We start from the raw sequence: 40,651 nt of genomic DNA, 5'->3' as shown, positions 1-40,651 counted from the left end.
CCGCTGGCGACTTCGTCGCGGACGCGGCGGCCGCTCGGACGCGAGCCGGGCCGCGAACGGCGGATGCTCGGTCTCGCTTCGCTCGAAAGACGTGGTGGAGGTGCGCGGGGCGCGTCGGTATCAATGCTGCGACGTCGCGCGCGGTTGAAGTGACCGGGCTGCGCGTGGTTGCCGCTCATGCAGTCGCATCTCGGACGCGAGCCGGGCCGCGAACGGCGCATGCTCGGTCTCGCTTCACTCAGTCGCGGAGACACTGGCTTCAGCCGCAGCGAATCCAAGCGGTGGCCTCGTTGCCGTCCAGGGCGTAGTCGATTCCGCGTGCGGTCAACAGGCGGAGTACGGGAATGTTGTCCGGCGTCGTGCTCACGAACAGCCTCGAGTAGCCCTCGGCGGTTGCCCGCTCGATCAATGCGGCGAACACGGCGGTGCCGATGCCCGTGCCTCGGCGGGAGCGGCCGAGCCAGACTCCCGCCTCGGCGGCGCCGTCCGAGGCGGGCAACCGGCACAGTCGTGCCGCGCCGACCACCTCGCCGTCCACCCGTATGCCGTAGGTCGACTCGACGGGCTGCTCCGCCAGCGCGCGGCCGCGATGAAAGGCTCGGAAATCCGCCTCTCGGTCGGCATTCCAGCTCGCGTCCGGCGCTTCCACCGGCATGACCTCGCCGGGATGCGCGTCGGCCACCGCGGTGTGCAGCAGATCGGTGAGCAACGCTTCGTCGAGCGGTTCGAGGACGACATGGCGGGGCATGCGCCGATCCTGGCACCGGGACCGGCCGCACGCGACCGGTTTTCCGCCCGCTCAGACCGGGGTGATCGGCAGGCGCAACGCGCCGGGCGCGGCGACCGGAACCACCGGGGTCTTCGGCTCGATCGGCGCGAGCCTGCGGTAGGCCGTGCCGAGAGGTGGACGCAGGTCATCCTCGCCTTTGTTCGGCCACAACGACATGGCGCGTTCGGCTTGGGCGGTGATGGTCAGGGATGGATTCACGCCCAGGTTCGCCGAGATGGTGGAGCCGTCGGTGATGTGCAGGCCGGGGTGTCCGTAGACCCGGTGGTAGGCGTCGACGACGCCCGACTCGGCCGAGTCGCCGATGGCGCAGCCGCCGATGAAATGGCCGGTGATCGGGATGTTCATCAGTTCGGTCCAGCCACCCTGCGGCAGACCGCCGATCTTCTCCGCGATGCGCCTGGTCACCTCGTGTCCTTCCGGAATCCAGGTCGGCGGTGCGGCGCCGTCGCCCGGCCTGGTCGTCATGCGCCTGCCGAACAAGCCGCGCTTGGTGTAGGTGACGATCGAGTTGTCGACGTTCTGCATGACGAGCACGCCGATGCTGCGCTCGGACCAGCGGCGGGGGTTGTGCAGCCGGACGAGGTGGCGGCGGTGCGCGATCAATTCCCGCACGCCCAGCCACCAGCGCGCCCTGCCCTCATGCCCGTCCACGAGCACGGTGGCCAGCAAACTCATCGCATTGCTGCCCTTGCCGTAGCGGACCGGCTCGATGTGGGTGTGCTCGTTGGGGTGGATGGACGAGGTGATCGCCACGCCCTTGGTGAAGTCGGTGTCCTTGCGCAGCGACCGCGCGGCCAGCACGGCTTCGGAGTTGGTGCGGGCCAGATGCCCCAACCGCGACGAGACGTGCGGCAGACTGCCGTTCTCGCGTAACCGGTGCAGCAGTTTCTGGGTGCCGAGCGCGGCGGCCGCGAAGATCACCTGGTCCGCGATGAACGTCCGCTCGCCCTTGCGCGCCCACCGCCCGGTCCGCACCGTCCGCACTTCGTAGCCGCCCTCCGGTCGCGGCCACACGTCCGTCACCGTCGTCAGCGGATGCACCGTGGCTCCGGCCTTTTCGGCCAGGTAGAGATAGTTCTTCACCAGTGTGTTCTTCGCGCCGTGCCGACAGCCGGTCATGCACTCGCCGCAGTGGGTGCAGGTCGAGCGCGCCGGTCCGACGCCGCCGAAGAACGGGTCGGCGACCCGCATTCCTGGCCGAGAACCGTTGTCCGCGAACAGAACCCCTACCGGCGTGCGGCGATAAGTGTCGCCGATGCCCATGTCCCGGGCGACTTCGCGCAGGATTCGATCGGTCGGAGTGGTCGCCGGATTCTCGGTCACACCGAGCATTCGCTTCGCTTGGTCGTAGTACGGCGCCAGCTCGGAACGCCAGTCGGTGATGTGCGCCCACTGCTGGTCGCGGTAGAACTTCTCCGGCGGCTCGTACAGCGTGTTGGCGTACACCAGCGACCCGCCGCCGACTCCCGACCCGCTCATGATGAACGTGTCGTTGAGCAGGGTCATCCGCTGGATGCCGTAGCAGCCGAGTTTCGGCGCCCAGAGGTACTCGCGCAGATGCCAGGAGTTCTTCGCGTACTCGTGGTCGGCGAACCGCCGGCCCGCCTCGAGCACGCCGACCCGGTATCCCTTCTCGGTCGCGCGCAGCGCGGCGACGCTGCCGCCGAAGCCGGAACCGATGACGAGCACGTCGTAGTGGCTGTCCATGCGCTCGAGCGTATGGCGGCGAACACACAGGCCGGACGAGAGATACGGACGTGATATCGAGATTTCCGGCCATCTTGCCTCCGGCTTCCCATGGCAGTGAGCAACCGCCCGGGAAACCTGGGCGGCCACTCGTATGCTCGCTGCGTCGCGTCCAGCGAGATGGGAGAGCCTGTGACGGATCGCGAAGTACTGACCTGGGAGTCGTTCGGTTCCGCGAGCCGGGAACTCGCCGCGACCATCGCGGCTGACGGCTTCGAGCCCGATCTGATCCTCTCGATCGCGCGGGGCGGGCTGTTCGTGGCGGGCGCACTCGGCTACGCCCTGGACGTGAAGAACCTGCACGTGATGAACGTCGAGTTCTACACCGGCGTCGACCAGCGCCTGGAGTTGCCGGTGATGCTGCCGCCGGTGCCGCAGGCGGTGGATCTGGCAGGCGCCACCGTGCTGGTCGCCGATGACGTCGCCGACACCGGCGCCACCCTGAAGCTGGTGCGCGACTTCTGTTCCGGCAAGGTCGCCGAGGTGCGCTGTGCGGTGATCTACCAGAAGCCGTGGTCGGAGGTCGACAGCGAATACGTGTGGCGGCGCACCGACCGGTGGATCAATTTCCCGTGGTCCACCGAGCCACCGGTGGTGCGACGGCAGCCGCGCGCGCTCGACGCCTGACCGCTGGGCATGCCCGCCTCGGACGCAGCGGCCTCGAAGGCGCGCAGGACAAGCCCCGTCCGGTCGCTTCCGGTGGGCTGCCGCCGAAGAACGCGCCCGTGTCACCGGATGGAGGGCAGTGAGCGATCAATTCAGTTGAGCGACAGCTATTGCGCCGATCTTGTGATCGGTGATCGAGGAGGCCGCGCCGGATACTCCCAGCGCACCGAGGACCGTACCGCGGATCCGGATGAGGACGCCACCGCCGTTGGGCACCAGTGCGTGGGCGTCCGGTCGCCGAGGTTCGCCGAACAGCGACTGCTCTCGCGGCGCGGTGGTCACGTGCACGGTGTCGAACCCCAGCGCGATGGCCGCCTCCGCCTTGTGTTTCGCGATTTCGCTCGCCCGCGCAGGCGCACCGTCCATCCGCGCGACGGCCACCACGATTCCGCCGGGTTCCACCACTGCCAGCGACACGGCCTCGCCGAGTCCGGTCGCCGCCTCGCGGGCCGCGGCGAGGACCGAGTCTGCCTGGTCGAGCGAGATCGCCATGCGACCATTCTCGCCCCGCACCAGATCGGCAGCGCGCAACGGCCCGGTCCTACTGCGGGATCCCGACGACTGGGCTCCCGGTCGCGACACGCCGCATCTCGAACACGCCGAAGGTCCGTCGCATAGCAACTGTCGAGCTACCATCAGAGCGAGGCGTTCACCAGCGTTTCCCCGACCGGCGATTCGTCGCCCGAGCGGGCCACAGCAGCCGGCCGACGTCGGTGAGCTGCCCACACCACTCGCACCGGTGGGCAGCCCGGACTTCCCAGGTTTGACTGGAATGGATCCGGTAGCCAATACGGCGCAACGTAGGATGAATTCGCGATCGTGGGCGCGGAGGCGCATGTCGAGAAAGCGAATCGTATTGAACTACAAACGAATTGGATCTCGTTCTCGAACGAGGAACGGGTAGGAGGTATGCGGGTGGGCGCAGCGGCGCGGTCTGGAAAGCAGCGGGGTATTCGCGGTCGAATGAGGAAGACCGGCGCTGTCATGGCAACAGCCGTGCTCATGTCGTCCCTCGGCGGGGCCGCCGCTACCGCCGCGCCGATCCACGCGCCGATATTGCGCGCACCGGCGCGCGGTTTCAGCGAGCTCTCCGTGCCGTCCAGCATGGGACCGATCAAAGTCCAGGTCCAGTGGGCGGCTCGCGGCGGAAGCGCGGCGCTCTACCTGCTCGACGGCCTGCGCGCGCCCGCCGACCACAGTCAGTGGACGACCGATACCGACGCCTTGGCCCAATTCGCGGACGACAACGTCACCCTGGTGTTGCCGGTCGGTGGGCACTCGAGCTTCTACACCGACTGGTACCAGCCGAGCAGCACGAACGGCCAAGAGACGACGTACAAATGGGAGACCTTCCTCACCCAGGAACTGCCCGCCTACCTCCAGCGGTTCGGCGTATCGCGAACCAACGATGCCGTCGTCGGCGCGTCCATGGGCGGCAACGCCGCGCTGATCCTGGCCGGATACCATCGCAACCAGTTCAAATTCGCCGGATCGTTCTCCGGGTTCCTGCACCCGACGTTCCCGCTCTGGAACGAAGCGATGCGCGCCGCCATGCGGGACGAGGGCAATTTCAATGTGGACGACATGTGGGGGCCGGTCGGGGACCCGGCCTGGAGCCGCAACGACGCCACCGTACAGGCCGAATTGCTGCGCGGACTGCCGATATACGTCTCGACCGGCAACGGGCTGCCCGGCCCGCTCGACGTGCCGTTCGGAGTCGGGAACACGGTCAACGCGATGGGCCTCGAGTCGATGACGACGATCGCCGCCCAGATGTTCCGTGATCGGCTCGCGGAACTCGGGATGACCGCCCGCGTCGACACCGTCGACGGGACACACACCTGGCCCTACTGGCAGCAAGCACTCGCGACCGCGCGTCCGATGATCCTCGACGCGCTCGGCGCGCACTGACCGAGCACCGGGCCGGAGACTTCACCTCGGCGCTCGCACTAGCCGGACAGCACCCCCACGACGACCGCGCTCACCGCGCCGCCGACCGCCTCACGCGAGGGCGGACCGGCGTCCCGATCGGCGAACAACAGGTGCGCGGTCCCGATCAGCATGGGGGCGAGCGAGTCGACGTCGGCGGTCGCGGCGATCCGGCCGAGGTCGCGTTCGGCGGTGAGGTACCCGGCGATCATGGCGGTCGCTTCCGCAAGGACGGGGACGCCGGTCGGCCGGTCGCGGCGCAGGCGTGCGCGCAATTCGTCCCGGAACGTGATCAAGCCGACGATGGCCGTGGTGACCGGGCCGAACACGTCCGTCAGCGCGGTGGTGAGGTGCTCGACCACGGCGCCACGCCCGGCGGATTCCCGCAGAGCGGCGGCCCGTCGCTCGATCTCGACGATACGGGCGGTCACCAGTTCGGCGAGGAAGTCGTCGAAGTCGGTGAAGTGCCGGTGCAGCACGCCTTTGGCGCAGCCCGCCTCCGCGGTGACCGCCCGGCTGGTCAGCGCGCTCGGCCCGGCGCGGAGCAGGATCCGGTCGGCGGCGTCGAACAACTGCTCGCGCACGTCGCGGAGGGCGACTCCGGTGGGCATACGGGTGCCTCTTTCTGTTCGGATCGAGCCCACCCGTTGCCGAGTGGGCGCATGCCCATTTAAAGTGGGCGCATGCCCACTATACCTTCGCCGGAGGAAACGCCGCACCGGCACCGGCAGATCGCGGAGTCCTTCGGGGTGAATGCCGAACGCTACGACCGGACCAGGCCCAGCTATCCCGAAGCCCTGATAGAGCACATCGTTTCCATCAGTCCCGGGCGCGCGGTCCTGAATGTCGGCTGCGGCACCGGTGTCGAAGCCCGGCAGTTCCAGGCGGGCGGTTGCACGGTGCTGGGAGTCGAACCGGATTCGCGGATGGCGGAATTCGCACGGGGCCGAGGGTTGGAGGTCGACGTGGCGACCTTCGAAACCTGGGACGGCGCAGGCCGCGTCTTCGATGCGGTCATCGCGGGAACGGCTTGGCACTGGGTCGATCCGGTCGCGGGGGCGGCAAAAGCGGCGGAGGTTCTGCGCCCCCGGGGCGTGCTCTCCGCATTCTGGCATGTGTTCCATCTCCCGACCGAGGTGGCGGAAGCGTATGGCGCGGTGTACCGGCGGGTGGCGCCCGACTCGCCGTTCACCCTCCAGCCGGGCACGCGAGCCTTGGAGGTGTACCGGCAGATGCTGGACAAAGCAGCCGAAGGCATCCGGGAGACCGGTCGATTCGAAGATCCGCTGGAATCGAGTTTCCAGTGGGAGCGCACCTACACCCGCGACGAGTGGCTCGATCAACTTCCGACGCACGGCTCCATGACCCGCCTCCCGGAGGACAAACTGACACAAGTGCTCGACGGTGTCGGCGCGGCGATCGATGCGATGGGCGGGAGTTTCACCCTGCCCTACACGACGGTGGCGATCACCGCGACGCGCACCGCCACACCCTGACCCGATGCGCCGCCCCTTCCCCCGCTGTTCCTGGGCTTCGTTTCCGTCCCGGCGGGTGCGGGTAGCTCGGACAGGTGGCCGGCGATGATCCGCGCTGGTCGACGCGTTCCGAGCGGTGAGGAGACGGTTGAGTGTCGGGGTTGTGGGCTGCGGGCGGATGGGGATTACTGGCCGGATCCGCCCTGCTGATAGGCGCTCTCGTGGGATTCTGGGCGCGCGTTCCCACGAAGATCGTGGCCAGTGTGATGGGATTCGGTAGCGGAGTACTGCTTTCGGCGGTGTCGTTCGAGTTGATCGCCGAGGCGCACGAGAAGGCCGGACTGCCGCCCACCGCCCTCGGCGCGGTGGGCGGCGCGGGGATCTACACCCTGGCGAATGTCGCCCTCGCCCGCCGCGGCGCCCGCCACCGCAAGCGCTCGGGAGACCAGCAACCCAGCGAATCCGAGCAGTCCGGCTCGGGCACGGCCATCGCGTTGGGCGCGCTGCTCGACGGGGTACCGGAGTCCATCGTCATCGGGGCGAGTTTGCTCGGCGGCGAAACCGTCAGCGCGGTCACCGTGGCCGCGGTGTTCATCAGCAATATTCCCGAAGGGCTGTCCAGCGCGGCCGGTATGCGCCGCGCGAACCGCAGCCCGCGCTACGTGTTCGGCTTGTGGGCTGGGATAGCGGTGATCAGCGGTGTGGCCGCCATGGCGGGCTACGGGCTGCTCGGTGACGCCGCGCCCGCCGCTCTGGCCGCGATCACCGCCCTGGCCGCGGGCGCGATCCTGGCCATGATCACCGACACGATGATCCCGGAGGCCTTCGAGGATGCCCATCTGTGGGTCGGGATGATCACCGTGGCCGGGTTCCTCACCGCCTTCGCCCTGTCCCAGCTCGACCACTGAACCCCTGTGGCGCAGGCTTTTCGGAGCCGATTGCTCAGCGCGCGTCGGCTCGACGGTCGGGCGCCCACAACCGATCGGCATCGCCAACGGCGAGCCTGCCGCGGTAGACGTCGATCTTGTGGTCGATGAGTTCGAGGTTCTCGTGCAACTCGGCGATCTTGGCTGCCACCTCGGCGCGATGCGCCTCCATGAGGGCGAGCCGCTCGTGCTCGTTGCCGCGCCCGGCGGCGACGAGTTCGGCGTAGCGGCGGATGGTTTTGATGGGCATGCCGGTGGCCCGCAGCTTGGTGCAGACGGTGATCCAGTCCAGGTCCAACTGCTGGTAGCGCCGCCAGCCACCGGCCGCGCGATCGACCGGGGTGACGACCAGGCCCGCGCGTTCGTAGTAGCGCAAGGTGTGCACGCTGACCCCCGTCCGCCTGGCGGCCTCGGCGATGCTCATACCTTCCTGTGGCGTACCGGATTCCGGCTGCGGCTTGACTTCGAGCACGCTCTAGAATTTAGCGTCCGTGATCATGACGACAACATTGATCACCGGAGCGAACAAAGGTCTCGGTTTCGAGGCCGCCCGCCGGCTCATCGCCGCGGGCCACACCGTCTACCTCGGAAGCCGGGACGTCGAGCGCGGACGCCGGGCCGCCGAACAGTTGGGGGGACGGACAGTCCAGCTCGACGTCACCGACGACGCGTCCGTAGCGGCCGCCGTCGCGGCCATCGAAGCCGACGGCGGCCTGGACGTGCTGGTCAACAACGCGGGTATCGCCACGGAATGGACCGCGACCAACACCGTGATCGGCGCCGCGGACGTGACCGCGGACCTCATGCGCCAGACCTTCGAGACGAACGTCTTCGGCACGGTGCGCGTCCTGCACGCGTTCCTGCCCCTGCTACAACGTTCCACCGCCCCGGTCGTGGTGAACGTCAGCAGCGGGCTGGCCTCGCTGACCCGGCTCAGCGACCCCGGCAGCCGGGCGTACGCCTACCCGGGCGTCGCCTACCCGGCATCGAAAACCGCGGTCAACGCGATCACCGTGCAGTATGCGAAAGCGTTTCCGAACATCCGGATCAACGCGGTGGAGCCCGGCTTCACCCAGACCGATCTGAACGGGAACACCGGCCTGCAGAGCGTCGAGCAAGGCGCCGAGATCATCGTGCGGATGGCGCGGCTGGGCCAGGACGGCCCCACGGGGGGATACTTCGACGCCGACGGCGCCCTGCCCTGGTAGCCGAACGTCGGTCGTGCGGTGCTCACCCGTGGCGAATCAAGGCACGACGGACGCGCGGTTCGACTCCCCTGCCGCCGGTGAACGGATCGCGTGGGCCCGCGCGATGACCTCCTTCAGCCCGTATCCGTTGACAATGGGTACACCAAAGCGGTGTTCGAACCTGCTTCTTAGTTCACTTCCGGCCGGTGCCGCACAGCACAGGGCGAAACGCACCGACGAGGTGTCCCACCGCGCCCGGCCGGGCAGATCGGTCAGTGCCGCGTACAGGCTCGGGAAGGCGGAGGAGTAGGTGGGCCGGATTCGCTCGACCCGTTCCAGGAACGATTCCGGGTCCAGCGGGCCTGCCAAGGTAGTGCGACCTCCCGCGACCAACGGAGACAGGGCGCCGAGCAAGATGCCGCAGAGCTGCCGCATCGGCAGCGTCGACAGGCTGTGGTCGGCATCGGTGAGGGCGAAGACCTCGATCACGAATCGGCACATGGCCTCCAGGTTCCGGTGATCGAGCATCGCCCGGATGCCGCCGCCGTAGGTGATCAGCGCCAGCGCCTCCCCGCCGGGCCGCGCCGCCGGTGTCGGGTCGCGTTCCGCCGCGCCGAGCGCCGCGGCGGGCAGGACCCGCACCGCAGCGTCGATCGCCGACGGATGCTCGATGACGATGAGGACCTCGGGGTCCGCGTCGATTATCCGCTGACTCACCTCCTCGTCGGACGCCGTCGGGTCGATCACGGCGGCCGTGGCGCCCAGGCGCCAGATCGCGAACAGCGACACCACCAGGTCGACCTCGCCGGGCAGCATGGTCGCGACGACGTCGCCGGTCGTGACGCCCGCGGCGCGCAGGCGGGACGCGGCACGCTGGACGGCGGACAGGAATTCGCTGTTGTTCAGTTCGATGCCGCCAGCGGCAAGGGCTGGTGCCTGCGGGGCGGCTGCGGCGCGACGATCCGGAAGAGTGGAAAGCATCATGCGATGTCCTCGGCAACGGCGTAGTTGTTCGATAACAACGGTAGGAAGCGGAGCTCCTCTCGCCACCGTCGTGCAAGGATCAAATTCGTCGTCTGTCTTGTCGCCTGGAGACAATATCGACCCGCGAGATGCGCCGCCGCGCGCACGGCGAGGTAATACGATCGGCTCGTGACGAGTTCTCGTCGCAACGGTGAAGCGGAGGTCGACCGTTGTATCGCGACGATCGCCGCCCGCATGAACGCGCGGGTGACGGACGTCAGCGCGAGCATCCACAGCGCGCTCGAGGAAGAGATACCCGAGCTGCGCGCGGATGTCCACACCGTCGAACTGCTCGGGGCCAGTGTGCAGGGAAACGTCGACACCCTGCTGTACGCGCTGCGTCACGACATCCCCGCCACCCGCATCCACCTGCCGTCGGCGGGCACGGAGTACACGAAGCGTCTGGCCCAGCGCGACGTCCCGCTCAACGCCCTGATGCGCGCCTATCACATCGGACAACGGCGGGCGACCGAACTGATCTTCGCCGAGTTGCAGGCCGCCGACGTCGCGCCGGTCGATCGATTCGTCGTCGGCCGGGCCATCGCCACCCGGCTGTTCACCTACCTCGACCAAGTGATCCAGGAGGTCGTCGCGGTCTATGAAGGAGAGCGGGAGCAATGGTTGGACACCCGCAACAGTGTGCGAGCGCTCTGTGTGCGCGAGCTGCTGAAGGGGAAGGAGTCCGTCGACGTCGACAGCGCCACCGAGCAGATCCGTTATCCCCTGCGTTGGCATCACCTGGCGCTCATCGTCTGGTATCCCGACACGGAAGCCCACGGTGACGAACTGGCCGAGCTGCAACGGTTCGTTCGTGGGTCGGCCGAGAGCGCGGGAACCTCTGGGCAGCCCCTCTTCGTCGCCGACGATCAGCTGAGCGGGTGGGCGTGGCTGCCCTACCGTTCGGCACGACCCGATGCCGTCGCCGATATCCGTGCATTCGCGGCCGCGCAACGCGACGCCCCGAACGTGGCGATCGGCACGATGGTCCCAGGCCTGTCCGGGTTCCGCCGATCTCATCGCCTGGCCCAGGACGCGCGCACGGTCGCGCTGGCGGGGGCGGACACCGAACACCGGGTGGTCGCGGCCGAAGACCCCGGATTGTCGGTCGCGGCCCTGTTCGGTGAGAGCATCGCGGAAGTCCGGGAATGGGTCGGCGACGTGCTGGGCGACCTGGCCTCCGACACCGACAACGACGCGCGGCTGCGCGACACGCTCCAGGTCTTCCTGCGCACCGGATCGAGCTACAAGGCAGCCGCCGCGGAGCTCGGCCTCCACTCGAACTCGGTGAAATACCGGGTGGGCCGGGCGGTTTCGCGACGCGGCAGGCCCATCGCCGAAGACCGGCTGGACGTCGAGCTCGCACTGCTCATCTGTCACTGGTACGGACCGGCGATACTGCGACCCGGTTCGGCGTGACCCGGCTGCCCGGAACTCAGCGGCGCAGCGCTGCTTGCGGGACAGCTCCACGGGACCGCGCACGGCGTAGAGCCAGGTTGCGACTCCGTCGTCACGATGTGGCGATGACAATGCTGGCGGCCGAGGCGGCGACCAACCCGATGATCTGGCTGCTGTGCAATCGCTCCCGCAGCGCGGTCACGCCGAGTACCACGGGGACGATCGGGTAGAGCGAGGACAACACGACCGCCACGGCCAGGTACTCGGTCCGCGTGGCGAAGAGATAGGACACGAGCGCGGCGGCGGCGAGGATGCCGGAGAACACGGCTGTGAGATCGGCCCGATGTCCATGGCCTGGCGCGGTATCCGAGGATCCGGATGCCAGCGTCCATGCGAACAGAGCGACGAGAACGACGGCCGCCGCCCGGCCCGCGGTCACCGGCCAGATACCGGAGGCCGGGGCGGCGCGAGCCAGTGCGAGGTATTGCACGGCGATGCCGACACCGGCGATCAGCCCGTCGCCGACAGCGGCCCTGGCATTCGGACCAGCGCCGGTCGCACCGCCCGCGACGAGCCAGAGCGCGGGCACAGCCATCGCGATACCCGCCCATACCGACGCCGCCGGACGCTCACCGAGCAGAGCGGTTCCGAGCAGAACCGGCAGTGCGGCGCCGCCCACGGCGCTGATCGGTACGACCACGGACATCGCGCCGCGGCTGATTCCGCGGAACAGGAAGGTCATCGCGATACCGGTACCCACTCCGGACAGCGCTCCCCAACCGAGATCGGCGGGATGGGGCCCGGCGGGAAATACCAGCAGGCCTGCGAGCGCGGTGACGGCGAGCCCGCCGAGTTGGCCGAGCAGCGCCACGCGTGCGAATCCGACTCGGCGGGACGCGGTTCCACCCCAGAAATCCGACAGGCCATAGCTCAACGCGGACATCAGCGCCAGAAGCGTCCCCATGATCAGGCCTTCCGGTCGCGCTCGGCCTGTCCCACCGGACACACCGCGGATCGCGTGCAGCCTGCGCGGTCGCACAATCTGCACAGCACATTCGAATCGCCGATCTCGGCGTACAGCCGGGCCAGCAGTTTCGCAAGCAGACTCGTCAGGGCTTCGCGCTCCGCCTCGTCGAGTGCGGATACCAGCTCGGCCAACGACCGGACGCGGGCGGCGAGGATTCGGTCCGCGGTGTCCCGGCCGGACGGCGTCAGGTTCACGCTGACCAGACGTCCGGGGCCGGGAGAGCGGCCGACCAGTCCGGCGGCCGCGAGCGAATCGACCATGCGAACGGCCGCGGATTGCGTCAGCCTGACCCGTTTGCCCAGGTCGGTGACGCTGATGCCCGGCGATTCCATGAGCGTCACCAAGGCGGCCGCGCTACTGCCGCTCACCGCACCGGCGCCGTGCACGTCGGCGAGCATCACGTCGTTGATCGCAAGCGCCGCTGCTCCGAGCAGGTTCTCCAGGCGAGCATCATGCATGACTCATGCATAACATCCGCCGAGGGGTCGCTGTCAACCCTTCACCCGGCCGCGCGGTGTGCGGAGTGAGACGATCAGGAATCGAGAAGCGCTGGTCAGCGCGCTGCCGTTAGCGTTGGGACGTGAGCCGTTCACACAAAGAGGAGGACTCATGAACTGGGACAGACGGATAAGGCAGGCGCACCGGTGGCTGGCCGTCATATTCACGGCGACCGTCGTCGTCACGGTCGTCGCCTTGGCGCTGAAGGGGCCCGTGTGGGTCTCCTACGTGCCTCTGCCCCCGCTCGCCTTGCTTCTCTTCTCCGGTCTCGGCGTATTCGGACTGTCGTGGTCCGCCGAGCGGCGCGGCCGGGCGGCCGGGAACACCTCGCCGCGGCGGGTCGTGCCCGCACCGCGGGTCCGGCAGCTGCATCGCTGGTCGGGCATCGGCTTCGTCGCGACCGTTCTCGCCACTTTCGTCGCCTTGGCGCAGGAAGAACCGATCGTCTGGGTGTCCTACCTGCCGCTGCTGCCGCTCGCTCTGCTGCTGTTCTCCGGCCTCTACATGCTGGTGTTGCCGCTTGCCGTGCGACGTCGGCGCGCCGGTCGCCTCGCCACGTCCTAGTCGGCCGGGGCGGGCGCGGGCGGCGCCGAGCCCGGTGGAACCCGGGGCGGCGACTCCGGACGACGCTTCCGAAGCGGGGCTCCTGCCGGCCGCTCGTACGTCCGCGATCGGCACGAAACAAAGTTTTCTCCGAACCTGCGATGAATCGGGACGGCGGCGCCGGTATGTACCGGCGAACCCATCGGAGGAGGACTTTCGCCCATGAGAACGACCACGGGACAGCGCTGGGTACTCGCGCTGACATCGGTGGCCGCGTTGATGATCATGCTGGACGCGCTGGTCGTCACCACCGCCTTGCATGCGATCCAGCTCGACCTGCGCGCCTCGCTGGCCGAACTGGAGTGGACCGTCAACGCCTACACCTTGAGCTTCGCGGTGCTGCTGATGGCGGGCGCGGCGCTCGGCGAGCGATATGGACGGCGCCGCGTACTGGTCGCGGGGGTGCTGCTGTTCTCGGCGGCCTCGGCCGCGTGCGCCTCGGCGCCGAACCTGGGCTGGCTGGTCGCCGCCCGGGCGGTGCAAGGTGCCGGCTCGGCGGCCGTCATGCCGGTCGGTATGGCGCTGCTGTCGGCCGCCTTCCCGCCCGCGCAGCGCACCCGCGCGCTCGGGCTTTTCGCGGCGGTGACCGGCCTGGCCACGCTCGGCGGCCCGCTCCTCGGTGGCGCGGTGGTGGAGGGCTCGACCTGGCAGTGGATCTTCTGGCTGAACCTGCCGATCGCCGCCTTGCTCGTGCCGCTGATGCTGGCCCGGCTGCCGGAGAGCCGTGGCGAGGCACGCGGACTCGATCACCTGGGCATCGGGCTGGCCTGCGCCGCCGCGCTTGGCTCGGTGTGGGGCCTGCTGCGCGGCGACGAAGCGGGCTGGGGCAGCGGCGAAGTCGTCGCCGCGTTCCTGCTCGCGGCGATCGCGCTGGTCGCGTTCGTACGCTGGGAGCTGCGCACCGCGGCCCCGTTGATCCCGATGCGGCTGTTCGCCGCGCGCGGCTTCTCGGTCGGCAACGCGGTGGGCTTCCTGCTGTTCGGATCGATCTTCAGCGGGGCGTTCTTCTTCGCACAGTTCCTGCAGACGGTCCAGCACCACGGCCCGCTCGGCGCGGGAGTGCGGCTGGCGCCCTGGACGATCACCTTGTTCCTCGTCGCTCCCGTGGCGGGCAAGCAGGTCAACCGCTTCGGGGAACGGCCGCTGGTGGTCGTGGGACTGCTGATGCAGGCCGCGGGCTACGGCTGGCTCGCGCTGACGGCCGGGCCGCAGTTGTCCTACCCGGCCATGGTCGCGCCGTTCGTGCTCTGCGGTGTCGGCGTCTCGATGGCCATTCCCGCCGCACAGAGCGCCGTGCTGCGTTCGATGCCCTTGGCGGCGGTCGGTGCGGCGTCGGGCACGTTCAACACCTTGCGCCAGCTCGGCAGCACGTTCGGGATCGCCTTGCCCGCAGCGGTTTTCGCGAAATTCGGTGGACTCGGATCCGCCGCTGCGTTCAGTGCCGGATTCGCCGCGGCGATCGGCACGGCGGCGCTGCTGGCGCTGATCGGCGCCGCGCTCGGGCTGCTGCTACCCGCGGGCGCGCCCGTCGCGGCACGCTCCGACGCGCAGCCGGTCGCGGCTCGGTAGGTTGCGGCCATGACGATCGGCGCCGACTTCACGGCCGAGACGATGGCCTACCGGCCGGAGTTGCTCGCGCACTGCTACCGCATGCTCGGGTCCGTCCACGATGCCGAGGACCTGGTGCAGGAGACCTTGGTGCGGGCCTGGCGTGCCGCCGACCGGTTCGACGAGCAGCGGGCTTCGCTGCGCACCTGGCTGTACCGGATCGCCACCAATGCCTGCCTGACCGCGCTCGAACAGCGTGGCAGGCGGGCCTTGCCCACCGATCTGAACGGACCGGCCGCCACTCTCCAGACCCGGCCGGCCCGGCATCCCGAAGTGTCCTGGCTGGAACCGATTCCCGACACGCTGCTCGGCGGCTCGGCCGATGATCCGGCGACCGTGGTGGCCGCGCGCAGCGGCATCCGCCTGGCCTTCATCGCCGCGCTGCAATATCTGCCCGCCCGCCAGCGCGCGGTGCTCATCCTGCGCGACGTGCTCGCCTGGTCCGCCGCAGAGGTCGCCGACCTGCTCGGCACCTCCCCCGCCGCGGTCAACAGCGCGCTGCAACGCGCCCGCGCCCAGCTCGAGAAGGCCACCCCCATGATCGATCGGACGTCCGAGTCGTTGAGCCCCGGTGAGCGCGCGATGATCGACCGCTACGTCACCGCTTTCGGCAACGGCGATATGGACGAGTTGAGCAAGCTGCTGCGCGACGACGTGGTGCTCGAAATGCCGCCCGCCCTGTTGTGGTTCGCGGGCCGCGCCCACGTAGTGGGTTTCTTCGCGGCCAAGGCGGCCCGGGACGGCGACACCTGGCGCGCCGTGCCGACAGCCGCCAACACCCAGCCCGCCGTCGCCTATTACCTGCGCGACGCGGACGGGACCCACCGCGCGCACTCCATCCACGTTCTCGGCACCACGGATACCGCCATAGAACGCATCACCGTCTTCCTCGGCGACGAATTGTTCCGGCCGTTCGGGTTGCCGACGGTGCTTCGACGGCCGAACGAGAACTCCATGCCGGAGTGATGCTCGGTGCGGACGACCGCACAGGCGATGGGGTCGAATTCCCGGTGCGGCGGGGAGCGATATCGTCGGAGCATGCGAGCCCGGCCGTTGACTTTGATCCAGGACGACCTCGTCGACTACGACAAGGCCATGGAACGCATGGGAGAGCTGGTCGAAGAACGCCACAGCGGCGCGCGGCCGGACACCCTGTGGCTGCTGAGCCATCCGCCGGTCTACACCATCGGGCGGAAGACGCCGCAGGAGCACCTGCCGGACCCGGCACACGACATCCCGGTCGTGCGGACCACCCGCGGGGGCCAGCTCACCTATCACGGTCCCGGCCAGCTGGTCGGCTATCTCGTCGTCCGGCTCGATTCCGGCGAAGGGGTCGTGGACTACATCCGCGAGGTCGAGTTCCGCCTGATCGAGGCACTCGGCCGGTTGGGCGTGCCCGCCGAACGCCGCGACACTCCGCCCGGCTCCGAACTGCTCACCGGCGTGTGGACCCGGCACACCGGCCGCAAGATCGTCTCCATCGGCATGCGCCAGAGCCGAGGGATCACCAGTCACGGCTTCGCCCTCAATGTGAACGGCGACCTCGAGCCATGGCACTGGGCCGTCGCGTGCGGGCTCCCCGACGTCGATATGTCCTCCGTGGCCAGGGAATCCGGCGCGGCCACCATGGAGCAGGTGCGCTCCATGGTCGCCACCGCTTTCGAGGCGAGCTGAACTCCGCCCGCGAACGATCCGCCGCTCGCGCGGCGGCGACCGCGACGGCTGATCGCGCTCGTGGTCCACAGCCGCGTCCCCTCGGAGCGGCGCTCCACCAGTCCGCCGAGCAGGCTACCCAGCTGCGCGCGGCCCCCTGCTGCCGAGATGCTGCCGGATTTGTTCAGAACCACGAACTCCGTTGGGGATTCACGAAACAGCGACGCGACCAGATCGGCAGAGAGCTACCCGCATCCATCCGCACACCGGACCCGGCGCAGGCGGACCGCCGAACGCCGAAACGAAAGTAGCCCCGACACAGACGATTACGACCAGGATCGTGCCGTCGCCGACGGCGACACTTTCCGCTACTACCCCGGCTTCGCCGGTCCCGAGGTCGACGCGCTGAACCGGGAGCAATCGCAGACCGCGACCGCCGCGGAGCATGCGATGCAACTGCTGTGCGTCCAGCGCCTGGACGGCGGATTGACCGTCGGCGACACCCTCGAGTACGCCGAGCCGTTCGCATTCGACCTGGACGACGCTCCTTACGAGCACCTGACGTCGGTGACCGAGGAGTTGCTGGGCCGCAGACTGCCACCAGTGGTGCGTCGCTGGGCAGGCGTGTACAGCCAGAGCACCGATCCCGGCGCCGCGGTCACCCGCGTACGAGCCGAACGCCATGTCTGGGTGATCACCGGACCCGGCGGTCGCGGCATGACCCTCGGCCCCGTCCTCGGCGAGGAAACCGCCGACCTACTCGAACTCTGAGGAACGGATCCTGGTTCTGCTGAGACGGTTTCGAGGCCGGGCCGCGCCGCGGTGAGCGGTGCGGCAGGGCGCGTCCGGTCGCGCCATTATGCGTTACCAGACGTATCCCAAATTCCGTGTGCCCGGGTGCTGGCACACCACGAAATCCGCGCGTCGATTCGCGCAGGCGCACGCGACGTGTGAAGAATGCTCGCAATCACGAAAGTAATTGTCCGCCTGGGGATAACGCGCCATATGGAGCGGACGGGGATGACTGGAGAAATAGCGGTGGTACTGCTGTGGGTGGTGATCGTTGCCATCGTCGTGGTTCTGCTCGGCGGTGCGGCCGCGGCGATGGTGTGGGATCCGAGTCCCCGCCGGAAGGCCCGGGCGACCGATCGGAGCGCAGCGCTGCCGTTGGCGGGCATGCCATCGCCGCACGACAGGTGGCCCCGGCGATCTTGACGCTTCGCCCCGCCGCGAGCCGTTCCTTCTGGTCCCGCCGAGCCGATCGGCCCGAGCTGCCGCCACAGCCCGCGATGTTGCCAAACAGTTGCCAACCGCTTGGCATGTTCTACTTCACGACGTAGGCGCACCGGGTACGGTGGGCGCTGCGGTGCGCCTTCGCAGGCGTCCGCGTGCGGCACTGGCACCGAGAATCCCGAGACGACGGAGGTGCGGCAGTGGCAGGCTCAGAAACCGCGCCCGAGCCGTGGCCGGTGTTGCGCGTCGATGACTGGACTCCCACGCGGGAGACGCTGCACATGTGGACGCAGATCATCGGCAAGATCAGGCTCTCGCACACCCCGCTGGTCAACCATTGGTGGCAGGTCACCTTCTACGTCAGCCCGAGAGGGCTGACCACCTCCGCCATTCCGCACCCGGCGGGATGCTTCGACATCGAATTCGATTTCCTCGATCATCGACTGCACATCCGGTCCAGCGACGGCCGTAGCAGGCAGGTCGCGCTGGAACCCAAACCGGTAGCGGCTTTCTACGCCGAAACCGTCACGGCGCTAGAGGAACTCGGGATTCCGGTGCGAATCGAGGCCAAGCCCAACGAGGTCGAACTCGCCATCCCGTTCGCCGACGACTACGAACATCGCTCCTACGACGCCGCGGCCGCCACCTTGTTCTGGCGGCAGCTGCTGGCCGCCGACCGGGTCATGCACGAGTTCCGCGCGCGCTTCATCGGGAAAGTGAGTCCGGTGCACTTCTTCTGGGGCGCGATGGACTTGGCGTGCACCCGGTTCTCAGGGCGGGCGGCTCCGCGACACCCGGGTGGCGCGCCGAACTGTGGCGACTGGGTCATGATCGAGGGTTACTCGCACGAATTGAGCAGTTGCGGCTTCTGGCCCGGCGGCGGGTCGGAGGGCGCCTTCTACGCCTACGCGTACCCGGAGCCCGCGGGATTCGCCGAACACCCGGTCGGCCCGCGAGAAGCCTTCTACAGCCGGGAGAACGGCCAGTTCCTCCTGCCGTACGAGGCCGTTCGCACCGCCCCCACCCCGGAACGCGCGCTGCTCGAATTCCTCGAGACGACCTACGAGGCCGCCGCCGATCTGGGCCACTGGGACCGCGCCGCCCTGGAAGCCGACCCGGACCGCTGGAAGCACAAGCGCCGAGCGCCCGAGACGGGCACGCCACGGCCGCCGGGCGAGTGATCCGGCATGGCGCCGCCCGTCGCCGATTCCTTCGGGGCGAGGGCGTGACGCCCGCCTTCTACGGTCCGTGCGGACAGCATGGGATCCACCGTTGAATGACCTGTACAACGGCACGTTGATCAGGGTAGAGATTCCTCGGCCACCGAGACAACCTAATCAAAGCCGCAGTTCACAGCCCGTTTTGCGACACATAGCTCCCCACCATTGAGAACCCGGTATCCGGTGGATCACCGATGAATGTATCGTTATATGACGGCACGTTAATCGACGGGATGAACTAATGCACAACACCAGCAAGCGCGTGACAGTGCGTCGAGTGGTGGCCTCGGCGCTGATCGGCGGAGCGGTCGTCATGGCGGCGGCAGTCGCTTCGCCCGAAACCACGGTGACCACCACAGCCGACCGGTACTCCCACAACCCCGCCGACAAGCGCGGTTCCGGAGTGGGAGAGCGCGCCCGGAGCAGCAACCACGGCGGATACCAAGGGCGCAACGAGCGCCCGTGCCAGTACACCCCCGAGGGCTACTGCACCGGAGGGCGTTGATACCCATACCGGCGGCGAGCCGGATCGCCCGGGCGGCCCGAACGGGCCGCCCGTCCGCGCGCGATCAGCCCTCGGCCGGACCGTAGGCCAGGTGGACGACGCCATTGGCGTAGACCTCGTGCTCTTTGAGCGCGAGCTTGGTCGCGTCGACGCCGTCGCTCCACAAGCGCTTGCCCTTCCCGAGTGCGATCGGGTAGACGAACAGGTGCAGATCATCGATCAAGCCGTCGGCGAGCAACGCCCGCACCAGTGTGCCGCTGCCGCTGATGTAGATGACGCCGTCGATCTCGTCCTTCAGCTTGCGGATGACCTCCGGGTCGTAGGCGCCGACGCGGGTGCTGTTGGCCCACTCCACCTGCGGCTCGCTCGCACCGACGACGTATTTCGTCGTGTCGTTGAAGAACGGCGCCCCCGGGTCGTCCTCGACGGTGCGGGTCGACCAGGCCGGTGCGAACATCTCGAAAGTGGTGCGGCCCAACAGGATCGCCTTGGACGCCGAGGTGATCGCCGCGAGAGTCTCCCCCATCTTCGGGTCGAACCCGTACTCGAAGGTCCAGGACGGATCCTCGTACACGCCGTCGAGGGCGATGAACTCGTGGACTGCGATGGTTCCCATGTTTTTCCTTTCATCGGGTGCGGCGGACGCCGGGTGCGGCCCGGTGCCGCTGTCGACAACGACTCTGCTGGCCGCGCCTTACGGTTTGTTTACGGTCGGTCCGTCGTTTCGGGCGAACCGGTGTTCGAGGTTGCTTTCTACCGCACGAACGGCGTTTCGGCCCGCGCCTGGCGCAAGGCGCGGGCCCACCACATGAGCTGGTCCAGCGTGGCGTCGACGGTCTCGTCGAGTTCCGCGTCGCGGCGCGGCCAGCTGCCGTCGCTCGCGAAGCGCTGCCAGACCTTGGTCACGGTGACCGTGCGGCGGATGGGGACCGCGTTCAATTCGCCGAAGACGGGACGCAACTGGGCGGCGGCGTGACCGCCGTCGACGTCGCCGCCGTATCCCACCACCGTCACCGGTTTGCCGGCCCACTCCGCGTCGAACCAGTCGACGGCATTCTTCACCGCGGCCGGAAAGCTCCGGTTGTACTCCGGAGTGACCAGGACGAACGCGTCCGCGGCGGCCAGCCGTTCGCCGAGCGCGCGGACGGCGGGCGGCAGCGGCTCGTCGGGATCGGGTAATCGATCGGGCAACCCGGTCTCCGCGAGATCGATCCGGTCCACGTCGATATCGCGGCGGCGGCCCAGCCGCCCGGCGAACCACTCCGCCACCGTGGGGCCGAAGCGACCTGTGCGGGTGCTGCCCACGATCAGCGCCACCCGTACCCGCCGGGGTCCCCTCATCGCACGTCCCGCACCGGTGGCGCATCGGCTCCCGGCCTCGTGTGTCGATCGGCGTCGCCCGGTACCCGTCGCTGTCCGGGTACCGGGTGCGCCCTGCGGTCCCCGCGCGGTCTGTTCAGACAGGCAGACGCCTCCTCGATAGGACTCTCACCACCGCTGATTCGACGTGCGATAGTCGTGATGAGTGGCATGTCGTGCTTTCCTTCCACGAGTTCGGCCTTCGGCGTTCTCATCGTGGGCGCGCCACCTTCCGATTTGTTTGCGGTCGCCTTCCGCCGCCGCTCGCATAGGCTGCCCCAATGCGTTTCGGGGTGCTGGGTCCGTTGACGGTCTGGACGGATGCGGGCGCCGTAGTGCCGATTCCGGGGGCCAAGGTGCGGGCACTGCTGGCCGACCTGCTGGTCACGCCCGGCCAACCGGTATCGGGCGACCGGCTGATCGACGACATCTGGAGCGACGACCCGCCCGGCAATCCGGCGGGCACGCTGGCGGCGAAGGCCTCGCAACTGCGCAGGGCGTTGGAAGACGCCGAACCCGGCGGCCGGGACCTCGTGGTGTCCCCGCCGCCCGGGTATCGGCTGGCCGCCTCCGACACCGACGCGCAGGAGTTCCGCGCACTGGTGGCGTCCGCGCGAGCGACGACCGACACCGCCGAGCGGGCCCGGGCGCTCGCCGCGGCGGTCGCTCTCTGGCGCGGGCCCGCGTTCGCCGATTTCCGGGACGCGGCATTCGCCCAGCCCGCCATCGCGCAACTCGAAGAGCAGCGCTTGGTGGCGGTGGAGGAACTGGCGGAGGCGCGGCTGACGCTCGGCGAGTACCGCGAAGTGGCCGGAGAGCTCAGCGAAGTCGTGACGGCGCATCCGCTGCGCGAGCGGCTGCGCGCGGCCCACCTGCGCGCGTTGTACGGCGCGGGAAGGCAGGCCGAGGCGCTCGACGGTTACGAGGATCTGCGCAGGCACCTCGCCGACGAGCTCGGCATCGACCCGAGCCCGGAGCTGGTCGCGCTGCAGCGCGCGCTCCTGGCCCAGGATCTGCCGCAGGCCGCGCCGCCGGAGAGCGTGGTCGCCCGTCGGCGCAGCTCGAACATTCCGGCGCAGCGCACCGAGCTGATCGGCCGCGACAGCGACCTCGCGCAGTTGTGCGACGCCGTCGAGAACGCCAGGCTGGTCACGCTCACCGGGCCCGGCGGCGTGGGCAAGACGCGCTTGTCGCTCGCCGCCGCGGCGGTGCTGCCCCAGCGATTCGCCAACGGCACCTGGCTGGTGGAACTGGCCGCGCTGCAACCGACAGCGACCGATGCCGCCACGTTCCTCGCCGACGCCGTGGCCGGTGTGCTCGGCATCCGCGCCACCGACGGCGCCGACATCACCGCGTCGTTGTGCGAGGCGCTGGCCGAACAGGAACTGCTGCTCGTCCTGGACAACTGCGAGCACGTGGTGGATCGCGCCGCCGATCTGGCCGAGACGCTGCTCGGCGCGGCTCCCCGGCTGCGCATCCTGGCCACCAGCCGGGAACCGCTGCGGCTGCCCGGTGAGGACGTCGTCGCGCTGCAACCCCTCGATGTGCCCGCGCGGGACGCGGCGTTCGACGAGATCGCCCGAGCGGGAGCGGTGCGACTGTTCGTATCCCGAGCGCGCGCGGACGCCCGTGATTTCGCGCTCGACGCCGACACCGCCACGTCGGTCGCGACGCTGTGCCGCAGGCTCGACGGCATACCGCTGGCGTTGGAACTCGCCGCCACCCGAGTACGCGCGCTGGGCGTGCACGAGATCGTCGCCCGGCTCGACGACCGCTTCAAGCTGCTGGCCACCGGGCATCGCGGCGTGCCGCCGCGGCAGCAGACGCTGGCGGCGATGATCGACTGGAGCTGGGGACTGCTGGACGCGACCGAGCAGGCGGTGTTGCGCAGGCTCGCGGTGCACACGGGCGGCTGCACCCTGGCGGCCGCGGAGGCGGTGTGCTCGGCGGGCGCCGAGCCCGCGGTGGACGCGTCGCTCGTCGCCGACGTGATCGGCAGACTGGTCGACCGGTCGTTGGTGCACCCGGCGGGGCAGCGCTACCGCTTGCTGGAATCGGTGGCCGCGTTCAGCCTCGACCGGCTGGCCGATGCGGGCGAGTTCGACGCGGTGCACCTCGCCCACCATCGGTACCATCTGGGTCTGGCCGAGCGCGCCGAGCCCGAGCTGTACGGCGCCGACCAGCGTCGCTGGTTGCGTCGGCTGGACGACGAATCGGCCGATCTTCGCGCGGCGCTGGACGGTTTCGTTCGCGCGGGCGACGCGGATCAGGCCCTGCGGTTGGTGAACGCGCTCGCCTGGTACTGGCAGCTGCGTGGCAGGCCGACCGAGGCGCGGCGCTGGCTGGACGCCGCGCTGGCGCTCGGCGGCTCACCACGGCACCGGGCGCGAGCGCTGGCGTGGAGCGTCGGATTCGCGTTCCAGCAAGGCGATTTCGAGGACGGTTCGGCCAAGCGCGCCGCCGTGTTCGATCTGTACGACATGGTCGACGATCCGGCCGGGCGAGCGCGCGCGGAACTCTTCCTCGGCTTCTCCGCACTGGACTCCGGTGACGTGCAGGAGTTGGAAGCGCTGCTGCGCAAAGCCCTTCCGGTCTGCACCGATCTCGGCGACCGCTGGGGTGTGGCCGCCGCGCACGTCGCGCTGGCCAAGGCAGCCCACAATCGGGTCGATCTCCCGGCGCTGGAGCGGCACGCCCGCACGGCCGCCCGGCTGTTCGCCGAACTCGACGACCGCTGGGGCAGGCTCCAGGCCGCCGAATGGCTCGGCGGCCTGGCCGAACTCACCGGCGATCTGACCTCCGCCGCCGATATCCACGCCGAAGCACTCGGCTTGGCGCAGGAGCTGGAGCTGTGGGGGCAGGCGTGCACCCATCTGTGCTGGCTGGGCTGGATCGCCATGCAGCACACCGATTTCCGCCTGGCGCGGGCGCTCGGCGAACAGGCCCAGCGCATCGCGGCCGAACACGGGTACGAGCCGGGCCGGTTGTTCGCCGCGCTCGTGCTCGCTTTCACCGCGCGCCGCGACGGCCGAACCGATGCCGCCGAGCGAATTCTGCGCGAACTACTCGCCCTCCCGCTGGCCGCGGGTGAGGAGACGCCGCTGTTCCTGCCGATGCTGCAGGTCGAGCTGGGCTACATCCTGGAACAGCGCGGCGAACCGAGCGCCGCGTTCGACCTCTATCTGACCGCGTTCGACGGCGCGCAACGCATCGGCGCACCACGCGACACCGCCTTCGCCCTGGCCGCGCTCGCCTCGGCGCTCACCGAGCTGGGCCTGCCGGAGATCGCGGCACAGCTGCTCGGCTCGGCGGCGGCGGTGCGCGAGGCCAACGGCATCGCGCTGCTTCCGGCCGAACGCCCCGACATCGACGGTCCGGCGAACCGCGCCACCGTGGCGCTCGGCGAGCACGCCTTCACCGAGCTCCACGCCGCGGGAACGCGGTCGACTCCACTCGAGGCGCGCGACCTCGCGGCCCGCGCGGTTGGGGTCAGCCGACGATCGAGTTCATGATCGTGCCCGCGCTCGTGGCCACCGCGCCACCGGCCATCGCGCTGGCGACCATCTTCGGCGACTGCAGGGTGCCGCCGTTCCATTTCTCCCACGCGAACCTGCCCCCGCCGTAAGTGATCGCCGTGATGCCGGACAGCTGCACCAACCAGGTGAAGTAGCGGCCCATCTGCATCAGTTTGTCCGCCAGCGGCGGCTCTTCGGCGGTCGGATTATCGAATTGCTGCGCGATCACTGTGTCGTGCAGCGCGGCGAGAATCATGCTCACGTTCGTGCTCCTTTTCGCATGCCGAGGTGATGCCGGAGACAATTCGAGAGAAAGAGCTGCGCTACCGAGACGTTCGGCGCGCCACGGGCACTGCGAGGCCCACGGCCGCCGTTCCGGCGGTTCCGCGTCGTGATCGTATCCCGTTTGCCAGATGATTGCCGGAAAACGCGTGACAAGATCGATTAGACCGCATTGCGAAGGGGTGTTCCGCGCGACACACCGTCCTGCGCATGATTCAACTCACAGCCCTTCCCCGTGCCGGACAAAGCTGCGACCTCTAGGATTTCATTAGGTGCAGGGGCTGATATGACATCGGTGCAGTGCGGCGCCGAACCTTCCGCTGAGATCACCGTGACCGCGGGGAGGGCACAATGCACACCGCTTTCTTGATTCCACTGCTCATCACACTATTGATCGTCACGGCGACGGCCGTTGTGGCCGGTTACGCCACCGTCGTCGCAGCCTATTGGTTCGAGCTGCGCTCCACCGAAAGGCACGGCGGCCGTCCGGATATCTCGCCGCGCTGACCTTCCCGGACAGCCGAATGGGCCGGGGATCGCTGCGACACCCCGGCCCGCCCGTTTCCTCCGATTTACGCCGTTACGCCGGATTCCGCGCGCACCGTGTCGCCGATCCACGGCACGACCGCGTCGCGGACCCGCACCGTCCGCGGCAGCAGGCCGTTGGCGGCCAGCAGATCGGCCGCGTGCTGCTGTTCGTCCAGGAAGTCCTCGGAAACGGGTTCGACACCGAAGGGCCTGCCGCGCAGCGCGGCTTCCCACGCGTCCAGGCTCGCCGTCCCGCCGCGAGCCACCACGTCATCCACGAAGTACTGGGCGGCCGCGCGCGGGTTCTCCTTGATCCACGCGTCCGACTGTTGCAGAGCCGTGATGATCGCCGTCAGCGCCTCGCGGTTGCCTTCGGCGAAGTCCCGGCGGGTGAACCACAGCGAGGGGTGGCTGAACAGCGATTCGGTGTCCACGAGAGTGCGCAGGTCGGCGGCCGCCTCGACCGCGGCCAGACCCGGATACGCGCCGACCCACGCGTCGAGGTCGCCGCGCAGCAGAGCCGCGCCGCCGTCGTGCACGTCGACGTCCACCGGCTCGATGTCCTTCCAGGCCAGACCCGCCTGGTCCAGCGCGAACAGCGCGAGCGTGGTCTGCCAGGAACCGTGCGCGATGCCGACCCGCTTGCCCTTCAGATCCAGCACCGTCTCGATGCCGGAATCGGCCTTGGCGACCAGGCGGCCGTTCTCCACCCGGGGCCCGGAGATACCGACGTAGACGATGTCTCGGCCGTTGGCGAGCGCGGTCACCGGCGGCGTGAAGCCGGTGCCGATGAAGTCGTAGCCGCCGTCGAACAGATGATCCGAATGCAGCGACGGCAGTCCGCGCGCGGGGTCGACCGGAGCCGGGCGCGGCAGCTCGCGCAAGTCGACCCATTCCACGTCGGGCAGCAGGTTTTCCAAGATGCCACGGTGGCGCAGGACGAACAGGGAGTTGTTGTGCGGGAAGTAGCCGACACGAATGGTCATGATCGCTCCTCGATCTCGATGTGCGGGGCCGGTCAGATCAGGCCGCGGCGGCGCGCCTCGTCGGCGAGACCGGTGCGGCCCCACTGCACCGCGAGATTGGACGGGTCGAATTCGACGGAGCCGCCGAGAGTTTCGGCGATCGCCTGATATTGCGCGCCCTCCTCCAGCAGCACCACGAACTTCGCCAGCTCCAGCAGTCCCGAGCGTCCGATGACGTTCGCGCCGCCGTTGGCCTCGAAGATCGCGACCAGATCCGGGTCGTCGACCAGCTTGGACAGGATGAAATCGCCCGCGCCGATGCTGCGATCGATGTGCGGCGGAACGGCCCGGGACAGGGTCAGCCGCTGCGCGGCCGCGTAGCGGATCGGCAGTGTGCGATGGGTCTGCGCCCATCCACCGAGCCACGGTGTGTGGATGTGCACCACGGAGGTGATCTCCGGATGCGCGCGGAACACCTTCGCGTACCCGGTGACGAATCCCGCGGAGCCGGTGCCGGACAGCACCTCGCCGTCGAAGGTGGCGACCACCGGCGCGACGGTGCGGTCATCGGCCCACGGGCCCGGTTCGTTCAGGGCGACGGCGATCTCCTCGCCGGGCACTCGCTCCACGAAATTGACGGTGCCGTTGCCCGCGACGGTGCCGGTCTCCCGGAACACCCGGAATGCCTTCTCGGCGTCGCGAACAGCGGCGGCGACGAAAGCGGTGACGGACTCCGGCAACCGGGTCTCGGTGGTGGTCATGGTCTCTCCTGAATCTATCGAGCGGGGGAAAGGGATGCCGCGGCGGCGGACGCGGTGAGCCGGGATCGGCCGAGCAGCGGGAGCACCTCTTCGCCGACGCGGTAGGCCTCCTCGAGATGCGGGTTGCCCGCGAGGATGAACGCGTCGACGCCGAGATCGATCAGCTCGTCGAGCCGCTGCGCCACCTGTTCGTAACTGCCGACCAGGCCGAACGCGGGACCGCCCCGGATCAGGCTGAATCCGCACCAGACGTTGGGTTGGACCTCGAGGTCCCGGTAGCCGGTGATGGTCTCGGGCACCCAGCCCTGGATGCGGGCGGCCCCGACCGAATCGCCCTTGGCGGCGCGCTCGGCCGCGCCACGGTCGACGAAAGCCCAGCCCTTCTCGATCTCCGCCCAGGCCGCTTCCTCGGTGTGCCGGGCCAGGACGTCGATGCGGACGGCGAATTTCGGCGTACGACCGATGGTTTCGGCGTTCGCGCGCACGCCGTCGAACTTGGCGCGCAGATCGGCGAACGGCTCCAGCCAGGACAGGTAGTAGTCGGCGTGTCTGCCCGCGGCGTGCACCGCGGCGGCGGACGATCCCGAGAAGTACACCTCGGGGAAAGGCTGACTGGCGATGCCCGGCGCGAGCGCCGCACCCTCGGTGCGGAAGAAGCGGCCGTCGTAGTCGTAGGGCTCGCCGTCCCAGACGCCGCGCAGCACGTCGAGGAATTCGCTGGTGCGGGCGTAGCGGTCGTCGTGGGCGACCTTGTCGCCCCACCACAGCTGGGCGGGACCACCGCCGCCGCTGATGATGTTGTAGACCAACCGGCCGCCGGTCGCGCGCTGCAGGCTCGCCGACATCCGCGCGGCCTGCACCGGATGCAGGAAGCCGGGCTGGAAGGCGACCATGAACCGGTAGGTGGTGGTCTCCCTGGCCAGGGCCGCCGCGACCGCCCACGGGTCGTCGGTCACGGGGAACGACGGCAGCAGGCCGCCGAGGAATCCGGCCGATTCGGAAGCCTTCGCGACCGCGGCCATGTGGTCGATGTAGCCGTAGCCGTCGAGCGCGCCGTCGCGGATGGCCGGTGCGATATTCCCCGGCCCGTAACCGTTGGCGTGGCCGCGGTTGTAGCGGCGCGGCGTACGCAGCGACGCGTGGTCGCCTTCCATGCCGATGCGCCAGTAGATGTCGATGGTCATGCGGTTGCCTCCTGCGCGGTCAGCGTGCGGCCGGCCGGGTCGGCGAGGAACAACAGGTGTTCGCCCACGCGGTGCAGTTCCTCGATATGCGGGTGTCCCGAGAGCACCACGCTGTCGACGCCCGCCGTCACATAGGACGAAAGACGGTGCGCTACCTGCTCATAGCTGCCCACGAGGCCGATGTTCGCGGCGTATCCGAGTTCGGCGAACCCCGCCCAGCGGCCGTCGCCCAGATCGTGTTGCCGCGCGCCGGTGCCGTCCGGGCGCACCTCGCGCCACTGACGTTCGACGCGGGCCCACGCCTCGTCCTCGGTTTCCCGCGCGACGACCGGCAGCTCCAGTCCGGCGCGCACCGCGCGTCCCGCCGCCGTCGCGCGTTCGCGCAGGGCGGCGATCGCGGTATCCACGCCCGCCGCGGTCTCGGTGAAGACGTGCACGTCCCCGTGCTGGGCCGACAGTTCGAGCGCCGCCGCGGAATCGCCGGACAAGTAGACGGTCGGGAACGGCAGCCCGGAGAGGATGCCGCGGAAACCGCCGTCGATCACGTCGTAGTACGTGCCTTCGTAGTGGAATCCGGTACCGGCGAACCCCGCCGACGGCACCGGAGCGTCGTTCCATACGCCACGGGCGACGGTCAGGAACTCCGCGGCCCTGGCGTAGCGGTCGTCACCGGTGACGCGGTCACCGCGTGCTCGCGTGTCGTCGGGATCGGTGTCCAGGGCCAGCTGCCAGGCCAGCCGACCACCCGAAATGCGTTGCAGGGTGGCCGACATCTTCGCGGCATAGACCGGAGTGCCGAAAGCGGGCTGGAATTCGACGACGACGCGCGAGTACCGCGTGCCGCGCAGGGCGCCGCCCGCCACGATCCACGATTCCTCGCCGTGCGGATCGTAGGGCGCGAGCACGCCGTCCAGCCCGGCCAATTCGGCGGCGTCGACGATCTGGCCGAGGTCGTCGAACGGACCGAACCGCCCCGGCCGCAGGTCGGTCACCGGCGTCACCGGCGCGGGCCCGCCGAAACCGCCGCGGTTGCGTCGATCTGGGCGGGCGTGGCGGCCGTCTCCACGGGAAGGCAAGCGCCACAGGAACTCCGTCATGCGGGGACCTTCCCGGACTCGACGATCTCCCTGGCCCGGGCCAGCGGCTCGGGCGCGACCCAGGAATCCAGGTCGAAGTCGGCGGCGAGGAATCCATGCGTGTAGAGGAATTGCTTCTGCACGCCGATCAGCTCGATCCGCTCGTCCGACAACGAGGGGTGCAGATCCCGGTGGAAGTTCTCGCCGTACGCCGCGACGACCCCCTCCGGACCGGACAGTGTTTCCCGCTGGAGCACGTCCCGCACTCCACTCAGATCGCCCGCGGCCCAGTCCGCCGCGCGCAGGCTCTGCGCGAGGAACTCGACGACCACCTCCGGACGCGCCTGGAGTAGCTCCTCGTGCACGGTGATGGGGCGTGGCGTGCCGTTGTTGACCCGGAAGCGTTTGGCCTCGGTGGCGTCCAGGTCCACCGCGACGCGCAGGCCGTGCTCCCTGGCGACCTCTTGCGCCCGGGCCCCCTTGACATAGATGGCGTCCACCTCGCCGCGCAGCAACTCCTCGACGCCCCAGGTGACCACGCGGCGATTCGCCTGGACCTCCGTGCGCACCTGCGGGTTCCGCTCGACGCCGATCTCGGTCACGCGGACGTCGGCGAGGGTATGTCCACCGAGACGCAGCGCGTTCGCGAAACCGTGCAAGGCCATCGCGCGGGGGAAGCTGCGCGGCTGGTCCCGCGCCCACGCCGGGACGCCGATGCGCAGACCGGCCAGCTCGGCGGGGCCCGCGACGGTGGATTCCGGACCGACCAGAATGGCTTGCGCCTCATCGATCCAGGTCAGTCCGATCAACCGGGTCGGCGAGCCCTGGGCGCGCGCCGCCAGGGCCGGAACGTTGCCGCCCTCGCGGATCAGCCCGGACAGGTCGTGCAGGAAATGGTGGCCGGCCAATTCCGGCCCGGCGTCCTGCAGGACGCCGAACTCGAGCCCGGCCCTGGTGGCGGCGTCGCCGAGCCAGCCGAGGCTGTGCGCGAGCCCGCTCGCGGTGGGCACCGGGCAGCGGGTGTACCAGAGGGTGTCGGTCATGAGGCACTCCTTGGAGCGGACGTGGTGCTACCCACGCCGAGCTGACTGAGGAAAAGTGATCGGTAGTGCAGGGTTTCGGGGTCGGCGCGGTCGCGCGGACGGGCCACGTCGATGTCGACGTCCACGGCGAAGCGCCCTTTGTCCAGGATCAGTACCCGGTCGGCCAGACGGATCGCCTCGTCGACGTCGTGGGTCACCATGAGCACCGCGGGACGGTGCCGGGCCACCAGATCGCCCACCAGATCCTGCATCTGCAGGCGGGTCAGCGCGTCCAGCGCCGCGAACGGCTCGTCGAGCAGCAGCAGTTCCGGTTCGCGAACCAGGGCGCGTGCCAGCGCCGCGCGCTGCGCCTCGCCGCCGGAGAGCGTGGCGGGCCATTGCCTGGCTTTGCCGTCGAGGTTGACCTCGGCCAGTGCGCGTAACCCGGCTTCGCGGTTGTGCCGGGAACGCCGCTGTCCGACGATCACGTTCGCCAGCACCCGTTTCGAGGGGATCAGCCGCGGCTCCTGGTAGACGGTGGTGCGCCGCGCCGGGACGAGCACCTGTCCCGCGTCCGGCGCCTCCAGTCCGGTGAGCAGGCGCAGCAGCGTGGTCTTGCCGGTGCCGCTGGGCCCGAGCAGGACGACGAACTCGCCGCGCCGGATGGTGAGGTCGACGCCGTCGAGCACGGTCTTGGCGCCGAACGACTTACGCAGGCCGGTGATCGAGACGGCGACCGGCTCCTCCCCGGCGGGTGCGGTGACCACCTCGGCTCCGGGTTCGGTAATGGTGGTCATCGGATCGCCACCTGTCCGCGCCATGGCATAGCGAAGCGCTCCGCCAGCCGCACCAACCCGTCGAAGACCAGGCCGAGCAGTGCGTACAACACCACGCACAGCACCATGTAGTCGGTGCGGTTGTACTCCTGGGCCAAGGTGACCAGGTAGCCGACGCCCTCCTTGGTGCCGACCTGCTCGGCCGCGATGAGACCGGTGATGCTGATCGACAGGCACACGCGCAGCGCCATCAGCACGCCGGGCAGCGCTGAGGGGAGGATGACCTCCAGCACCAGCCGCGGCCCGATCAGCCCGAAACTGCGGGCGGCCTCGACCATCTTGCGATCGACGTTGCGCACGCCGAGGTAGGTGTAGGCGTACATCGGCGCGACCGTCGCTACGGCGATGAGCAGCACCTTGTACAGCTCGTCGATGCCGAACCAGGCGATGAACAGCGGCACCAGCGCAAGGAACGGCACCGCGCGCAGGATCTGCATGGTCGAATCGACCAGTTCCTCACCGAGACCGGACAACCCGGAGACCAACCCCAGCGCCAGCCCGATGGCCACGCCGATCCCGACGCCGAACGCGGCGCGGGTGAACGACGCCACCGCGAAGTCGAACAACTGGCCGGTGCCGAGCAGTTCGGTGAACGCCGTCCACACCGCGGGCGGTCCCGCCAGCACGCGCTCGGAGATCGCTCCGCTCGCGGAACCCGCCCACCAAGCTGCCACGATCACTGCCGGGAGCAGGAACCGCAGCGGCACGGAAAACCATGCGGGCCTGCGCTTGCCGACGCGCGTGCGGGGCGGGGCGAGTTCGGGGGCCCCCAGCCCGGCCGCCACGACGACCGCCATCTCAGCTGCCCGCCTTCACCGATGCCAGCTGCTCGGGCGTCAGCTTCGACTTCAGGTCGTAGAAGATATCGGCGGCGGTGATCTTGCGGGTGACGACGCCGTTGTCGAAGAAGGTGTTCACCACGTCGGCCAGCGCGGTGGCGTCGGTCTCGTTCGGCAGGTGCGGCACGGTGGCCTCCGCCCCCACCCGGTAGGCGTCCGACAGCCGCTGGCCCGACAGGGCGCGCGGGCCGGTCTTCTCGAAGACGTTCTCGAACTCGGCGGGGTTGGCGCGCTGCTTCGCCGTGAGGTCCTGCAGCACTTCGAGGTATTTCGCCGCGATGTCCGGACGCTGATCGAGCACCTCGGTGCGGAACACCACCACCGAGTTGTCGTTGGAGCCGATGCTCTTCTCCGTGGCGATCTCGACGCCGCCGTTGGCCTTGGCCTCCTGGTAGGGCACCAGGAACGACGACCAGCCGTCCACCTTGCCGGTCGCGAACGCCGAGGCGGCGTCCTTCTGCTGCAACGGAACCCTGGTCACCTTGTCGGCCGGGACGCCTGCCTGCGCGAGCGCCTTGAGCAGGATGTATTCGCCCTTGGCCGCCGGGTTCACCGCCACGCGTCTGCCGACCAGCTCGGCGACCGAGTGCACGCCCGATTCCGGAGTGACGATGATGCCGCTCTGATCCTTGCCCGCTGGATCCTGTACCGCGACGATCCGCACGCCGACGTCCTTGGACAGCGCGCCGACGACAGGGCTGAACGCCGCGCCGGAGACGTCGAGTTCCTTGGTGTTGAACAACTTCAGGTTGGAGCTGAAGCCGGGGGTGATGCTGACCCACTCGATCTTCGCGCCGAGTGGTGCCAGCGCGGCGTCGAAGGTGCCGTCGCGCTTGCCGACCGCCAGCGGCCCGGAATTCCCCGGGTCGGCGACCTTGAGCACGAAGGAAGCGCCTGCGCCGGTGTCGCGGTCGGTGTCCGAACCACACGCGGCGACGAGTGCGACTAGGGGAACGATCGCCAGCGCGATGCGCATGAGGGCTTGCCGCCACATCGTGAGGACTCCTTGTCCGAATCGTCGATCAATGCTCTCGGAGAGTAGGGACGGCAGCGCGGGGTCACGAGGTAATGCTTTCCGTAGATCGGAAAGCTTGACATATCGAGCTCTCTGTACTGCCCGGACTTAATGCGACTGTGAATGTGGATCGGACCGTGCCAACGCCGATCGGTCCACGCTGCTCGCACTAGAGTTTTCCAAATAACGGAAAGAGCAAACTCTCTGGTCCGCATGCTTGTGTTACCGTCACACTCGTGGAACCCTCCGGCGTGCAGACCGTCACCCGCGCCCTCTCCGTGCTGGACTGCTTCCGTGACGGCCGGGAGCGCGGCGTCTCGGAGGTCGCGCGGCAACAGGGTCTGGCGGTCAGCACCACGCACCGGCTGCTGACCACGCTGGTACAGGTGGGTTTTCTGGAGAAGAACGCCGAATCCAGTCGATACCGCATGGGCGGCGCGCTGGCCGAGTGGGGGCAGATCGCCTACCGCCAGCACCGGATCTACCTCGCCGAACCGTATCTGGAGCAGCTCGCGGGCACCACCGGGGCAAGCTGCTCGGTCGCCACCCGCCACGGCATCCACGCCGTGCTGCTCGGCACCAGCCGGTGGCGGGAGACCGACGGGCACAAACTGCAGGGCGTGCGGCTGCCCCTGCACGCCAGCGCGCTCGGCAAGGCCCTGCTCGCCTGGTCCGAGGCCACCGACGAGCAGTTACGCGAACTCCCCTACGACGAGGGCACCGAGCGCTCGGTATCCGGCCCCGGTGAACTGCGCGCCGAGCTGGTCACCACGCGGGAGCGCGGATACGCCTACAACGACGAGGAACTCGATCCGGGCTTCCGCACCATCGGCCTGCCCATCCTCGATCCGGCGGGCCGCTGCCGGTTCGCACTCGGTCTGCGCGGCCCCACGACACTGATGATTCCCGAACGGGTGCCGTTCTTCGTCGAACTCGCGAAGGTCACCGCCCAGGAGATCGCGGCCAGATTCGCCGCCGCCGACTGACTCTCCGGAAACGGACCAATCGGCCGAATTACCGCGCATTGTGGACGCGTCACCCTATTCTTGACGCGTAATTCATAGCGCGAGGTCGCCTTTGGAGGCGACAGGGGTGCGGCGCCGGTCCTGCGTCGCCGGGAAAGGAGTCGCCATGCCGGACGGTCACGCGCAAGTGCGCGCCGGATCGTCGACCAAGCTCGACACGAGCCTCCCCCATGAGGCACGGGTGTACGACTACTGGCTCGGGGGCAAGGACAACTACCCCGCCGACCGCGCCCTCGGCGACACGGTCGCCATGCACATCCCCGGTATCCGCGACATGGCCCGCGCCAACCGCGCGTTCCTCGGCCGGGCCGTGCGCCATCTAGCCTGCGAGGCGGGCATCGATCAGTTCCTCGACATCGGCCCCGGTCTCCCCACCGCGGGCAACACGCACGAGGTGGCCCAACACACCGATCCGGCCGCGCGCGTGGTCTATGTCGACAACGATCCGCTCGTGCTCGCTCACGCCAGAGCGCTGATGGCGAGCACGCCGCAGGGCAGGATCGCCTTCCTGGACGCGGATCTGCGCGATCCGAGCGCCATCCTGGACGCACCCGCCTTGGCCGATACCTTCGACCAGGACCGGCCCATCGCGATCCTGCTGGTCGCGGTCATGATGTTCTTCCGCGACAGCGACGACCCGTACGGTGTCGTCGCCCGGCTGCTGGACGCGGCCCCGTCCGGCAGCTATCTGGTGCTCACCCACTTCACCGGCGATTTCGACCCGCGCCCGATGGCGCGCGCGGCGGCAGCCGCTCAGCAGGCCGGCATCGCGTTCCAGCCGCGCAGCCACGCGGAGACCGAATCCTTCTTCGTCGGAACGGAACTCGTCGAGCCGGGAATCGTTCCGGTGGACGCGTGGCGCCCGGACACGGATGCCGCTCCGGCCGCGACGCGGTCCGCCTGGTACCTGGCCGGCGTCGGACGCAAACCCTGAGCGGCGTTTGAGCCGCCGCCGTTCGGCAATCACGTCGGAGGAACCGGCGGCCAGGGACGGCGAGGTGGTGAACATGGTCGAAGACTTCGAGAAACGCTGGCGCGATCCGCGCGGGTTCCGGCGCGCCGCGACCTACGTCGCTTCGGTGCTCGCCACCGCCGCGCTGGTCTTCCTGCTGGCCGTGCTGTGGGCCGCGCAGCGCGAGTGCGCGAACGCGGACAACCTGCTGTGCGATACCGCCGCGCAGGTCGCCGTGGTGCTCGGGCCGTCGGTGGTGCTGCTGATCGGCGGCATCGGCGCCTTCGTCGAAACCTACGTGCAGTGGCGCCGCGGCCGGACCTGGCCCATCTGGCAGGGCGCGGGCTGGTTCCTGTTCGTGCTGATGGTGGTCTACCTCGGGATCGGCGGCGGCGCGGTGGCGAGCTGATCAGTCGGCGACCCGCACCACCAGCTTGCCGAAGTTGCGGCCCTCCAGCATGCCGATGAACGCCTCGGGTGCGGCGCCCAAGCCGGACACGACGTCCTCGCGGTACCGCACGCGTCCGGCGGCGACCCACTCGCCCATCTCGCGCAAGAATTCCGGATACAGCTCACGGACGAATTCGCTCTGGATGAACCCGCGCACCGTGAGGCTCTTGGTCAGGATCCGGCTGTAGTAGGCGGGCAGCCGGTCCGGGCCCTCCGTGGCGCCGGTGGCGTTGTAGTTTGCGATCAGCCCGCAGACGGGCACACGCGCGTAGGTGTTCAGCAGCGGGTACACCGCGTCCGCCACCGCGCCGCCGACATTCTCGAAATAGACATCGATGCCGTCGGGGACCGCCGCCGCGAGCTGCTCGGCGAAATCGGGAGCGCGGTGGTCGAGTGCGACATCGAATCCGAGTTCGTTCAGATATTCGACCTTGCGCGGGCCGCCCGCGATCCCCACCGTGCGGGCGCCGTCGATCTTCGCGATCTGGCCGACGGCCGAGCCCACCGGTCCGGTGGCCGCGGCGACCACGAGCGTCTCGCCCGGCTGGAGTCTGCCGATCTTGCGCAGTCCGGCGTAGGCGGTGAAGCCGGGCATGCCGAGCACGCCGAGGGCGGTCGAGACCGGAACCTTGCCGGGGTCGAGCTTGCGCACGCCGCGCGCCGGGACGACGTCATGGGACTGCCAACCCGAATACGCCAGCACCACATCGCCTTTCGTCAGCGACGGGTCGCGGGATTCGACCACTTCGGCCACGGTCGCGCCGACCATTACCGCGCCGATCTCGACCGGGTCGGCGTAGGACTTCGCCGAACTCATCCGGCCCCGCATGTACGGGTCGAGCGACAGGTACAGGGTGCGCAGCAGAACTTCGCCCTCGCCCGGAGCGGGGAGTTCCGCGGTCTCGGTCCGGAAATTCTCCTCGGTGGGCGCACCCACCGGCCGGGAAGCAAGCACGATTCGCGTCGACTCGACCATGCGCCCACCCTAGCCGCGAGCGCGGGCGCCACCCGCCCATGTCCGTTCGTGTCCGACGACCACCGCCGCAGCGATTCCGGCCGGAGGAAGAAGCCGCCGTTCGCCTCCGGTCTCCGGCTCCAGATCCAGCGCCGGTCGCCGGAGGAAGAAGGCAACCGCGTCGGCGAGGTCCGCGCCGCGCTCGAGCGCGGTCATGCCGCTACGCCCGCGACCACGCCCCGGGCTACGGTCCCGACCGCTGGTCGATGCGCTGCTCCCGCGGGTCCGATCGATCCGGAATTTCGCGCGGACCACGCTGCTCGCCGACTCGCATCAGCCGGTCCGCGACATACGGTCGGCCCACGTCATCCGTGCCCGCCCGCGGCCCGCACCGGAGGCGATCGCCGAAATTCGCTACGCGGCAGCCGAATCGATGTGAGCGTCCGGGATATCGACTCGAGCGAGCGGAACATTGGCTCGGACGCGAGGTGTTCGTAGCGTCGGAAGCATGGCCTTGGAAATCGGCATCATCCTGCCCACCTCGACGCCGGACCCCGCGAAACCCATCCTCGGCGACGTGCGAGCCGCCGCTCGTCTGGCCGAAGCGAGCGGCCTCGACTCGGTATGGTCCACCGATCATCTCGTGGCCAGCGCGCCGATCCTGGACAGCACCGTGGTGCTGGCCACCGCCGCCGCCGCGACCGATCGCATCCGCATCGGGTACGGCGTGATGCTGCTGGCCTTGCGGCCGGTCGCCTGGGCCGCGAAGCAGATCGCCGCGCTGCAGTACGTCTCCGGTGACCGGCTGATCCTCGGTGTCGGCACCGGCAACCCGGCGCACGGGGATGTCGGGTGGCGTGCCGCGGGGGCGTCCTTCGCCGAGCGCGGCCGCCGCACGGACGAGGCGCTGAGTCTGCTGCCCGATCTGGTCGCCGGGCGGCCGGTCGTCCTTCCGGACGGCACCGAGGTCGCCTTGGCGCCAGGTGCGACCATGCCGCCGGTGCTCGTCGCGGGCGACGCCGAACGGGCGCGGCGGCGCGCCGCCGCCTATGCCGAAGGCTGGGTCGCCATCGGACTCGAGCCGAGCGAGATCGGCGCGCACGTAGCCGAATTGTCCGCACTCGCTGCGGAATACGGCCGTCCGCCGCTCACTGTGACGGTCGTCGCGCCCCCGCTGGCCACCGATCCCGGTCAGGCCGCCGAGCAACTGTCCGCCTACGCGGAGGCGGGCGCGGCGCGCGTCGTGCTCGCCCTTCCTGGCCCGGAGTGGCAGGCCGGCTACGAGTTCGCCGCGAAGATCAAGGAGCAGTTGTGAGCGCGGCCTTCACCCGATGCACAACAGTCCCAGCCCGAGGACGAGCAGCACCGCCGCGATCACCGAATCCAGCACGCGCCACGCGCGCGGACGGGCGAACAGCGGGCCGAGCAGGCGCGCGCCGAAGCCCAGTGCGGTGAACCACAGCACGCTGGCCAGCATCGCCCCCGCGCCGAGGAACCAGCGATCCGGGCTCGCGTACGTGCTGGCGAGGGAGCCGAGCAGCACCACGGTGTCCAGGTAGACGTGCGGGTTGAGCCAGGTCAGCGCGAGGGAGGTGACCACCGTCGCGCCGAGCGCCGCGGTGGTCCGCCCGGATTCGGCGCTCAGCGCGGCGGAGCCGAACGCCCGCCGGGCCGCCAGCAGCGCATAGCCGATCAGGAACGCCGCCCCGGCGTAACGCGCCACCACGAGCACCCCCGGGGCCGACTGCACGACCACGCCGAACCCGCCGACCCCGGCCGCGATCAGCACGATGTCGGACACCGCGCACACCGTCACCACCGCCAGTACGTGCCTGCCACTGATCCCTTGCCGCAGCACGAACGCATTCTGCGCACCGATCGCCACGATCAACGACAGGCCGAAGCCCAAACCGGACACGGCCGCCACCATCGCCGAGGAAACGCTCACGTCCAGCGACGCTAAGGCCGCGGATCATACCCAGACAAGCTAAAGATTCTTATCGATCATTACGCTTCCTTAATATGGATCTCCAGCTCGACCAGCTCCGCGCACTCGACGCCGTGATCACCGAGGGGACTTTCGACGCCGCGGCCCGACGGCTGAGTGTCACGCCGTCGGCGATCAGTCAGCGGATCAAGGCGCTGGAGGACGCCGCGGGCCGGATTCTCGTGCAGCGCACGAAACCGGTGCGCGCCACCGAATCGGGGCTGGCCGTCCTGCGCTTGGCCAGGCAGATCCAGTTGTTGACGGGCGATACCGCACGCGAACTCGGCGGCGAACCCTCCGACGGTCCGATCCGGGTGCCCATCGCGGTCAACGCCGATTCCCTGGAGACCTGGGTGCTGCCCGCGCTGGCCCGCGCACCGCGCGGCGTGTGCTTCGAGATCCATCGCGAGGACGAGGAACACACCACGCGTCTGCTGCGCGACGGCACCGTGATGGCGGCGATCACCTCGACCGCCCAGCCGGTGCAGGGCTGCAAGGTCGATCGACTCGGAGCGATTCGCTACCGGCCGATGGCGAGTCCGGAATTCGCCGCCAGCTGGTTCGCCGACGGGGCGACGGCGAAGTCCTACGCCGCGGCTCCGGTCGTGCTGTTCGACCGCAAAGACGACCTGCAGGATCGCCTGCTGCGCAGGCGCGGTCGCAAACCGCTGAATCCGCCACGCCACTATGTGCCTTCGTCCACCGGATTCGCCGAGGCGGTCCGGCTCGGGCTCGGCTGGGGCATGCTCCCCGATCTGCAGACCCGCGACGGCCGAGCCGACGGCCGCTTGGTCTCGATCGATCCCGGCGTCGTCATCGATGTCCCGCTGTACTGGCAGCAGTGGCGTCTGGACTCCCCCGCCCTCGGTGCGGTCGCCGCGACCATCGCCGCCGAGGCGGCGAACGTCCTCCGCTGAAATCGGACTTACCCCTTGCCCGGCAACATGTTCCGTTCATGACACCGCCGAGGCAGGGTGCGAGCACCCTGCCCCGGCGGCACCGTATCCGACCGTGGGCACGGTAGCACCGCCAGTTTGTTCGAAGCCCAAGACGAGTTGGATGGCCGCCGACCACCGCACCGCACGACACCGGGGCATTCGAGTACCTCGTATCGCTCCGCATCGCGACCCGGCGAGGTAACTTGATCTCCGCACGCCGACCGAAAGCTTCAGCTCCATCCCGCACCCACCCGAGATGCACAGGAGTTCACTTTGGCACGGCACCGTCGCCCGAACCACTCGCGCGCCCGCGGCGCGCTCGCCATCGTCGCCGCGCTCGGCATCCTGCTCGCAGGCATCCTCCCCGATGCGGCGGCGCGCCCGATCGGCCCCTACGACGTGGGCGGGGCGATCGAAGCGGAGTACGACGAGGCCGGTGGGCCCGCGTTTTTCGGCGACCCCGTCACACCCGAGGACTCCGCCGCGCGCGGCGGCCGCTACCAAGCGTTCGAGCGCGGCTCGTCCATCTACTGGCACCCCGACACCGGCGCCCGTCAGGTCGGTGGCGCCATCCGCGACAAATGGGGCAATCTCGGTTACGAGGGCGGAGCGCTCGGCTACCCCGTGGCGCGGGAGGTGGCGACACCATCGAAGCCGGGAAGCTACAGCGTCTTTCAGAACGGGTCGATCTATTGGTCGCTCGGCACCGCCGCGCATCAGATCGGCGGCGTGATCCGCGACAAGTGGGGTTCCTTCGGCTGGGAGAGCAGTCCGCTCGGGTTCCCCATCACCGACGAATCCCCCGCCCGCGCGGGCAACGGCCGCTACAACCTGTTCGGCGGCGGCGCCATCTATTACGCCCCGCGCACCGGCGCCCATGTCGTCTGGGGATCCATCCGCGAGAACTGGGAGGCCGCGGGGGGCGAAGCCGGGCGTTACGGCTACCCCACCAGCGACGAGTACGACTTCGAGAACGGGAAAGCCCAGGACTTCGAGGGCGGCCGCCTCACATGGACGCCCTGATCGATCACCCCGGAACGCGCGGCGCACATCAACCGATCGGCCTGCTGAGGAGTTGAACATGCTTGCTGGACGACTGTTCCCGCGTGCCGCCGACGGGCATCGGTTCCGCCTGGAGGACGTCCCGGTGCCGACCCCGGGCCGGGGTCAGGTACTGATCGAGGTAGCGGCCGCCGGTGTCTGCCTGTCGGATGTCCACCTCATCGAGGGCGTGCTGTCGCCGATGTACCTGGCCGGCGACGCGGTCACCCTCGGGCACGAGGTCGCGGGTACGGTGCACACCGTCGGGCCCGAGGTGCAGGGTCCCCAACCGGGCGACCGGGTGTTGTTGCAGGCGGGCGAGATCCGGGACGGCAAAACATACACCCGCGGCGTGGACTACGACGGCGGCTGGGCGGAATACGCGCTGGCCGCCGCGGACACCCTGGTGCCGATTCCCGACGACCTACCGTTCGAGC

At 69.3% G+C, this 40,651-nt stretch carries 44 protein-coding genes and 1 pseudogene (1 of these 45 running past the window's edge); 23 read left to right on the top strand and 22 right to left on the bottom strand.

Features of this window, described 5'->3' with window-relative positions:
* Positions 1 to 259: 259 nt before the first annotated feature.
* Positions 260 to 748, bottom strand: coding sequence for a GNAT family N-acetyltransferase (locus tag ACIA5H_RS25520; RefSeq protein WP_397077746.1), 489 nt, complete (start codon positions 746 to 748; stop codon positions 260 to 262).
* 51 nt (positions 749 to 799) lie between these two features.
* Complete coding sequence (locus ACIA5H_RS25515; protein ID WP_397077744.1) at positions 800 to 2,497, bottom strand: FAD-dependent oxidoreductase; 1,698 nt, start codon at positions 2,495 to 2,497, stop codon at positions 800 to 802.
* Between the two features lie 159 nt (positions 2,498 to 2,656).
* Here ACIA5H_RS25515 and ACIA5H_RS25510 point away from each other — a divergent pair, with 159 nt between their 5' ends.
* On the top strand, positions 2,657 to 3,163 hold the full coding sequence (locus tag ACIA5H_RS25510) for a phosphoribosyltransferase (RefSeq protein WP_355080438.1): 507 nt from the start codon (positions 2,657 to 2,659) through the stop codon (positions 3,161 to 3,163).
* A 126-nt stretch (positions 3,164 to 3,289) separates the two neighbouring features.
* Here ACIA5H_RS25510 and ACIA5H_RS25505 read toward each other — a convergent pair whose 3' ends face one another.
* Complete coding sequence (locus ACIA5H_RS25505) at positions 3,290 to 3,694, bottom strand: heme-binding protein (protein WP_355080440.1); 405 nt, start codon at positions 3,692 to 3,694, stop codon at positions 3,290 to 3,292.
* Positions 3,695 to 4,186: 492 nt separating this feature from the next.
* On the opposite strand from ACIA5H_RS25505, the gene ACIA5H_RS25500 reads away from it, so the two are divergent.
* The gene (locus tag ACIA5H_RS25500) at positions 4,187 to 5,113 is read left to right on the top strand and encodes an alpha/beta hydrolase (protein ID WP_397077741.1); all 927 of its coding nucleotides are present in this window, start codon (positions 4,187 to 4,189) and stop codon (positions 5,111 to 5,113) included.
* 38 nt (positions 5,114 to 5,151) lie between these two features.
* Here the strand turns inward: ACIA5H_RS25500 and ACIA5H_RS25495 are convergent, their stop codons facing one another.
* Entirely contained in the window at positions 5,152 to 5,742 is a 591-nt protein-coding gene (locus ACIA5H_RS25495) for a TetR/AcrR family transcriptional regulator (RefSeq protein ID WP_397077739.1), read from the bottom strand.
* 72 nt (positions 5,743 to 5,814) lie between these two features.
* On the opposite strand from ACIA5H_RS25495, the gene ACIA5H_RS25490 reads away from it, so the two are divergent.
* Complete coding sequence (locus ACIA5H_RS25490; RefSeq protein ID WP_397077737.1) at positions 5,815 to 6,627, top strand: class I SAM-dependent methyltransferase; 813 nt, start codon at positions 5,815 to 5,817, stop codon at positions 6,625 to 6,627.
* 131 nt (positions 6,628 to 6,758) lie between these two features.
* Positions 6,759 to 7,514 carry a ZIP family metal transporter gene (locus ACIA5H_RS25485; RefSeq protein ID WP_379252841.1) on the top strand — a complete coding sequence of 252 codons (756 nt, stop codon included), beginning with the start codon at positions 6,759 to 6,761 and terminating at the stop codon, positions 7,512 to 7,514.
* A 34-nt stretch (positions 7,515 to 7,548) separates the two neighbouring features.
* Here the strand turns inward: ACIA5H_RS25485 and ACIA5H_RS25480 are convergent, their stop codons facing one another.
* Entirely contained in the window at positions 7,549 to 8,004 is a 456-nt protein-coding gene (locus tag ACIA5H_RS25480) for a MerR family transcriptional regulator (protein ID WP_379252839.1), read from the bottom strand.
* Between the two features lie 25 nt (positions 8,005 to 8,029).
* Here ACIA5H_RS25480 and ACIA5H_RS25475 point away from each other — a divergent pair, with 25 nt between their 5' ends.
* Complete coding sequence (locus tag ACIA5H_RS25475) at positions 8,030 to 8,740, top strand: SDR family NAD(P)-dependent oxidoreductase (RefSeq protein WP_397077734.1); 711 nt, start codon at positions 8,030 to 8,032, stop codon at positions 8,738 to 8,740.
* 36 nt (positions 8,741 to 8,776) lie between these two features.
* Here ACIA5H_RS25475 and ACIA5H_RS25470 read toward each other — a convergent pair whose 3' ends face one another.
* Positions 8,777 to 9,703 carry a class I adenylate-forming enzyme family protein gene (locus ACIA5H_RS25470; RefSeq protein WP_397077732.1) on the bottom strand — a complete coding sequence of 309 codons (927 nt, stop codon included), beginning with the start codon at positions 9,701 to 9,703 and terminating at the stop codon, positions 8,777 to 8,779.
* 168 nt (positions 9,704 to 9,871) lie between these two features.
* Between ACIA5H_RS25470 and ACIA5H_RS25465 the strand changes: the two genes are divergently transcribed.
* Positions 9,872 to 11,158 (top strand): PucR family transcriptional regulator, encoded by a 1,287-nt coding sequence (locus tag ACIA5H_RS25465; RefSeq protein ID WP_397077730.1) that lies wholly within the window; start codon positions 9,872 to 9,874, stop codon positions 11,156 to 11,158.
* Positions 11,159 to 11,249: 91 nt separating this feature from the next.
* Here the strand turns inward: ACIA5H_RS25465 and ACIA5H_RS25460 are convergent, their stop codons facing one another.
* Both ACIA5H_RS25460 and ACIA5H_RS25455 read right to left on the bottom strand, forming a co-directional pair.
* A complete protein-coding gene (locus ACIA5H_RS25460; protein ID WP_397077728.1) occupies positions 11,250 to 12,101 on the bottom strand; it encodes an EamA family transporter in 852 nt (283 codons plus the stop codon).
* Between the two features lie 2 nt (positions 12,102 to 12,103).
* On the bottom strand, positions 12,104 to 12,622 hold the full coding sequence (locus ACIA5H_RS25455; RefSeq protein ID WP_397077726.1) for a MarR family winged helix-turn-helix transcriptional regulator: 519 nt from the start codon (positions 12,620 to 12,622) through the stop codon (positions 12,104 to 12,106).
* A gap of 151 nt (positions 12,623 to 12,773) precedes the next feature.
* Here ACIA5H_RS25455 and ACIA5H_RS25450 point away from each other — a divergent pair, with 151 nt between their 5' ends.
* From ACIA5H_RS25450 to ACIA5H_RS25415, 8 genes and pseudogenes are all read left to right on the top strand, one after another.
* Complete coding sequence (locus ACIA5H_RS25450; protein ID WP_379252833.1) at positions 12,774 to 13,226, top strand: hypothetical protein; 453 nt, start codon at positions 12,774 to 12,776, stop codon at positions 13,224 to 13,226.
* A 201-nt stretch (positions 13,227 to 13,427) separates the two neighbouring features.
* Entirely contained in the window at positions 13,428 to 14,834 is a 1,407-nt protein-coding gene (locus ACIA5H_RS25445) for an MFS transporter (RefSeq protein ID WP_397077723.1), read from the top strand.
* A 9-nt stretch (positions 14,835 to 14,843) separates the two neighbouring features.
* Positions 14,844 to 15,839 (top strand): sigma-70 family RNA polymerase sigma factor, encoded by a 996-nt coding sequence (locus ACIA5H_RS25440; protein ID WP_397077721.1) that lies wholly within the window; start codon positions 14,844 to 14,846, stop codon positions 15,837 to 15,839.
* Between the two features lie 72 nt (positions 15,840 to 15,911).
* On the top strand, positions 15,912 to 16,547 hold the full coding sequence (lipB, locus tag ACIA5H_RS25435; protein ID WP_397077718.1) for a lipoyl(octanoyl) transferase LipB: 636 nt from the start codon (positions 15,912 to 15,914) through the stop codon (positions 16,545 to 16,547).
* A 321-nt stretch (positions 16,548 to 16,868) separates the two neighbouring features.
* Positions 16,869 to 17,297: pseudogene (locus ACIA5H_RS25430) on the top strand (FAD-dependent oxidoreductase); the annotation flags it as partial.
* Positions 17,298 to 17,546: 249 nt separating this feature from the next.
* A complete protein-coding gene (locus tag ACIA5H_RS25425) occupies positions 17,547 to 17,741 on the top strand; it encodes a hypothetical protein (RefSeq protein WP_379252827.1) in 195 nt (64 codons plus the stop codon).
* Between the two features lie 218 nt (positions 17,742 to 17,959).
* Positions 17,960 to 18,940 (top strand): DUF5996 family protein, encoded by a 981-nt coding sequence (locus ACIA5H_RS25420; protein ID WP_397077716.1) that lies wholly within the window; start codon positions 17,960 to 17,962, stop codon positions 18,938 to 18,940.
* A gap of 301 nt (positions 18,941 to 19,241) precedes the next feature.
* Complete coding sequence (locus ACIA5H_RS25415) at positions 19,242 to 19,484, top strand: hypothetical protein (RefSeq protein WP_356965283.1); 243 nt, start codon at positions 19,242 to 19,244, stop codon at positions 19,482 to 19,484.
* Positions 19,485 to 19,548: 64 nt separating this feature from the next.
* On the opposite strand, the gene ACIA5H_RS25410 is transcribed toward ACIA5H_RS25415, so the two are convergent.
* Both ACIA5H_RS25410 and ACIA5H_RS25405 read right to left on the bottom strand, forming a co-directional pair.
* Positions 19,549 to 20,100: a dihydrofolate reductase family protein gene (locus ACIA5H_RS25410; RefSeq protein ID WP_397077713.1), complete on the bottom strand. Its 552-nt coding sequence runs from the start codon at positions 20,098 to 20,100 to the stop codon at positions 19,549 to 19,551.
* A 137-nt stretch (positions 20,101 to 20,237) separates the two neighbouring features.
* The gene (locus ACIA5H_RS25405) at positions 20,238 to 20,825 is read right to left on the bottom strand and encodes an NADPH-dependent FMN reductase (RefSeq protein ID WP_397077711.1); all 588 of its coding nucleotides are present in this window, start codon (positions 20,823 to 20,825) and stop codon (positions 20,238 to 20,240) included.
* Between the two features lie 299 nt (positions 20,826 to 21,124).
* Here ACIA5H_RS25405 and ACIA5H_RS25400 point away from each other — a divergent pair, with 299 nt between their 5' ends.
* Entirely contained in the window at positions 21,125 to 24,355 is a 3,231-nt protein-coding gene (locus ACIA5H_RS25400) for a BTAD domain-containing putative transcriptional regulator (RefSeq protein WP_397077709.1), read from the top strand.
* On the opposite strand, the gene ACIA5H_RS25395 is transcribed toward ACIA5H_RS25400, so the two are convergent.
* Positions 24,333 to 24,614 (bottom strand): hypothetical protein, encoded by a 282-nt coding sequence (locus tag ACIA5H_RS25395; protein ID WP_355080518.1) that lies wholly within the window; start codon positions 24,612 to 24,614, stop codon positions 24,333 to 24,335. The genes ACIA5H_RS25400 and ACIA5H_RS25395 overlap by 23 nt on opposite strands.
* A gap of 377 nt (positions 24,615 to 24,991) precedes the next feature.
* Between ACIA5H_RS25395 and ACIA5H_RS25390 the strand changes: the two genes are divergently transcribed.
* Positions 24,992 to 25,147 carry a hypothetical protein gene (locus ACIA5H_RS25390; protein WP_355080477.1) on the top strand — a complete coding sequence of 52 codons (156 nt, stop codon included), beginning with the start codon at positions 24,992 to 24,994 and terminating at the stop codon, positions 25,145 to 25,147.
* A gap of 65 nt (positions 25,148 to 25,212) precedes the next feature.
* Here ACIA5H_RS25390 and ACIA5H_RS25385 read toward each other — a convergent pair whose 3' ends face one another.
* The 8 genes from ACIA5H_RS25385 to ACIA5H_RS25350 are packed head-to-tail and all read right to left on the bottom strand — an operon-like array spanning position 25,213 to position 32,845.
* Positions 25,213 to 26,154, bottom strand: coding sequence for an ABC transporter substrate-binding protein (locus ACIA5H_RS25385; RefSeq protein ID WP_397077707.1), 942 nt, complete (start codon positions 26,152 to 26,154; stop codon positions 25,213 to 25,215).
* Positions 26,155 to 26,186: 32 nt separating this feature from the next.
* A complete protein-coding gene (locus ACIA5H_RS25380; protein ID WP_355080481.1) occupies positions 26,187 to 26,894 on the bottom strand; it encodes a class II aldolase/adducin family protein in 708 nt (235 codons plus the stop codon).
* Positions 26,895 to 26,908: 14 nt separating this feature from the next.
* The gene (locus ACIA5H_RS25375) at positions 26,909 to 28,078 is read right to left on the bottom strand and encodes an LLM class flavin-dependent oxidoreductase (protein ID WP_397077704.1); all 1,170 of its coding nucleotides are present in this window, start codon (positions 28,076 to 28,078) and stop codon (positions 26,909 to 26,911) included.
* The gene (locus ACIA5H_RS25370) at positions 28,075 to 29,175 is read right to left on the bottom strand and encodes an LLM class flavin-dependent oxidoreductase (protein WP_397077702.1); all 1,101 of its coding nucleotides are present in this window, start codon (positions 29,173 to 29,175) and stop codon (positions 28,075 to 28,077) included. Before ACIA5H_RS25370 ends, ACIA5H_RS25375 begins: the two co-directional genes overlap by 4 nt.
* Complete coding sequence (locus tag ACIA5H_RS25365) at positions 29,172 to 30,197, bottom strand: ABC transporter substrate-binding protein (RefSeq protein ID WP_379252819.1); 1,026 nt, start codon at positions 30,195 to 30,197, stop codon at positions 29,172 to 29,174. Before ACIA5H_RS25365 ends, ACIA5H_RS25370 begins: the two co-directional genes overlap by 4 nt.
* Entirely contained in the window at positions 30,194 to 30,973 is a 780-nt protein-coding gene (locus ACIA5H_RS25360) for an ABC transporter ATP-binding protein (RefSeq protein ID WP_397077699.1), read from the bottom strand. Before ACIA5H_RS25360 ends, ACIA5H_RS25365 begins: the two co-directional genes overlap by 4 nt.
* Entirely contained in the window at positions 30,970 to 31,809 is an 840-nt protein-coding gene (locus ACIA5H_RS25355) for an ABC transporter permease (protein WP_397077697.1), read from the bottom strand. Before ACIA5H_RS25355 ends, ACIA5H_RS25360 begins: the two co-directional genes overlap by 4 nt.
* Before the next feature lies 1 nt (position 31,810).
* On the bottom strand, positions 31,811 to 32,845 hold the full coding sequence (locus ACIA5H_RS25350; RefSeq protein ID WP_397077695.1) for an NrtA/SsuA/CpmA family ABC transporter substrate-binding protein: 1,035 nt from the start codon (positions 32,843 to 32,845) through the stop codon (positions 31,811 to 31,813).
* Between the two features lie 257 nt (positions 32,846 to 33,102).
* On the opposite strand from ACIA5H_RS25350, the gene ACIA5H_RS25345 reads away from it, so the two are divergent.
* The 3 genes from ACIA5H_RS25345 to ACIA5H_RS25335 all read left to right on the top strand — a co-directional run bounded on the left by ACIA5H_RS25345 (position 33,103) and on the right by ACIA5H_RS25335 (position 35,252).
* Positions 33,103 to 33,852 (top strand): IclR family transcriptional regulator, encoded by a 750-nt coding sequence (locus ACIA5H_RS25345; RefSeq protein WP_397077693.1) that lies wholly within the window; start codon positions 33,103 to 33,105, stop codon positions 33,850 to 33,852.
* 145 nt (positions 33,853 to 33,997) lie between these two features.
* A complete protein-coding gene (locus tag ACIA5H_RS25340) occupies positions 33,998 to 34,825 on the top strand; it encodes an SAM-dependent methyltransferase (RefSeq protein WP_397077691.1) in 828 nt (275 codons plus the stop codon).
* 73 nt (positions 34,826 to 34,898) lie between these two features.
* Positions 34,899 to 35,252: a hypothetical protein gene (locus ACIA5H_RS25335; RefSeq protein ID WP_397077689.1), complete on the top strand. Its 354-nt coding sequence runs from the start codon at positions 34,899 to 34,901 to the stop codon at positions 35,250 to 35,252.
* Here ACIA5H_RS25335 and ACIA5H_RS25330 read toward each other — a convergent pair whose 3' ends face one another.
* Both ACIA5H_RS25330 and ACIA5H_RS25325 read right to left on the bottom strand, forming a co-directional pair.
* Positions 35,253 to 36,269 (bottom strand): NADP-dependent oxidoreductase, encoded by a 1,017-nt coding sequence (locus ACIA5H_RS25330; RefSeq protein WP_397077686.1) that lies wholly within the window; start codon positions 36,267 to 36,269, stop codon positions 35,253 to 35,255.
* A 9-nt stretch (positions 36,270 to 36,278) separates the two neighbouring features.
* Positions 36,279 to 36,464 (bottom strand): hypothetical protein, encoded by a 186-nt coding sequence (locus tag ACIA5H_RS25325; RefSeq protein WP_397077684.1) that lies wholly within the window; start codon positions 36,462 to 36,464, stop codon positions 36,279 to 36,281.
* Between the two features lie 292 nt (positions 36,465 to 36,756).
* Here ACIA5H_RS25325 and ACIA5H_RS25320 point away from each other — a divergent pair, with 292 nt between their 5' ends.
* The gene (locus ACIA5H_RS25320; protein WP_397077682.1) at positions 36,757 to 37,563 is read left to right on the top strand and encodes an LLM class flavin-dependent oxidoreductase; all 807 of its coding nucleotides are present in this window, start codon (positions 36,757 to 36,759) and stop codon (positions 37,561 to 37,563) included.
* A 9-nt stretch (positions 37,564 to 37,572) separates the two neighbouring features.
* Here ACIA5H_RS25320 and ACIA5H_RS25315 read toward each other — a convergent pair whose 3' ends face one another.
* Entirely contained in the window at positions 37,573 to 38,178 is a 606-nt protein-coding gene (locus tag ACIA5H_RS25315; protein ID WP_397077755.1) for a LysE/ArgO family amino acid transporter, read from the bottom strand.
* A gap of 92 nt (positions 38,179 to 38,270) precedes the next feature.
* On the opposite strand from ACIA5H_RS25315, the gene ACIA5H_RS25310 reads away from it, so the two are divergent.
* From ACIA5H_RS25310 to ACIA5H_RS25300, 3 genes are all read left to right on the top strand, one after another.
* Complete coding sequence (locus ACIA5H_RS25310; RefSeq protein ID WP_355080505.1) at positions 38,271 to 39,152, top strand: LysR family transcriptional regulator ArgP; 882 nt, start codon at positions 38,271 to 38,273, stop codon at positions 39,150 to 39,152.
* A 294-nt stretch (positions 39,153 to 39,446) separates the two neighbouring features.
* A complete protein-coding gene (locus ACIA5H_RS25305; RefSeq protein ID WP_397077680.1) occupies positions 39,447 to 40,196 on the top strand; it encodes an LGFP repeat-containing protein in 750 nt (249 codons plus the stop codon).
* Positions 40,197 to 40,254: 58 nt separating this feature from the next.
* A protein-coding gene (locus ACIA5H_RS25300; protein WP_397077678.1) for a zinc-binding dehydrogenase crosses the window boundary here: on the top strand, positions 40,255 to 40,651 show its start. 614 nt of this gene lie beyond the right edge of the window; the window shows 397 of its 1,011 coding nt (coding positions 1-397); it begins with the start codon at positions 40,255 to 40,257; its stop codon lies beyond the right edge, outside the window.

It is taken from the genome of Nocardia sp. NPDC051900 (assembly GCF_044452545.1).
GTDB lineage: Bacteria > Actinomycetota > Actinomycetes > Mycobacteriales > Mycobacteriaceae > Nocardia > Nocardia sichangensis.
This window is presented reverse-complemented; position numbering and strand designations above follow the sequence as displayed.

What these genes read in the sequence shown, in the direction of transcription:
- ACIA5H_RS25390 (WP_355080477.1), top strand. Translation starts at nt 24,992, where the DNA reads ATGCACACCGCTTTCTTGATTCCACTGCTCATCACACTATTGATCGTC.
- ACIA5H_RS25325 (WP_397077684.1), bottom strand. Translation starts at nt 36,464, where the DNA reads ATGACCGCGCTCGAGCGCGGCGCGGACCTCGCCGACGCGGTTGCCTTC.
- ACIA5H_RS25505 (WP_355080440.1), bottom strand. Translation starts at nt 3,694, where the DNA reads ATGGCGATCTCGCTCGACCAGGCAGACTCGGTCCTCGCCGCGGCCCGC.
- ACIA5H_RS25350 (WP_397077695.1), bottom strand. Translation starts at nt 32,845, where the DNA reads ATGTGGCGGCAAGCCCTCATGCGCATCGCGCTGGCGATCGTTCCCCTA.
- ACIA5H_RS25365 (WP_379252819.1), bottom strand. Translation starts at nt 30,197, where the DNA reads ATGACCGACACCCTCTGGTACACCCGCTGCCCGGTGCCCACCGCGAGC.
- lipB (WP_397077718.1), top strand. Translation starts at nt 15,912, where the DNA reads ATGCGAGCCCGGCCGTTGACTTTGATCCAGGACGACCTCGTCGACTAC.
- ACIA5H_RS25500 (WP_397077741.1), top strand. Translation starts at nt 4,187, where the DNA reads ATGGCAACAGCCGTGCTCATGTCGTCCCTCGGCGGGGCCGCCGCTACC.
- ACIA5H_RS25370 (WP_397077702.1), bottom strand. Translation starts at nt 29,175, where the DNA reads ATGACGGAGTTCCTGTGGCGCTTGCCTTCCCGTGGAGACGGCCGCCAC.
- ACIA5H_RS25395 (WP_355080518.1), bottom strand. Translation starts at nt 24,614, where the DNA reads ATGATTCTCGCCGCGCTGCACGACACAGTGATCGCGCAGCAATTCGAT.
- ACIA5H_RS25400 (WP_397077709.1), top strand. Translation starts at nt 21,125, where the DNA reads ATGCGTTTCGGGGTGCTGGGTCCGTTGACGGTCTGGACGGATGCGGGC.
- ACIA5H_RS25515 (WP_397077744.1), bottom strand. Translation starts at nt 2,497, where the DNA reads ATGGACAGCCACTACGACGTGCTCGTCATCGGTTCCGGCTTCGGCGGC.
- ACIA5H_RS25320 (WP_397077682.1), top strand. Translation starts at nt 36,757, where the DNA reads ATGGCCTTGGAAATCGGCATCATCCTGCCCACCTCGACGCCGGACCCC.
- ACIA5H_RS25445 (WP_397077723.1), top strand. Translation starts at nt 13,428, where the DNA reads ATGAGAACGACCACGGGACAGCGCTGGGTACTCGCGCTGACATCGGTG.
- ACIA5H_RS25385 (WP_397077707.1), bottom strand. Translation starts at nt 26,154, where the DNA reads ATGACCATTCGTGTCGGCTACTTCCCGCACAACAACTCCCTGTTCGTC.
- ACIA5H_RS25455 (WP_397077726.1), bottom strand. Translation starts at nt 12,622, where the DNA reads ATGCATGATGCTCGCCTGGAGAACCTGCTCGGAGCAGCGGCGCTTGCG.
- ACIA5H_RS25335 (WP_397077689.1), top strand. Translation starts at nt 34,899, where the DNA reads ATGGTCGAAGACTTCGAGAAACGCTGGCGCGATCCGCGCGGGTTCCGG.
- ACIA5H_RS25405 (WP_397077711.1), bottom strand. Translation starts at nt 20,825, where the DNA reads ATGAGGGGACCCCGGCGGGTACGGGTGGCGCTGATCGTGGGCAGCACC.
- ACIA5H_RS25495 (WP_397077739.1), bottom strand. Translation starts at nt 5,742, where the DNA reads ATGCCCACCGGAGTCGCCCTCCGCGACGTGCGCGAGCAGTTGTTCGAC.
- ACIA5H_RS25375 (WP_397077704.1), bottom strand. Translation starts at nt 28,078, where the DNA reads ATGACCATCGACATCTACTGGCGCATCGGCATGGAAGGCGACCACGCG.
- ACIA5H_RS25355 (WP_397077697.1), bottom strand. Translation starts at nt 31,809, where the DNA reads ATGGCGGTCGTCGTGGCGGCCGGGCTGGGGGCCCCCGAACTCGCCCCG.
- ACIA5H_RS25425 (WP_379252827.1), top strand. Translation starts at nt 17,547, where the DNA reads ATGACTGGAGAAATAGCGGTGGTACTGCTGTGGGTGGTGATCGTTGCC.
- ACIA5H_RS25460 (WP_397077728.1), bottom strand. Translation starts at nt 12,101, where the DNA reads ATGGGGACGCTTCTGGCGCTGATGTCCGCGTTGAGCTATGGCCTGTCG.
- ACIA5H_RS25330 (WP_397077686.1), bottom strand. Translation starts at nt 36,269, where the DNA reads ATGGTCGAGTCGACGCGAATCGTGCTTGCTTCCCGGCCGGTGGGTGCG.
- ACIA5H_RS25315 (WP_397077755.1), bottom strand. Translation starts at nt 38,178, where the DNA reads ATGGTGGCGGCCGTGTCCGGTTTGGGCTTCGGCCTGTCGTTGATCGTG.
- ACIA5H_RS25440 (WP_397077721.1), top strand. Translation starts at nt 14,844, where the DNA reads ATGACGATCGGCGCCGACTTCACGGCCGAGACGATGGCCTACCGGCCG.
- ACIA5H_RS25490 (WP_397077737.1), top strand. Translation starts at nt 5,815, where the DNA reads ATGCCCACTATACCTTCGCCGGAGGAAACGCCGCACCGGCACCGGCAG.
- ACIA5H_RS25520 (WP_397077746.1), bottom strand. Translation starts at nt 748, where the DNA reads ATGCCCCGCCATGTCGTCCTCGAACCGCTCGACGAAGCGTTGCTCACC.
- ACIA5H_RS25470 (WP_397077732.1), bottom strand. Translation starts at nt 9,703, where the DNA reads ATGATGCTTTCCACTCTTCCGGATCGTCGCGCCGCAGCCGCCCCGCAG.
- ACIA5H_RS25380 (WP_355080481.1), bottom strand. Translation starts at nt 26,894, where the DNA reads ATGACCACCACCGAGACCCGGTTGCCGGAGTCCGTCACCGCTTTCGTC.
- ACIA5H_RS25410 (WP_397077713.1), bottom strand. Translation starts at nt 20,100, where the DNA reads ATGGGAACCATCGCAGTCCACGAGTTCATCGCCCTCGACGGCGTGTAC.
- ACIA5H_RS25360 (WP_397077699.1), bottom strand. Translation starts at nt 30,973, where the DNA reads ATGACCACCATTACCGAACCCGGAGCCGAGGTGGTCACCGCACCCGCC.
- ACIA5H_RS25475 (WP_397077734.1), top strand. Translation starts at nt 8,030, where the DNA reads ATGACGACAACATTGATCACCGGAGCGAACAAAGGTCTCGGTTTCGAG.
- ACIA5H_RS25450 (WP_379252833.1), top strand. Translation starts at nt 12,774, where the DNA reads ATGAACTGGGACAGACGGATAAGGCAGGCGCACCGGTGGCTGGCCGTC.
- ACIA5H_RS25310 (WP_355080505.1), top strand. Translation starts at nt 38,271, where the DNA reads ATGGATCTCCAGCTCGACCAGCTCCGCGCACTCGACGCCGTGATCACC.
- ACIA5H_RS25340 (WP_397077691.1), top strand. Translation starts at nt 33,998, where the DNA reads ATGCCGGACGGTCACGCGCAAGTGCGCGCCGGATCGTCGACCAAGCTC.
- ACIA5H_RS25510 (WP_355080438.1), top strand. Translation starts at nt 2,657, where the DNA reads ATGGGAGAGCCTGTGACGGATCGCGAAGTACTGACCTGGGAGTCGTTC.